Annotated in this window: 51 protein-coding genes, 2 tRNA genes, 2 rRNA genes and 1 pseudogene (1 of these 56 running past the window's edge); 25 read left to right on the top strand and 31 right to left on the bottom strand. The window is 41.5% G+C overall.

Features of this window, described 5'->3' with window-relative positions:
* From VOI46_RS00185 to VOI46_RS00200, 4 genes are all read left to right on the top strand, one after another.
* A 23S ribosomal RNA gene (locus VOI46_RS00185) occupies window positions 1–2506 on the top strand; it begins 381 nt to the left of the window's first position.
* Between the two features lie 202 nt (window positions 2507–2708).
* Window positions 2709–2823 (top strand): 5S ribosomal RNA (gene rrf / locus VOI46_RS00190).
* A gap of 565 nt (window positions 2824–3388) precedes the next feature.
* Window positions 3389–4582, top strand: coding sequence for a hypothetical protein (locus VOI46_RS00195; RefSeq protein ID WP_324738104.1), 1194 nt, complete (start codon window positions 3389–3391; stop codon window positions 4580–4582).
* 23 nt (window positions 4583–4605) lie between these two features.
* A complete protein-coding gene (locus tag VOI46_RS00200; RefSeq protein ID WP_273606690.1) occupies window positions 4606–5046 on the top strand; it encodes a hypothetical protein in 441 nt (146 codons plus the stop codon).
* A 25-nt stretch (window positions 5047–5071) separates the two neighbouring features.
* Here the strand turns inward: VOI46_RS00200 and VOI46_RS00205 are convergent, their stop codons facing one another.
* Complete coding sequence (locus VOI46_RS00205; RefSeq protein WP_324738105.1) at window positions 5072–7159, bottom strand: EAL domain-containing protein; 2088 nt, start codon at window positions 7157–7159, stop codon at window positions 5072–5074.
* A 260-nt stretch (window positions 7160–7419) separates the two neighbouring features.
* Between VOI46_RS00205 and VOI46_RS00210 the strand changes: the two genes are divergently transcribed.
* From VOI46_RS00210 to VOI46_RS00245, 8 genes are all read left to right on the top strand, one after another.
* On the top strand, window positions 7420–8352 hold the full coding sequence (locus VOI46_RS00210; protein WP_004589136.1) for a hypothetical protein: 933 nt from the start codon (window positions 7420–7422) through the stop codon (window positions 8350–8352).
* Window positions 8353–8374: 22 nt separating this feature from the next.
* Window positions 8375–9274 (top strand): DUF350 domain-containing protein, encoded by a 900-nt coding sequence (locus VOI46_RS00215; protein WP_004589137.1) that lies wholly within the window; start codon window positions 8375–8377, stop codon window positions 9272–9274.
* 3 nt (window positions 9275–9277) lie between these two features.
* Window positions 9278–10999 (top strand): polyamine aminopropyltransferase, encoded by a 1722-nt coding sequence (locus tag VOI46_RS00220; RefSeq protein WP_324738106.1) that lies wholly within the window; start codon window positions 9278–9280, stop codon window positions 10997–10999.
* Between the two features lie 80 nt (window positions 11000–11079).
* Window positions 11080–11493 carry a DUF2170 family protein gene (locus tag VOI46_RS00225; protein WP_004589139.1) on the top strand — a complete coding sequence of 138 codons (414 nt, stop codon included), beginning with the start codon at window positions 11080–11082 and terminating at the stop codon, window positions 11491–11493.
* A gap of 24 nt (window positions 11494–11517) precedes the next feature.
* Entirely contained in the window at window positions 11518–12210 is a 693-nt protein-coding gene (locus VOI46_RS00230) for a PspA/IM30 family protein (RefSeq protein ID WP_004589140.1), read from the top strand.
* A 73-nt stretch (window positions 12211–12283) separates the two neighbouring features.
* Window positions 12284–12922 (top strand): DUF4178 domain-containing protein, encoded by a 639-nt coding sequence (locus VOI46_RS00235; protein ID WP_282337836.1) that lies wholly within the window; start codon window positions 12284–12286, stop codon window positions 12920–12922.
* The gene (locus VOI46_RS00240) at window positions 12919–13239 is read left to right on the top strand and encodes a hypothetical protein (protein WP_004589142.1); all 321 of its coding nucleotides are present in this window, start codon (window positions 12919–12921) and stop codon (window positions 13237–13239) included. Before VOI46_RS00235 ends, VOI46_RS00240 begins: the two co-directional genes overlap by 4 nt.
* A gap of 15 nt (window positions 13240–13254) precedes the next feature.
* Window positions 13255–13440, top strand: coding sequence for a hypothetical protein (locus VOI46_RS00245; RefSeq protein ID WP_004589143.1), 186 nt, complete (start codon window positions 13255–13257; stop codon window positions 13438–13440).
* 20 nt (window positions 13441–13460) lie between these two features.
* Here VOI46_RS00245 and VOI46_RS00250 read toward each other — a convergent pair whose 3' ends face one another.
* The 5 genes from VOI46_RS00250 to VOI46_RS00270 all read right to left on the bottom strand — a co-directional run bounded on the left by VOI46_RS00250 (window position 13461) and on the right by VOI46_RS00270 (window position 16547).
* On the bottom strand, window positions 13461–13865 hold the full coding sequence (locus VOI46_RS00250) for a hypothetical protein (protein WP_029772226.1): 405 nt from the start codon (window positions 13863–13865) through the stop codon (window positions 13461–13463).
* Window positions 13866–13875: 10 nt separating this feature from the next.
* Entirely contained in the window at window positions 13876–14400 is a 525-nt protein-coding gene (locus VOI46_RS00255; protein WP_004589145.1) for a hypothetical protein, read from the bottom strand.
* Between the two features lie 107 nt (window positions 14401–14507).
* Entirely contained in the window at window positions 14508–15884 is a 1377-nt protein-coding gene (locus VOI46_RS00260) for a class II fumarate hydratase (protein WP_004589146.1), read from the bottom strand.
* A gap of 10 nt (window positions 15885–15894) precedes the next feature.
* Window positions 15895–16260 carry a hypothetical protein gene (locus VOI46_RS00265; RefSeq protein WP_004589147.1) on the bottom strand — a complete coding sequence of 122 codons (366 nt, stop codon included), beginning with the start codon at window positions 16258–16260 and terminating at the stop codon, window positions 15895–15897.
* Window positions 16261–16361: 101 nt separating this feature from the next.
* Window positions 16362–16547 (bottom strand): hypothetical protein, encoded by a 186-nt coding sequence (locus tag VOI46_RS00270; RefSeq protein ID WP_004589148.1) that lies wholly within the window; start codon window positions 16545–16547, stop codon window positions 16362–16364.
* A 200-nt stretch (window positions 16548–16747) separates the two neighbouring features.
* Between VOI46_RS00270 and VOI46_RS00275 the strand changes: the two genes are divergently transcribed.
* Window positions 16748–17338 (top strand): DUF938 domain-containing protein, encoded by a 591-nt coding sequence (locus VOI46_RS00275; protein WP_282337837.1) that lies wholly within the window; start codon window positions 16748–16750, stop codon window positions 17336–17338.
* On the opposite strand, the gene VOI46_RS00280 is transcribed toward VOI46_RS00275, so the two are convergent.
* The 6 genes from VOI46_RS00280 to VOI46_RS00305 form a co-directional block, all read right to left on the bottom strand.
* Window positions 17315–18454 carry a GNAT family N-acetyltransferase gene (locus VOI46_RS00280; RefSeq protein ID WP_324738107.1) on the bottom strand — a complete coding sequence of 380 codons (1140 nt, stop codon included), beginning with the start codon at window positions 18452–18454 and terminating at the stop codon, window positions 17315–17317. The genes VOI46_RS00275 and VOI46_RS00280 overlap by 24 nt on opposite strands.
* Before the next feature lie 86 nt (window positions 18455–18540).
* Window positions 18541–21261 carry an ATP-binding protein gene (locus tag VOI46_RS00285; protein ID WP_004589151.1) on the bottom strand — a complete coding sequence of 907 codons (2721 nt, stop codon included), beginning with the start codon at window positions 21259–21261 and terminating at the stop codon, window positions 18541–18543.
* 132 nt (window positions 21262–21393) lie between these two features.
* Complete coding sequence (locus VOI46_RS00290; RefSeq protein WP_039972466.1) at window positions 21394–21882, bottom strand: RNA-binding protein; 489 nt, start codon at window positions 21880–21882, stop codon at window positions 21394–21396.
* A gap of 461 nt (window positions 21883–22343) precedes the next feature.
* A tRNA-Ser gene (locus tag VOI46_RS00295) sits at window positions 22344–22436 on the bottom strand.
* A 53-nt stretch (window positions 22437–22489) separates the two neighbouring features.
* Window positions 22490–22580, bottom strand: a tRNA-Ser gene (locus VOI46_RS00300).
* Window positions 22581–22800: 220 nt separating this feature from the next.
* Window positions 22801–22941 carry a hypothetical protein gene (locus tag VOI46_RS00305; protein ID WP_004589025.1) on the bottom strand — a complete coding sequence of 47 codons (141 nt, stop codon included), beginning with the start codon at window positions 22939–22941 and terminating at the stop codon, window positions 22801–22803.
* Between the two features lie 327 nt (window positions 22942–23268).
* Between VOI46_RS00305 and VOI46_RS00310 the strand changes: the two genes are divergently transcribed.
* Entirely contained in the window at window positions 23269–24141 is an 873-nt protein-coding gene (locus VOI46_RS00310) for a diacylglycerol kinase family protein (RefSeq protein ID WP_324738108.1), read from the top strand.
* A gap of 36 nt (window positions 24142–24177) precedes the next feature.
* On the opposite strand, the gene VOI46_RS00315 is transcribed toward VOI46_RS00310, so the two are convergent.
* Complete coding sequence (locus VOI46_RS00315) at window positions 24178–25107, bottom strand: EamA family transporter (protein WP_055255371.1); 930 nt, start codon at window positions 25105–25107, stop codon at window positions 24178–24180.
* 105 nt (window positions 25108–25212) lie between these two features.
* Between VOI46_RS00315 and VOI46_RS00320 the strand changes: the two genes are divergently transcribed.
* Window positions 25213–26655 carry a PLP-dependent aminotransferase family protein gene (locus VOI46_RS00320; protein WP_286741781.1) on the top strand — a complete coding sequence of 481 codons (1443 nt, stop codon included), beginning with the start codon at window positions 25213–25215 and terminating at the stop codon, window positions 26653–26655.
* Window positions 26656–26713: 58 nt separating this feature from the next.
* Here VOI46_RS00320 and VOI46_RS00325 read toward each other — a convergent pair whose 3' ends face one another.
* Entirely contained in the window at window positions 26714–27508 is a 795-nt protein-coding gene (locus VOI46_RS00325; protein WP_324738109.1) for a YggN family protein, read from the bottom strand.
* 380 nt (window positions 27509–27888) lie between these two features.
* On the opposite strand from VOI46_RS00325, the gene VOI46_RS00330 reads away from it, so the two are divergent.
* A complete protein-coding gene (locus tag VOI46_RS00330; protein ID WP_004589020.1) occupies window positions 27889–28074 on the top strand; it encodes a hypothetical protein in 186 nt (61 codons plus the stop codon).
* A gap of 111 nt (window positions 28075–28185) precedes the next feature.
* On the opposite strand, the gene VOI46_RS00335 is transcribed toward VOI46_RS00330, so the two are convergent.
* The 3 genes from VOI46_RS00335 to VOI46_RS00345 form a co-directional block, all read right to left on the bottom strand.
* Entirely contained in the window at window positions 28186–28677 is a 492-nt protein-coding gene (locus VOI46_RS00335; RefSeq protein WP_096040934.1) for a glutathione peroxidase, read from the bottom strand.
* A gap of 119 nt (window positions 28678–28796) precedes the next feature.
* Window positions 28797–29096 carry an AzlD domain-containing protein gene (locus VOI46_RS00340; protein WP_004589018.1) on the bottom strand — a complete coding sequence of 100 codons (300 nt, stop codon included), beginning with the start codon at window positions 29094–29096 and terminating at the stop codon, window positions 28797–28799.
* The gene (locus tag VOI46_RS00345) at window positions 29093–29797 is read right to left on the bottom strand and encodes an AzlC family ABC transporter permease (protein WP_289156384.1); all 705 of its coding nucleotides are present in this window, start codon (window positions 29795–29797) and stop codon (window positions 29093–29095) included. The genes VOI46_RS00340 and VOI46_RS00345 overlap by 4 nt, the downstream gene beginning before the upstream one ends.
* A gap of 149 nt (window positions 29798–29946) precedes the next feature.
* Between VOI46_RS00345 and VOI46_RS00350 the strand changes: the two genes are divergently transcribed.
* On the top strand, window positions 29947–30609 hold the full coding sequence (locus VOI46_RS00350; RefSeq protein ID WP_004589016.1) for a cytochrome b/b6 domain-containing protein: 663 nt from the start codon (window positions 29947–29949) through the stop codon (window positions 30607–30609).
* A gap of 64 nt (window positions 30610–30673) precedes the next feature.
* Here the strand turns inward: VOI46_RS00350 and VOI46_RS00355 are convergent, their stop codons facing one another.
* Window positions 30674–31126: a cytochrome c gene (locus VOI46_RS00355; RefSeq protein ID WP_024032101.1), complete on the bottom strand. Its 453-nt coding sequence runs from the start codon at window positions 31124–31126 to the stop codon at window positions 30674–30676.
* A 93-nt stretch (window positions 31127–31219) separates the two neighbouring features.
* Complete coding sequence (locus tag VOI46_RS00360) at window positions 31220–31690, bottom strand: DUF2721 domain-containing protein (RefSeq protein WP_029772237.1); 471 nt, start codon at window positions 31688–31690, stop codon at window positions 31220–31222.
* A gap of 238 nt (window positions 31691–31928) precedes the next feature.
* Here VOI46_RS00360 and VOI46_RS00365 point away from each other — a divergent pair, with 238 nt between their 5' ends.
* The gene (locus VOI46_RS00365) at window positions 31929–35636 is read left to right on the top strand and encodes a S8 family serine peptidase (protein WP_324738110.1); all 3708 of its coding nucleotides are present in this window, start codon (window positions 31929–31931) and stop codon (window positions 35634–35636) included.
* A 133-nt stretch (window positions 35637–35769) separates the two neighbouring features.
* The gene (locus VOI46_RS00370; protein WP_324738111.1) at window positions 35770–37956 is read left to right on the top strand and encodes a S9 family peptidase; all 2187 of its coding nucleotides are present in this window, start codon (window positions 35770–35772) and stop codon (window positions 37954–37956) included.
* A 42-nt stretch (window positions 37957–37998) separates the two neighbouring features.
* On the opposite strand, the pseudogene VOI46_RS00375 reads toward VOI46_RS00370, so the two are convergent.
* From VOI46_RS00375 to VOI46_RS00390, 4 genes and pseudogenes are all read right to left on the bottom strand, one after another.
* Window positions 37999–39482 (bottom strand): annotated as a pseudogene (locus tag VOI46_RS00375) (HAMP domain-containing sensor histidine kinase).
* A 10-nt stretch (window positions 39483–39492) separates the two neighbouring features.
* Window positions 39493–40218: a response regulator transcription factor gene (locus tag VOI46_RS00380; RefSeq protein ID WP_126005436.1), complete on the bottom strand. Its 726-nt coding sequence runs from the start codon at window positions 40216–40218 to the stop codon at window positions 39493–39495.
* A gap of 58 nt (window positions 40219–40276) precedes the next feature.
* Complete coding sequence (locus VOI46_RS00385) at window positions 40277–41011, bottom strand: spondin domain-containing protein (RefSeq protein ID WP_324738112.1); 735 nt, start codon at window positions 41009–41011, stop codon at window positions 40277–40279.
* An 11-nt stretch (window positions 41012–41022) separates the two neighbouring features.
* Window positions 41023–41724, bottom strand: a complete 702-nt coding sequence (locus VOI46_RS00390; protein ID WP_024032094.1) for a spondin domain-containing protein — start codon at window positions 41722–41724, stop codon at window positions 41023–41025.
* A gap of 181 nt (window positions 41725–41905) precedes the next feature.
* Between VOI46_RS00390 and VOI46_RS00395 the strand changes: the two genes are divergently transcribed.
* Both VOI46_RS00395 and VOI46_RS00400 read left to right on the top strand, forming a co-directional pair.
* On the top strand, window positions 41906–42271 hold the full coding sequence (locus VOI46_RS00395) for a DUF4870 domain-containing protein (protein ID WP_096738882.1): 366 nt from the start codon (window positions 41906–41908) through the stop codon (window positions 42269–42271).
* 55 nt (window positions 42272–42326) lie between these two features.
* A complete protein-coding gene (locus tag VOI46_RS00400) occupies window positions 42327–42761 on the top strand; it encodes a YqaA family protein (protein WP_024032092.1) in 435 nt (144 codons plus the stop codon).
* 2 nt (window positions 42762–42763) lie between these two features.
* On the opposite strand, the gene folX is transcribed toward VOI46_RS00400, so the two are convergent.
* The 7 genes from folX to ycaO all read right to left on the bottom strand — a co-directional run bounded on the left by folX (window position 42764) and on the right by ycaO (window position 51350).
* The gene (gene folX, locus VOI46_RS00405; protein WP_024032091.1) at window positions 42764–43120 is read right to left on the bottom strand and encodes a dihydroneopterin triphosphate 2'-epimerase; all 357 of its coding nucleotides are present in this window, start codon (window positions 43118–43120) and stop codon (window positions 42764–42766) included.
* Window positions 43121–43122: 2 nt separating this feature from the next.
* Window positions 43123–43677 (bottom strand): GTP cyclohydrolase I FolE, encoded by a 555-nt coding sequence (folE, locus tag VOI46_RS00410; RefSeq protein WP_004589001.1) that lies wholly within the window; start codon window positions 43675–43677, stop codon window positions 43123–43125.
* Window positions 43678–43701: 24 nt separating this feature from the next.
* On the bottom strand, window positions 43702–44421 hold the full coding sequence (gene folM, locus VOI46_RS00415) for a dihydromonapterin reductase (RefSeq protein WP_004589000.1): 720 nt from the start codon (window positions 44419–44421) through the stop codon (window positions 43702–43704).
* Between the two features lie 117 nt (window positions 44422–44538).
* Window positions 44539–45375, bottom strand: a complete 837-nt coding sequence (gene nadE / locus VOI46_RS00420) for an ammonia-dependent NAD(+) synthetase (protein WP_324738113.1) — start codon at window positions 45373–45375, stop codon at window positions 44539–44541.
* Window positions 45376–45444: 69 nt separating this feature from the next.
* A complete protein-coding gene (locus VOI46_RS00425; protein WP_324738114.1) occupies window positions 45445–46071 on the bottom strand; it encodes a DUF480 domain-containing protein in 627 nt (208 codons plus the stop codon).
* A 41-nt stretch (window positions 46072–46112) separates the two neighbouring features.
* Entirely contained in the window at window positions 46113–49475 is a 3363-nt protein-coding gene (locus tag VOI46_RS00430) for an ATP-binding protein (protein ID WP_324738115.1), read from the bottom strand.
* Between the two features lie 114 nt (window positions 49476–49589).
* Entirely contained in the window at window positions 49590–51350 is a 1761-nt protein-coding gene (gene ycaO, locus VOI46_RS00435) for a 30S ribosomal protein S12 methylthiotransferase accessory factor YcaO (RefSeq protein ID WP_324738116.1), read from the bottom strand.
* Window positions 51351–51496: 146 nt separating this feature from the next.
* Here ycaO and VOI46_RS00440 point away from each other — a divergent pair, with 146 nt between their 5' ends.
* From VOI46_RS00440 to VOI46_RS00455, 4 genes are all read left to right on the top strand, one after another.
* Complete coding sequence (locus tag VOI46_RS00440) at window positions 51497–53782, top strand: penicillin acylase family protein (RefSeq protein ID WP_324738117.1); 2286 nt, start codon at window positions 51497–51499, stop codon at window positions 53780–53782.
* 58 nt (window positions 53783–53840) lie between these two features.
* A complete protein-coding gene (locus VOI46_RS00445) occupies window positions 53841–54689 on the top strand; it encodes an MBL fold metallo-hydrolase (RefSeq protein WP_004588995.1) in 849 nt (282 codons plus the stop codon).
* Between the two features lie 88 nt (window positions 54690–54777).
* Entirely contained in the window at window positions 54778–56310 is a 1533-nt protein-coding gene (locus VOI46_RS00450; RefSeq protein WP_324738118.1) for a bifunctional GNAT family N-acetyltransferase/carbon-nitrogen hydrolase family protein, read from the top strand.
* Entirely contained in the window at window positions 56310–56627 is a 318-nt protein-coding gene (locus VOI46_RS00455) for a multidrug efflux SMR transporter (protein ID WP_004588993.1), read from the top strand. Before VOI46_RS00450 ends, VOI46_RS00455 begins: the two co-directional genes overlap by 1 nt.
* Before the next feature lie 80 nt (window positions 56628–56707).
* Here the strand turns inward: VOI46_RS00455 and VOI46_RS00460 are convergent, their stop codons facing one another.
* Window positions 56708–57586, bottom strand: coding sequence for a DMT family transporter (locus VOI46_RS00460; RefSeq protein WP_324738119.1), 879 nt, complete (start codon window positions 57584–57586; stop codon window positions 56708–56710).
* Between the last annotated feature and the right edge of the window lie 85 nt (window positions 57587–57671).

The following is a 57671-nucleotide window of genomic DNA, read 5'->3' on the forward strand; positions in this document are numbered from 1 at the left end:
TGACTGAATATAGGTGGACCATCATCTAAGGCTAAATACTCCCAACTGACCGATAGTGAACCAGTACCGTGAGGGAAAGGCGAAAAGAACCCCTGTGAGGGGAGTGAAATAGAACCTGAAACCGTGTACGTACAAGCAGTAGGAGCCTACTTGTTAGGTGACTGCGTACCTTTTGTATAATGGGTCAGCGACTTATATTTTGTAGCGAGGTTAACCGATTAGGGTAGCCGTAGGGAAACCGAGTCTTAACTGGGCGAATAGTTGCAAGGTATAGACCCGAAACCCGGTGATCTAGCCATGGGCAGGTTGAAGGTTGAGTAACATCAACTGGAGGACCGAACCCACTAACGTTGAAAAGTTAGGGGATGACCTGTGGCTAGGAGTGAAAGGCTAATCAAACCGGGAGATAGCTGGTTCTCCCCGAAATCTATTTAGGTAGAGCCTCGGACGAATACTTACGGGGGTAGAGCACTGTTAAGGCTAGGGGGTCATCCCGACTTACCAACCCTTTGCAAACTCCGAATACCGTAAAGTAATATCCGGGAGACACACGGCGGGTGCTAACGTCCGTCGTGAAGAGGGAAACAACCCAGACCGCCAGCTAAGGTCCCAAAGTCATAGTTAAGTGGGAAACGATGTGGAAAGGCCCAGACAGCCAGGAGGTTGGCTTAGAAGCAGCCATCCTTTAAAGAAAGCGTAATAGCTCACTGGTCGAGTCGGTCTGCGCGGAAGATGTAACGGGGCTAAACTATGCACCGAAGCTGCGGATTCATCTTAGGATGAGTGGTAGGGGAGCGTTCTGTAAGCGGTTGAAGGTGTACCGGGAGGTATGCTGGACGTATCAGAAGTGCGAATGCTGACATGAGTAACGATAATGCGGGTGAAAAACCCGCACGCCGGAAGACCAAGGGTTCCTATCCCATGTTAATCAGGGTAGGGTAAGTCGACCCCTAAGGCGAGGCCGAAAGGCGTAGTCGATGGGAAACGGATTAATATTTCCGTACTTGGTATAATTGCGATGGGGGGACGGAGAAGGCTAAGCAAGCATGGCGATGGTTGTCCATGTGAAAGTGAGTAGGCTAGTGACTTAGGTAAATCCGGGTTGCTGTTAGGCTGAGACACGAGACGAGCACCCAAGGGTGTGAAGTTGCTGATGCCATACTTCCAGGAAAAGCCTCTAAGCTTCAGATTATACCGAATCGTACCCCAAACCGACACAGGTGGTCAGGTAGAGAATACTAAGGCGCTTGAGAGAACTCGGGTGAAGGAACTAGGCAAAATCGTACCGTAACTTCGGGAGAAGGTACGCTCCTATCTGTGATGAGATTTACTCTCTAAGCGGACGGGAGCCGCAGTGACCAGGTGGCTGGGACTGTTTATTAAAAACACAGCACTGTGCAAAATCGCAAGATGACGTATACGGTGTGACACCTGCCCGGTGCCGGAAGGTTAATTGATGGGGTTAGTTTTCGGACGAAGCTCTTGATCGAAGCCCCGGTAAACGGCGGCCGTAACTATAACGGTCCTAAGGTAGCGAAATTCCTTGTCGGGTAAGTTCCGACCTGCACGAATGGTGTAACCATGGCCACGCTGTCTCCACCCGAGACTCAGTGAAATTGAAATCGCAGTGAAGATGCTGTGTACCCGCGGCTAGACGGAAAGACCCCGTGAACCTTTACTACAGCTTGGCACTGAACATTGAACCTACATGTGTAGGATAGGTGGGAGACTTTGAAGCAGCGACGCTAGTTGTTGTGGAGTCGTCCTTGAAATACCACCCTTGTAGTTTTGATGTTCTAACGTTGGCCCCTGAATCGGGGTTACGGACAGTGCCTGGTGGGTAGTTTGACTGGGGCGGTCTCCTCCCAAAGAGTAACGGAGGAGCACGAAGGTTGGCTAAGTACGGTCGGACATCGTACGGTTAGTGTAATGGTAGAAGCCAGCTTAACTGCGAGACAGACACGTCGAGCAGGTACGAAAGTAGGTCATAGTGATCCGGTGGTTCTGAATGGAAGGGCCATCGCTCAACGGATAAAAGGTACTCCGGGGATAACAGGCTGATACCGCCCAAGAGTTCATATCGACGGCGGTGTTTGGCACCTCGATGTCGGCTCATCACATCCTGGGGCTGAAGTCGGTCCCAAGGGTATGGCTGTTCGCCATTTAAAGTGGTACGCGAGCTGGGTTTAGAACGTCGTGAGACAGTTCGGTCCCTATCTGCCGTGGGCGTTTGAGAATTGAGAGGGGTTGCTCCTAGTACGAGAGGACCGGAGTGAACGAACCGCTGGTGTTCGGGTTGTCATGCCAATGGCATTGCCCGGTAGCTACGTTCGGAACTGATAAGCGCTGAAAGCATCTAAGCGCGAAGCAGGCCTCGAGATGATTTCTCACTAGACTTTTAAAGTCTCTGAAGGGCCGTTGAAGACTACAACGTTGATAGGCAAGATGTGGAAGTGGTGTGAGCCATTAAGCTAACTTGTACTAATTACCCGTGAGGCTTAACCATACAACGCCAAACGCGTTTTGTGACAGAAACAAGCGACAGAAGTTAATAGCTAAAGTAGATAAATACTTAGACTTAAAAAATATTATCAGAATTTTCCAAATTTATGAGGTGACTCTTAGCGCGTAGCGTTAACATTGAGACACCTTGCGCAAAGGAAAAAGTAGCACTACGTGCTTGTCCTTAATCTTTTGCACCTAATTTGCTTGGTAACCATAGCGTTTTGGACCCACCTGACCCCATGCCGAACTCAGTAGTGAAACGAAACAGCGCCGATGATAGTGTAGCATTTGCTATGTGAAAGTAGGACATTGCCAGGCTCCAAATACAAGAAAGCCCGACTCGAAAGAGTCGGGCTTTTTTACGTCTGCAGAAAAGTGAAATGCGGACAATTAACGCACACTCATCTACTTCTAGAATGTAGGTCGGGTGAGCGAAGCGACACCCGACGATAAAAAACATCGATTTATAGTGTTCTTATTTCATGAGTGGGATTGCCAGATATTACTCACAAAGTCTCCACCACCTCCGTAGCGTGGGTTGAGTATCACGAAACCCGCGGATAAAACACAACACAGAGCTCAAACTCTTTGTAGTAATACCAATACGCAATAATACTTAATCATTTTGCCTAGCTATCAACACGTTTTTCCACCCTCAAAATAGATCACATAATTAAGCGAATTGGTATTACAGTACACGCAAGTCTCTTAACTTAACTAATCTATTAAGATGTATAAAAATAATAGCTTATAGTTCAGACTATTTTGATCCACACTCTTTAACTTTGACTATAGTTATACCTCATAATAATTATTCTGCAGAATTATAAAATGTCGTTACTTTTTAATATTCAGCGCTTTTTATCTAGGTTGCTGAGTGTCTATGCGAAATAAAATATTTCAGATATTCGTTTTAATCGTCAGCCTATACCATTTACCGGCTAAATCAGGTGAGTTTGATTTTTCAGGCTACGCACGTGTTATTGGTGGTTATTTAGATGAAAAAGATGTCGAATATAGAGGCTACGATGACAGTCTTAACTTTTCACCATCAAGTTTAATAGGTCTTCAAGCTGAGTATCAGTTTAATACAAACTGGTCAGTGACAGCACAAGGGTTATTTAGATCCGATAGCACAACGGTATCTGGTGAGAGTGGACTTGAATGGCTGTATTTAACTTATACGCCCACAACAAACCTACAGATAAAAATCGGTAAGCTGCGAACCCCCTTTTTTACAATGAGCGACTTCTCTGATGTAGGGTTTGCATACCCATGGATCAATCCGCCACAACAAGTATACGACACGTACTTATTTAAAACATTTAATGGTATTGATGCTATTTACAAATTTGGCTCAGATGACTTTGATATCAGTATTGAAGGGTACTATGGCGAAGAGTCGGGAAGTATTGGCATAGGCTCTTTTAAAACAGGTTTTGAGGTGGATAATTTAGTGGGTGTGATAGGGAAGTTGAATATTGAAAATATAGAATTTAGGGCTTCAAGGTATAACGGTAACATAGCGTTAGATCTTAAATCGATTAACCAACTACAAGATATTTTAGAGGATTTTAATTTTAGCCAAAGTGCAGCATCGCTGACAACGCAGGGCAGTGCATATGCAGATCAGTTTGGTGTTATTTATGATAATTTAGATTATTTTTTTAGAGGTGAGTGGGTAAAGATTAAAACACAGTTAGATATAATTCCGATTATACAAAGCTATTACTTAACCGTAGGCTATAACGATGCACCTTTTACTTATCATTTAACCTTTGCAGACAGCGATGTAGAAATTAATGCCAATCAGAATGAAATCCCTATTGGTGCTAACGAAGAGCTTGATAAGCTGGCACAGGCTTATAACAGCGTGTTTGCAGAGTCGGCGCCCGACTCACTAAAAACATGGACACTTGGTATACGATGGGATGTGCTACCTAATCTGGCATTAAAGGCGGAAGTATCTGCTTTAGAGGGCGATGAGGTTAGTAATTCTTTTTTTGCGATCCCTGAGGATGTTAGCTTTAATAGAAAAACGAATCTTTACCTTATTGGCTTAGATTGGGTATTTTGATGATGTACTCTAAGTTAACTTACGTGATTAGACATATAATACTGCTGTGTATTTTTACTTGGTCATTATTGTTTATTAGCGTACAAGCCTACGCGGATAATAGCCACACCACTAAAGTGATCATTGTTGTTAATACGGCCAATAAAAACTTAGCTTTGAGTAAGCAGCAAGTTCGCCATATTTATATGGGCGGCGCGATGAGTCGTCAATTTAAAGCAGTAAATTTACCCGCCGGAAACCCGTTACGAATCGACTTTAATACGAAATTGGTTGGCTTAACCGAATCCAGAATTCAGGCTTATTGGGCTCAGATGAGATTTACAGGGCGTAGCAAGCCACCCTTAGAGTTTAGCTCGACTAAAGAAATTATTGCGTATTTATTGAAAGAAGAAAATGCAGTTGCTTATTTACCTGCTGATACAAAAATTCCGGACGAGCTAACTGTTGTAACGCTAACGCCTTAATTTATGGTTAACTAGTAGCGCTGATTTATTTTAAAGTTAGCGCTTTAAATGCTTCTTTTGCTTGGGCTTTAGCTGCTGGAATGTGTGCTATGGTTACAGGCTTTGCAAAATAATACCCTTGCATTTCATCACTGCCATTTTCAATTAGGTAGTTAGCCTGGCTGGCTGTTTCTATACCCTCACTACATACTTTTAAACCTAGGCGTTTACTTAAATCGAGTATGGCCTTTAATACCGCCGCATCCTTTTCTGAGCTATCAAATTGATTAACGAACATACGGTCAATTTTGATGGTATCGATATCTATTTTTGTCAGGTAGCTTAGCGATGAATAACCCGTTCCAAAATCATCAAGGGCTATAGACCCGCCCATTTGTTTTATTTGGTTAAAGAATTCATTGGAGTTTTCAAAATTATCGAGATAGCTTGATTCGGTTATTTCAAACTGGATATTTGCAATGTCGACGTTGTATTTAACCAATTTATTTTTTACAACATCAATAAAGTGATTATCTTTAAGATCATGGCTCGATAGGTTTAAAGAAACGAGTACATGGTTACCTATAGTTTGCTTTAGTGTGGGTAAATCTTGAAATACCCTGGAGACAACCCACTGCGTGATTGCTTTTATTTTACCTGCCTGCTCTGCAATGGGTATAAATTCCCCTGGTGAAATAAAGCCAAGCTCTTCACTTTGCCACCTAATAAGGGCTTCAAGGCCATTAGCCTCACCATTTGCAGCCATTTTTAACTGATACACAACTTCAAACTCATTTTGCGCAATTGCATGACTAATTAAATTAGCCACTTGAGCCATTCGCTTGCTGTTTTCTAACATTTTTCTATGGAAAACAGTGTACGACCCTTTACCTTTTTCTTTTGAGGCATACATTGCGATATCTGCATTACTAATCAATGTATTAATGTCAAACTCGGCCTCTTTAGCATGGGCAATACCAATACTTACCCCGGTGGGAATATCCCACTGGTTAATAGTAAAAGGCGTTAGCATTGAGCTGATAATTTGCTCCGCAATATTAATAACGTCGGTGTAATTATTTATATTACGCAGCATTATTAAAAACTCATCACCCCCTAAGCGTGCAATAACATCGTTTTCGCGTAAGTGCTTTTTGATATTACTGGCTACCGCCTTTAAAAGTAGGTCGCCCGTTTCATGGCCAAGTGTATCGTTTACACCTTTAAAGCTATCTACGTCAAAAAACATAATTGCTATATCTTGATGATTATTTTTACAGCGTGTTAATTCTTCTTTTAGTAAGCCCATAATAAACATGCGATTAGGTAAGCCAGTTAATATATCGAAGTTAGCTAAGTGCTCCATTGATTGCTTTTGCTTTAATAGTTGTGCGGTGTTTTTTTGATTAGTGAGCACTTGGGAATTAATAGTGTTAAGTAAGTTATTAATATCTTTGCCAAGTTGCGATACTTCGTCGTTGCCTGAGCCCTGGTATTGGAGTTGATAGTTAGTTGTTTTTTCTACTTTTTGTGTGAACTTAGAAAGCTTTAATAGTGGGCTTAATAAATGTTGGTATATCCAAAAAGAGATGATGATGGTGATCACGATACTAAAAATAACGATAGGGGCTGCACTATAAAATAAGCTCGCTTTGCTTTCATTGAGGGGCTTATTAAAATCCTGAACAATTAATAGGTAGCCTATAGGGAACTGCTCCTCACCAATTGTTTTTAAGGCAACTAAGCCTTGGTTAGTAACACTGACGGTACGGGGCAAACTTTGTGGTTTGATCCCTTGTAACTGTGGAGAAAAATCCTCGAACTTTAAGTAATTAGGGTGCACGTAGGACTGTATTAGCTGCCAATTACTATCAAATACATTTACAAACTTTATGTGCTCGTACCTATCTAACCCCAAAAGCTCAGTTGTAATAGAAAATAAATCTATCTCTTGCGACATAACACGTAACAAATTATCTGAAATATTTGATGACATAGCATCGAGGTTTTCTTCAACTGATTGGCGGTATAAATCCTCGTGCTCATTAATAGCTAAATAAAAAACAAAACTAGCGCTTAGTACGATTAGACAAGTCGTAATAATAATAAATTTGTTACGAATACTATGAAACATTTAGCCAAATCCCTTCTTACTGTCATGCTCTTTCACTAAAAGAGTTATTACTTATTGTTGTTATTTATTAATAGAAGGCTTACGCGTAGCGCTGATGTTACTTACTAAATTTGTAAGTAAAAGAATGTGTTTAAATTCATAGAGTAAATATAGCTGGTTATTTTATTTTAGGCAGACTTACTTTGTTGCAATTTCATTCTTGGCTTAATAAGTGACCTGTGTAAGACTAATGCGGTTATTTATTAAATCAGGTGACATGAATGTCGAATATAAAAGCTTGGAAACTTATGAGCCTGTTTTGTTTGTTTGCAGTGCTTATGGGTTGTCAATCTAAAGAAGAGCAACTACAACAAACAATTCAAGAGTCTATTAAAAAGGCAGATGTTGAGCTTGCACAGCTTGGTACCGCGCTTGATAATGGGACTATACGTAATGCTGTATTGCTTAAAGAATATGGCAAACTCCTTAAACAGCAACAGCCAGAACTTAGTCAGGTTGTTGATGTAATTACCCTTGATGCTACAAGGCAGGGTGCCCTTTACAGTGGTTTAACACAACGACTTAAAGATATTAAAGGCACTTATTTAATCCCTCCTTACGAAGACACGCTACACAGTATTGATTTACTACGTGAGGCGGCTAAGCCTACGCTGTTTTCTGATGCGTTAACTGACCCGATTAATATGCTAGCGGATATGTCTAAGGGCAGCCTTGCGCGCGTTGGTGCTATTAGTAAAGAGGCAGAGGGCGCAGGCGAGGGTAATCAATTGGTGGGCAACCCTAATTACGGTAACTGGCAAACTAATAGTAATGGTATTAGCTTTTGGCAGTGGTATGGCATGTACCGTATTTTAGGCGATGTATTTGATCGTGTTGAATACGGACGTTGGAGCAGCCGCCGTAAATATAGCTATTACAACGATTACGGCCGCTATCGTTACTCAAGCCCTAAACAAATTAAAACGCAAAGTGCTTTAGAAACGCGTACGCGTCAATCGTACCAACGCCAAGGCAAACAGTTTACTAGCCCTTATGCGAGCAAAAAAACGGGTGCCTCGGGTTTAAGCCGCAGTAGTTATACACCGCCTAAAAGCCGCAGTAGTTACTCGCGTTCGAGTAGTTATAGCAACAGCTCTGGATCGGTACGCAATAGCGGTAGCAGAACCTCTCGTGGCGTGAGCCGTGGTAAGTAAAGAATAAGTTGGAGTTAGAAATATGTACGAATTTAATGGAATAACTACGTGGTCGCTACAAGCTTTGGCGATTGATTTTGCAATTATAGTGTTGTTATTTGTAAGCCTAAAATACATTAAGGGCTGGGTTTCAAACCTTCATGCAAATGACGAAATAACAGAACGCGATAACTTTGCTTTTGGTATTAGCTTTGCGGCAGGCTTAGTTGCACTTGCCATTGTATTAACGGGTGTGAGTAGTGGTGCCTTTGCTGCGTCGTTACAGCAAGAAGCCCTGCAAATGCTGGGCTATGGTGTATTAGCCATTGTACTGATTAAATTGGGCCACTTTTTTCAAGATAAGGTCGCGCTTCGTAAAGTCAGCCTGCACGACGAAATTGTAAAAGGTAATGTAACGGCCTCTATTATCGATTTTGGTCATGTAGTGAGTGTGGCTATTGTGATTCGCTCTGCACTTTTATGGGTAGCAACAGAGGGTTGGCACGGGCTGCCTATCGTTATTGCTGCCTTTATTATTGGCAGTGTTGCACTACTGCTTGTAAGCCAATACCGCGTACAATTATTTAAGCGTACCAATAAAAGCGGTGATTGTTTACAACAAGCCATTATTGATGGCAATTTAGCTGTAGGTATACGCTACGCAGGCTTTTTAGTAGGAAGTGCCTTAGCTATTACTGCGGCATCAGGTATTGCACCGTATGCGGCCGATAACATTAATGCTAGCCTGCTTTATTGGGCTATTAGCGCGATTGTAAGTTTAGTGGCATTCATCATTTTGCATTTAATCACCATCAAAATAATTTTATCAGGTTGTGATATTTCAGATGAAGTTAACCGTCAGAAAAATGTAGGTGTAGGTGCTATTTCTGCTGCAGTGTCGTTTGCTGTCGGTATTACTATGGCAACCTTACTAGGCGCATAATCAGTGTCATCAACTACAACTAGCCCAAGTAAATCACGTTTACTTGGGCACGATATTTTACTAATAACTGTTATGGCCGTACTCGCTGGGTGCGGCCTTATTTATGAATACTTACTTTCGCATTACGCAGGGCGGGTACTGGGCTCTGTAGAGAGTGCTATCTATGCCATGATTGGCACAATGATAGTTGCCATGGGCTTAGGCGCATTTTTAGCCCGTTGGTTTAAAGATGCCTTTACCGCCTTTGCTTGGCTTGAAAGTATTATTGCTCTGGTTGGCATGGGCTGTATTTTGGCAATAGCCGGTGTAATTGCTGTAAGTTATTCACTTCCTCATTTGTTTTCTAGTATTTTTAATTTACCTCCCGATGTTGTGCTCAATGGCTATGTATTTCAAAAGCTGCAAGAGTGGTCACGCTTTTTACCTTATGTGTTTGGTTTAGTACTGGGTTTATTTATTGGTATGGAAATACCGCTTATTGCACGTATTCGCCAACATGTGTACGGGCGTTTTTTAGAAAACAATGCAGGCACTATTTATGGTGCCGATTATATTGGCGCGGGTATTGGTGCGGCTATTTGGGTAAGCATTATGCTGGCGATGCCTATAATGCAAGCTGCAGCGTGGACAGCTCTTTTTAATATACTGGCAGGGCTCGCCTTTTTATGGCGCTACCATGCTCATGTGCGCTTTGCTAAGGCACTTCTAGTTTGCCATATAGTATTACTGGCACTGTTTGGGTTTATTTTAGTGATGGGTAGTAGCTGGATGAACAGCTTAAGTAATGTACTTTATAAAGATAAAGTTATTTACTCACAAGCAACTAAATACCAGCATGTAGTATTAACCGAGCGCTTAAGTAAAAACCAGCCAGCGCCTATTACCGACTTGTATTTGAATGGGCGTTTACAGTTCTCGAGTATTGATGAGCAAATATATCATTCAATGCTGGTGTATCCGGCAATGCTCGCATCAAACCGGCACGATAGCGTATTAATTATTGGTGGTGGCGACGGGCTTGCCCTTAGAGATGTTTTAAAGTGGCCAGTGAACGACGTAACGTTAATTGATTTAGATGCACAGCTGCTTAATTTATTTGGCCATAAAGACGGTGATTTTACAGCGCCTGAGTCTATAAGTAAGCGGTTATTAGCGCTAAATAAGCAATCGATGTTGGACCCGCGCGCCAATATTATTGTGGGAGATGCGTTTTTAGAGGTTGAAAGGCTCCTAGATCAAGGTAAGCAATTTGACACTATTTTAATTGACTTACCGGACCCTAATCACCCCGATTTAAACAAAATGTACAGCGACTATTTTTATAACCATGTACGTCAATTGTTAGCTCCCGATGGCGCAATGGCTGTGCAGTCTACCTCGCCTTATCATGCCAAAAAAGCATTTTTAAGTATTGCTAAAACGGTAAAAGCGGCGGGTTTTGATTATGTTGAGCAGTACCAGCAAAATATTCCTTCGTTTGGGCAATGGGGGTGGACAATAGCCACTAAAATGGGTCAACCAGCCAGTGGGCGAATTAAAAATATAAGCGCTATGCCGGTGCCATCAAGGTGGGTAAGTAAAGAATATTTATTAGCCAGCTTTGTATTTCCTAACCAGTATTTTGAACAAGTTAAAGGTATTGAGGTCAATAGGTTAGGTTCTGGTCAGCTATATGATTACTACCGTAATGCGTGGCAGATAGAAAGCGAATTGTATAAAAATTAATAAAACATGGTTGACATAATATGTCGGCCGTGCGAATCTTAACTCAGACATAATATGTCAAACAGCAAAAAGGCAGAGACATGGAATTAAATGAACTTTCAATAAAATTAGCTTCTTTTGAAACAGAAGGCGCTAACTTTGAGTCTTTCTTGATTGCCAACCCTGGTGAGCAAGATGTTTTACAAGTCATAGTTGATGGAAACGATGAGCTTCCAATTTTTGTTACGCAAACACAAGAGCAGTTGTTATGTATTAGCTACTTGTTTGGCGAAGATGAAGTAAAAAGTGAATTACGCAACGAGTTAAACGAAACACTACTACGTTTAAACGTGCCAATTCCACTGAGTGCATTTGCTAAAATCGATAACAAATACGCGATTTTTGGTGCACTGTCGGTAAATTCATCATTAGATGATATTACCCACGAACTAGTGACACTAGCTGACAACGCTATTGACGCACTAGAAGCCGTGACCTTGTATTTAAACGATTAGTAACTAGTTAGTGGAGTTAAGATTATGAGTATATTAAAAAAATTATTTACAGCAGTACGTGGCGGCGCGCGTGAAGCGGGCGAAGCAATTGTAGATGCAAACGGCATTCGTATTTTTGAACAAGAAATAGCAGATGCGCAAAATGCACTTAATCGTGCTAAAAAGAGCCTTACAGAAGTAATGGCTAAAGAAATGCAAACTAAGCGTAAAATTAGCGCAGTTGATGCATCAATTGCTGAGCACGAAGCATATGCAGGCCAAGCACTTGAAAAAGGTAACGAAGCCTTAGCATTAGAAATCGCCGAAAAAATTGGCGACTTTGAAGCTGAAAAAGCTGAAAATGAGCAAGTATTAGCAGGTTTTAGCAATCATATTGTAGCGCTTAAACAACAAGTTAAAGACGCTGAAAAGTCGATTAAAGAAAACCAACGTCAGCTTACTATGGTTAAAACCACAGAAAGCGTACAGCAAGCAACAATGGCGGTTAACAGCACGCTTAATACCAATAGCTCGTCTATGACATCGGCTCGTCAGTCGCTGGAGCGTATTAAACAGCGCCAGCAAGATCGTAGTGACCAGTTAGGCGCTGCAAAAGAGCTTGAGTCAGATACAAATGGCGACGATTTAAAAGCAAAAATGGCTGAAGCCGGTATTGGCGATACAAGCCCAAAAAGTGCTGATATTTTAGCGCGCATTAAAGCCAAGCAAAACGGCTAATAGTTCGTACATTTATAATAAAAGGTAATTAAGCGTGGCTTAGTTACCTTTTTTGCTTAAGGGATGCCTCATTATGTTTAATTTTTTCAAATCTAAAAAAGAGCCAGAACGTCAGCTTAACCATGCAAGTGAGCTTAAAAAAGGTGACATGTTTAGCGTTATCGATTCATTTGCGTATCCGTCGTGGTTAAAAGGGCAAACGCTGCGTGTTATTGATATTCAAACCTATCAATATCAGCACAGTAGTGATACTGAGTTTGTGCTAGAGACGAACAGCGGACAGGTTGTATTTTTACAAATTGAGCAAGATGATGGCGAGCAGTGGGCTAATTTTTCAATCAAAATTCAGCGTGACGACGTAGAGCAAATATTTGGGCTAGACGAATTTGCATGTATTTTTGATGAAGAGTCGTTAACTCATATACAGGTGCAAAATACGCCAGAGCAGTTTATGCAGTTTTTAGCTAAAAGCTATCAGCAAAGTGAATCGCCTTATGTGTGCTATTTCCATAATAAAGATTTTCGTGGCCAGTCATTACCGCGCTATGAGCAAGAGGGTGGCGAACCTTGTGAAATGATTTGCTTAGCATCGCCAGACGAAGGGCATGGCTTAAATATTGAAATATGGGATGGCGGTGAGACCGAAGTGTCACTAACGCTAACACGCCCAATTACCGATATAGTCGACTTGTTTCCAGGAGATGCGAAGTGAGTGATGCTAAAGACAAGTGGTTACGTCAAGAGCAAGCCGTGCGTGCCACACAAATGGCATTTGATTTAAGCAGCGAAGTACAAAAGTCGATAAAAAAGCAGGCCATTGACCAAGAGCTTACGCCCTCAGATATGATCCGTAAAATTTTAGGCTTAGATGTAAAGTCTAAAAAAACACGTCAGCGCCTATCGTTTAATTTAAACGATGATGAAATAGCCCAACTTGCAACACGATTTAATGTCCAAAGTGATGATAAGCGAGCCGTAAAGCAACAAGTAGCAGAGTTATTAATTGCTCATACTAAAAACACTAAGTAGTTAATTTAGATTTATATGAATATTATTTTAATTGCTTACTTAATTATTTTTGCTTTATTTGGCACAGCTGCAAGTTACTTTGTGCGATTTATTTATGCGTACTGGGTAAAAAAAGAAATGCCAATGAAATACATTGTTAAAGCAGGAATTTGTGTGGTGCTGGTGGTGGTTATTTCAGCGTTAATACCTTTTATAGGTTAACGCTGAAATTGGCGTTTGCGCTATTTTATATCAAATGCCTGGCATTGCTGATTAATACACAGGGTTTGTACCTCAAGTACCGGTGAGCAATCGGTTAAACCTTGCGCTTTGTTTTGCGCTTTTTGTTGTTGTGTAATTTTTTGGGCAACTTCTTCGGCGTGCTCTTGAGAGGTATTAAGCGTTGAATACACAACATACTTACTTGGCCCACCACATGCTCGTGCTCCTACTTCGAGTACCTTACATTGAAAGCTTGCGGTGCAACTATTATCACTAACAATGTTATTAAGATCGTAGTTCAAGTCAGACAAATTCTGATTTTGCTCAGTACTTGATGATGTGCTTGCACAGCCGCTAAGTAATAGCATAGCGCTGGTGGCAACACTCACAATTGATAATTTAATTGCTGATGGTAAACAACTCATAACCTTGTCCTTAAAATACACTTACCGCTGAACCTTCAAGTTTAACACATTTATTTTCAACACACTGCGTGCTTGGAGAAGTTAAATGCTGGCACGTGCTCATCATTTCATTTTGTGTGTTGTAGGCTTTTTCAAGCGTTGTTATTTGCTTTGCAAGCGAACTGACTTGCCCCTCTTTAGCTGATTTTGTTGAGTAAACAACATAATCACTTGGTCCGCCGCAGGCTTTGCTTCCTACAGGCATAACCTTACATTGTGCAGAGGTATCGCACTGTGTATTGGCAATTAACGTATTAAGCTCGCTTTTTGCGGTTTTAATGTCGTTAAGTGATACTGCTTTTAAAGCGGTTTTTATGGGTTGTGATGCATCAGTAGGGGTTTTGTGCTTGTTTTCACTGCTGGTTTGTTGAGGTACTTCTTTATGCGGTACTTCTTTAAGCTCGTTCACCGAGTTAGTTGGTGCATCTTGCGATGTTGTTTCGAGGCATGCAGTTAAACAAAGTGGTAAAAGTAGGGCTAACAGTGGAGTACGCATAACAAACCTTGATAGTGATGAATTATTCATCACTATCATACACGGTGCATTTTTAACGGCAATAAAAACTATATTATCAAGTAATTAAAGCCGTTTTAGATTTACCTTTATAAACCGCCTTGGGTAAGTTTAGTGGGGTTAAGCAGTGTTTCTAATTCACTGCGTGGAAGGTCGGTTTCTTGCTCTGCGACATCAATTATTGGGCGGGCTTCTTTGTAGGCTTGCTTGGCTATTTTGGCTGCTTTTTCGTAACCGATCACCGGATTAAGCGCAGTCACTAAAATAGGATTTTTGGCCAGTGCTTTATCAATATTGGGCTGGTTTACTTTAAAACTCGCAATGGCTTTATCTGCCAATGCTTGGGCGCTATTAGCAAGTAACTCAATGCTTTGTAAAATATTGTGCGCAATAACAGGTAGCATTACGTTTAGCTCAAAATTACCGGCTTGGCCTGCCACAGTGATGGTTGCATCGTTACCTATAACTTGAGCGCTTACCATGGCTGCCGCTTCTGGGATCACCGGGTTTACTTTACCCGGCATAATCGATGAGCCTGGTTGCAGTGCTTCAAGCTCTATTTCGCCAAGCCCGGCAAGTGGGCCTGAGTTCATCCAGCGTAAGTCATTGGCTATTTTCATTTGTGCTACAGCGAGCACTTTTAGCTGACCTGAGAGCGCTACAATGGCATCTTGCGAGCCAATATTGTAAAAAAAGTTACTGCTTGGCTTAAAACTTATACCCACATTTGCGCTTAAGTTTTTAGCAAACTTTGAGGCAAATTCGCCATCAGCATTAATACCCGTGCCAACAGCAGTCCCGCCTTGGGCAAGCTCACATACTCGCTCTAAGCTATGGCGAATGCCTGAGGCTGCATTATTTACTTGTGATTGCCACGCGCTTAGCGTTTGCTCAAACGTAACGGGCATGGCATCCATTAAATGCGTACGGCCTGTTTTAACTATTTTGCCAACGTCTGCCTTTTTTTGCTCTAAACTCTGCGATAGTTTTTCAAGAGATGGCAGTAATTCATAAACCACGTTAATAGCACTACTTAGTGCAATGGCTGTAGGCACTACATCGTTAGAGCTTTGTCCCATATTTACATCATCGTTGGGGTGAATTGGCTCATTACCAATGCGAGTTGCAAGCGTTGCGATAACTTCATTAGCGTTCATGTTCGAGCTGGTGCCTGAGCCTGTTTGGAAAATATCAACCGGGAAGTGCTCGTAATGCTCGCCATCAATAATTTGTTGGCATGCTTGCTCAATAGCGTTGGCTTTACTTTTACTTAGGTGATTTAGCTCAAAGTTACTTTGTGCTGCAGCTTGCTTAATGTATGCAAGCGCTGTTACAAACTGTTTTGGCATAGTTAAGCCGCTAATAGCAAAGTTGTTAACTGCACGCTGGGTTTGCGCTTGGTATAGCGCATCACTAGGGACCTGTAATTCACCCATGCTGTCGGATTCGGTTCTAAAATTGCTCATAAGTCGCTCCTTAAAAAGGGTTAAATTCGTGACTGAGTACGCGAGCTTCGCGCTCAAGTTTTAAAAATTTTTCAGTATCGTTATGTGCATAGTAAAAGCGTTTTAATGCCAATAAGGGTTTATATAATTGCTCAAGGCACTGCTTACGAATGGCATTGTGTATTAGAGGGTCGCACATTTTATTGATAATTTCATGGTGAGTGCGTAATAAATATAACTCTTGTAGTAAGGGGTTACGCTGTTTTTCAAAGCTTTTAGCAACGTTTAAAGCGGTTTCTATGTAGTGAGCTACCACCATAGGCGCATGTAAGCCCGGGCGTAAGCAGTTACAAGCAAGTTCATGATGATAAGGCTGTAATGCCTGAAAGGGAGACATAAAAAAACCGATTTAAGTTAACGATAATAGTTATCATTACATTTAATCGGTTTCAGTGTAAACAGTTATTATAAAAATTATTTGCAGCGTTTAATTGAGTATCAATTATAGCCAAGAATGAATATTTGGTCTGTTTCATGTTTTTTTAGCGCCTGTTGATTTTGGTTACAGTGAGAAAGTAAGTCGATTACAGTGGCTCTACTATCACAGGTGCTACTTGGTTTTTCGGTGCTTTTTTCTGTCACTGAGACCACAGCGTCTACAGCGGTGTAAGGGGGAGTATGCATAATTTTATCCTCGTATTTAATATTGGTAATACACCCTACTTAGGGTTGATTTAATTAAAGCATAATACATACCATCGTCTTATTTTTATTTTAGTGCCATGAATTAACTCACTTTTATAAATTATCTATAAAACTTTAATTGTTCTGTGCCATTTTTTTGCGTTAATGTTGTGCAATAAGTTTCAATATTGGTGCAGGTCATGATCAAACCTTTCTCACAAGCGTGTGAAAACAATAAGGGTCCTATTTTAGAGGTGCTTAAAACGGCTTTTAATAAGACAAAATCGGTACTCGAAGTAGGCTCGGGTACGGGGCAGCATAGTGTGTTTTTTGCTGAGCAATTACCGCATTTACAGTGGTATACAAGTGATCGCCGTATAAACCATGAGGGCATAAATTTATGGCTTAAGGAGGCAAATTTAACTAATTTACACGGCCCTCTTGAGCTTGATTTGAATTATGCATGGCCGGTAAATAACGTAGATGCTATTTACACAGCAAATACGTTTCATATTGTAAGTTGGCAGTTGGTTGAGCAATTTTTTAAAGGGGTTTCAACGCACTTAGCAAGCCAGGGAGTAGTGTGTATTTATGGCCCTTTCAAATACCAAGGGCAGTTTACAAGTGCAAGTAATGAAGAGTTCGATCGCTTTTTAACACAGCGTGACCCATTTAGCGGCATTCGTGATTTTGAGGCCATAGAGCAATTAGCAACACAAGCAAGCCTTACACTCATAAGTGATACAGCTATGCCAGCTAACAATCAGTTATTGGTTTTTAAACGGCAGTAAATCAGCGCACTGCGTTTTATAAATTGTCATATGTTGGCGTTCTCGCTTTAGGTAGTCGTTTATTGCTGCTCTAAAGTCGGGTTCAACAATATAGTGGCTGGAGTAAGTAAAAACAGGCTCAAACCCACGAGGTATTTTATGCTCACCTTGAGCGCCTGAGTGAAAGCAATGTAAGTTATGCTTAATCGCAAATTCAATCCCTTGGTAGTAACACAGCTCAAAATGAAGGGAGTCTATTTCTTCGCTGGCGCCCCAATAGCGGCCATACAAGGTGTTTTCACCTTGTAAGCTTAGCGTTGCTGCCACTATTTTGTTGTCTTTTTTGGCAAGCATAATAATTAGCTGATCGCCCATTAGCGCCTGCAATAAAGTAAAAAACTCAATATTTAAATACCCTAAATGCCCAGAACGTTTTAAATAAGTACTCTGATAAAACTCACAAAATAGCTGCATTGTTTCAGGGCTTAGGTGCGAGCCTTGCAGCCATTCAATGGTAATATTTTGCTGTGCTATTTTAGCTCGCTCTTTTTTTAGCGTTTTTCGTTTGCGTGCGGTGAGTGTATTTAAAAAATCGTCAAAGGTTTTAAAGCCTTTATTAAACCATTGAAACTGCACGCCTACGCGCTGCATTATATCGTCAGTACACAGGGCTTGAGCTTGAACCTTTGGGCAAAAGTTAACATGCCAGCCAGACCAACCTTGCTCCATACTGGTTAAATTTAATTGCTTTTTTATGTACTCGTATACGCTTTGTGTATTCGTATGTGCAATGGCAATACGCTGGCCTTCAATGGGGCTAAAAGGTACACCGCTTAGCCATTTAGGATAATAGGCTAATCCGTGTTGCTCGTAGGCTTCTGCCCATGCCCAATCAAAAACATACTCTCCGTAAGAGTGGCTTTTTAAATACCCAGGAGCGAGTGCGACTAATTTGTCAGCTTCATAAATCGCTAAGTGCTGAGGCTGCCAGCCTGTCTCTTTGTTTACACAGTGGCTTTGCTCTAATGCATATAAAAATGCATGGCGGGTAAAAGGTTCATTACCGAATAAACGAGTCCATTCGTGTACGTCTATTTGGTTAATATCACTAAACCATTGGTGGGTAAAAGTTGCCATTACTGCTTACCTTGGACTGCTTTATAGTGGGTGGTGGCGTTTTAAACTAAGTTAACACAAGCGCATTTATTTAGCGCATTATTGTATTAGTGCTCTTCAATTTCGGCGTATTGGGCTAAGCACGCGGTTAGCTTAACCAGTTCTAGCGGTTTTGCAAGATGCTGATTAAAACCAACGGCTTGAGCATGGGCTTTATCCTCAGGCATAACATCGGCGGTCAGCGCAATAATAGGCAGCTCTACCTCACTTTTAAATTGCCTAATTAGGGCAGTGGCTCTGTAACCATCCATTATTGGCATTTGGCAGTCCATTAAAATTAAGTCAAAGTGTTGCTCTTTTGCTATATCTACTGCCGCTTCACCATTTTCGACAATATGGGCAACAATACCTAATGAGCCTAGCATGGCTTTAATTACCATTTGGTTTACCGGGTTATCTTCTGCTACTAGCACTTTTAAAGCCGCCAATTTAGTACCCGAGTATACAAGCTCGGCTTGCTCTTGTACTGGGCTGGTGCGAAGCTCAACGTCAAATTTAAACGTAGAGCCAACGTTTGGTTCGCTCTGTAATGTGACGTTACCGCCCATTAATTTACTGAGCTCTTTTACGACTGTTAAGCCCAGGCCTGTGCCACCGTATCGCCTTGATGTTGAGTCGTCGGCTTGGGTAAAGGCACTAAATAGCTTGGACTGCTGGGTAGGCTTTATGCCAATACCCGTATCTGTAACGGTTACGGTAATTTTAACTTTGTCAGTACTGATAAACTCTCCGCTAAAGTCTACATTTACTTTGCCTTGCTCTGTAAATTTTATTGCGTTGCTGCAAAGGTTCAGCACTACTTGCTCAAAGCGTAAAGGGTCGCCTACATACCAAGTATCTACCGGAAGATGACTGCTAACCTGCCAGCCAATGCCTTTATTGGCTGCACTGGCCTCAAACATTGTGTTAATACGCTTTATAATTGCATGAAGGTCAAACGCCGTGCTTTCTAGCTTAAGCTTATGTGATTCAATTTTTGAAATATCAAGTATGTCGTTAATCAGGTTTAGTAAGCTTTTAGATGAAGAGTTTATTTTGTCTAAGTAACCAATAAGAGTGTGTGCGTTGTCTTCTTTGCGCGCTAATGATGAAAAGCCAATCACTGCATTTAATGGTGTGCGTATTTCATGGCTCATATTGGCTAAAAATCGGCTTTTAGCCTGATTAGCTAAGTCAGATTGCTTTTTAGCTTGCGCAAGCGAATGGGTGCGCTCTGCGACTTTTCGGGTAAGGGCAATTTGTTGCTGATTAAAAAGCAGTAAAACAATTAAAATTAAGGCACATACCACCAATTGTAAGGCCATTAAAAACAGTGTTAATTGGTTATTATGGGGGGCAAGGTATTTTTCTTTTAAGGCTAAATGTGCATTCCATATTTGCCCACCAAAGCTGAGTTTTAGTTTCATAACACGGCTGCCCTGAGCAATATTTAAACTTTTGCCGTAGTTACTATAAAATGCGGGCTTATTTACATCTTCATAGAGCGCAATAGAAAACATCTCTGATTGTTGCTCGTTAATCGCTTGCTCAATAATATTACGCACTAAAAACACACCTGTTGCGTACCCCTTTATAGTAGCTTTTTGCTGTTGTTGTTCGTACACGGGGGCAAATAGCAGATAGGCAGGCTCAGGCTCAGCTGTTTGCACTAACTGAATAATTTTAGTGCTGACTGGCTGATACCTAATTGCAGGGTTTACTAGCGATGCTTTTCTGTCTGGGTTTGAATACACATTAAAACCAACCGCTTTTTGGTTGCCATTAAAAGGAGCAATGTATTTAACGATGACCATAGGATCGTCTGGCTCAAGGGGCTCGCCGACAATTTCAAAGTCTAGGTGGTATATATCGGCAACTTCTTGGGTAAACGAAGCTCGCTCACTTTGCGCTATTTTTTGATTCCACGAAAGCGCTTTAATAAACGAATGCTGTGCCAGTAACTCGCTGGCGTAGGCGTAAAAGTCTTGTTGGTTTAAATCAGGGTTAGATTGTACTTGGCTGGCTAAGCTTTGCACCGCTATTAAACTTTGGTTGATGTAGCGATATAAGCTATTTTCAATAATGTGAGCTTCTCGCTCGGCGACTTTAACGGTATTTTGTCTGTTTTCTTGGTTATAAAGCTGAGTAGTTACTGCAACAGATACAAATAAAATACTACATACCGCTAACGTAGGCAGCGGCGATATAGGCCTATTTTGCCCCTTAAACTGAGTAAGCACCAATAGCAGAGGAGTGGCAATAATTACGCCTAATGAGTCTCCTAGCCACCAAAATAACACATTTTGCCAATGATCTTTAATATCGTATGCGGAGTTAAATTGGCTCAGCGCAAAAACCCCAAAATTTGCTGAAATTAAACTAACCGCAATGCCCACAACAAAAATAAAATAAATGATACTTGCGCGTTTTTTAAAATACAGCGGGTGTCCAAGCCAATATTTAAGTAAACCAGCCCCCACCATTGCCTGCAATACAATGCCAATAGCAATATACATGGCTTGGCTGAAGGTATTGCCAACCAACACCATATCGTGAGCTGTGCTGTCAAAAATATTAAAGTTAAAAGCAAAGGCTGCTATAAAAAGCGCTGGAATGAAGCGCCACCACCACATATAGCATCCAACTAAGGCAATGCCTGCAGGTAACCATACCGGGATAATTTGAGTATTAAAGGCGAGTTTAGTGAGTGAAATACCAATTAAAAAGTACGCTAATGAAAAAATTATGTAAAAGATAACTGAATGATATTTTGAGTTAAAATTTTTCACATAGCTCCCTGACTTTTTAAAAGTACTTAATTTTAAATATCAGTATAGCGAACAGTATGTTATTTGCGGTATTTTTTAATATATGTTGTAAAAGGTGTACCTTGCGCAACCTGTAAACTGCTTATTTAGCAGTTAAGGTTGTTTGCTCAGCTGCTGTTTTTGCTGCTGTAAAATAGAGATTTGTTGCTCTACAGCGCTAATTAATGCGTTATAGCGGTTTTGAATCGCCGTAGTTTTAGTGGCTATCGCATCGGCTATTGATTCGGCGCCCATTCTATTAGCTTGATCTTGAGTAACATAGCTGGCTTGTTGTTTGGCGTCGGCTAAATCTTCTTTATAGTTTTTGATAGTAAGCTGGTGGCGTTTAATTTCACGATCAATTTTTTTAATCTCAATGTAGTTATCTACAGAGGCACCAGGCATTGCGGGTGAGTTTGCATTATTGCCGTACTTATCGGCAACTAGTGGCTGTTTTAGCTTAATAACTTCTGCATTGTCAGCACAGGGTGTTTGGCTAAATGTAGCGACTCCTTTAATTGTGCATTTATAAACCGTAATGTCTTGGGCTGCGTGTGTACTTAAAGCCACAAGGCCTATTAAAGGTGCAATTAAACGAAACATAATTAAACTTACGTTAGTGGAGTTGTTATTAATAATGCCGTAACTACCCAGTGTATTCAATGTGTTTTGATTCACCTATTTTAATAAGAAATGGTGGAGAAGGAGGGATTAGCTTAATTACATCCATGTAATTAATTGCTTCGCAACGCCTGCGGCGGCTTAAAGTGTTCCAGACATTTTATCGAACCTTATCGAGGGCTCTCACCCTCCTTGGATACATGGGTTGTTAAATTTTAGGCACAAAAAAAACGCAACTAAGCGGTTTTTAAAAAGAAATGGTGGAGAAGGAGGGATTAGCTTAATTACATCCATGTAATTAATTGCTTTGCAACGCCTACGGCGGCTTAAAGTGTTCCAGACATTTTATCGAACCCTAGCGAGGATTCTCACCCTCCTTGGCTACATGGGTTGTTAAATTTCAGGCACAAAAAAACCGCAACTAAGCGGTTTTTAATAAGAAATGGTGGAGAAGGAGGGATTCGAACCCTCGATAGAGCTACAAACTCTATACTCCCTTAGCAGGGGAGCTCCTTCGGCCACTCGGACACCTCTCCAACGCATAACAGATTGTATTAACGGTAGTTTATTCATACCATTAATTAAATAGTGGTGGAGAGATAGGGATTTGAACCCTAGATAGGCTACAAACCTATGCCGGTTTTCAAGACCGGTGCATTCGACCACTCTGCCATCTCTCCGTGACGCAGAATAATACTTAGGTGATACCGTCGTGTAAATAGCAAATAAACTGTTTGCTTAAAAAATAGGCGTAATTACGGTTTTTTTTGTAAATAGAGGGAAATTAGAAGGATTTAAACTAAAAATTAAAGGGTGGCAGCAAACTAAGGGAGCTAAAGAAGCGCTTTCAATAGTGGTTAGTTGTTTACTGCCCCTGCTTAATAATCATAACAAGGTTGATTATTTGTATTGCGCGGCGCTGTTTAATGCTAACTTTTTGCCCATACGGTTTAATTTAGCAAGCATTTTAGCTTTACGGTTAGTTGGTTTTACGCCAACGTGGGCTGCTGCATTTTGGTTTAGGGTGTTTATTGGGTTCATGTCTTTGCTCCAAGGTGTATGTGTTTAAATCGCGAGCATTTTGACTCTTTTTTGTTTAAAAATACAACAATATAAACTAAGGCTTGGCTATTAGTTATTTTTATCTGAATTTGTATTGTTTTATTTTTAATTAAAACTACTAAGTGCCCATTTTGCATAGTTATTTAATCCGGGGAACTAGGTTTTGATTTGTTTTAAAAGTGTTTTTTTTATTTGTTAATGTTTTTAGTAAATTCTTACGCACTTTTATGATTAATTATTCAGATAAATTAATTTTAACTTAATTCTTATTTATGCTGGTGTACTGGCTAATAGGAGATAAATTACTTGCAGTTGTTAATAATAGTTAAACCGAGTGTAAAAAATGTGGTGTTAGATCACCTCGATTGGCTTAAAAAAACATGCCGGAAGAAAAATATTCTCTATATTACGGTTAAAACGACAGGCAATTTTGAGTACGACTTAGCAAACGTTAAATTGAATGCACAAAAAAGCCAAATAGCAGTGGCTATTGGAGGCGATGGCACGCTTAATTTGGCACTTAATGGCGTGATTAATAGTGCATGTAGTTTGGCAATATTACCTTGTGGTACGGGCAACGATTTTGCGCGTCGCTTTCATTGCTCAGCTAAACAGTGGCAAAACGCTATTTTTAATGCCCCCTCACACTTAATTGATGTAGGTAAAATTAATACTCGTTACTTTATTAATGTGGCTGGTGTTGGTTTTGATGCTCATGTAATTAAGCAGTTGGGTCATTTACAAAGCATGTCAGCTTGGCGCTATAAGTGGACGAGTTTTAAATCGCTCTTTACTTACAAAGCAAGCACACTAAATGGAGCATTTTTAAATAAGCAATGTAGCTATCAAAATTTAATAACTGTATTTGCGAACTCTCAGTATTTTGGTGGCGGCATTAAAATAGCACCTAGGGCTAAAATTGATGATGGACTGCTTGATTGCTACCAAATGCAAGCGGGTAGTCTTGTTGATCATTTATATAGCTTTATTAAATTAATTTTTAAGCGCCACCATACTTTAAAAAAGCTTACTTATAGCCAACTCAAACAGGCGCGTATTAATACTAAAAACTTATTAATTGAGGCCGATGGCGAGCTAGTAGGTGTTACGCCCGCGGTTATTGCTATTCATGAGCAGGCTATTAATTTCCATATACCAATAAAAAAGCGCCTACAGTAGGGTAGGCGCTTTTGTGTTAGTGCGTTAAAAACGCCTCTAACTGGGGACGGAGCCATTTTTAGCAACGCAGCGGCTTGCTAAAAAGGCGTTAATTCTTTTTGTGGGGGTAAGTACAATTGCATTACCCAGTAGTACTAAACTAAAGCCGGCAAAGGTGTTTGCATGCCACTCAAAGCCTTCAAAAAAGCTGCTTAATGCAACGGCCACTAGCGGAAACAGCACTATGGCGTAGCTTGCTTTTTCGGGGCCAATGTTTTTTAACAAGGCAAAATAGCAGCCAAACGCAATCACAGTGCCAAAAACCGATAAATACAATAGCGACAGCCAATAGCTGGTAGGGGCGCTAAAACTGACCGTTATACCATTTATTAATACATAAACGGCTAAACCTACTGCGCTATATAACATGCCCCATGCGTTACCCTGCAGCACACCTATTTGACGATTAGAATTACGTACACTAATCATATTGCCCAATGAAGCCACAAAGGTACCCCCAAGGGCAAGTAGTAACCCGACCAACGCCCCATTACTCAAGTCGAATTGCTGTAAATGCGGCCAAAACAGACAAATAATACCCACCACGCCGATTAGCGCGCCGCAGTAAATACGTTTGGCAATGGGCTTTGCAAAAAATAAACGGGTATTGACTATGTTCATTATTAGCAACATTGAAAATGCAATAGAGGCCATTGCCGATGAGAGGTAGTTTTGTGCCCAATACAAAAGCAAATAATTTAAGCCAAAGTTAGAAATGGCCAATAAAGCAAAAAAGCCATGATCGACTAACGAAAATCGCATATTAGGCTTTTTGTAGGCCACAAATAGCCACATACATGCAGCTGCTATGGCAAAGCGATAAAACAAAGAAAGCTCCACAGCAATATCGCCTAGCTGAAACGAAATCGCGAGCCACGTAGAGCCCCAAATTAACACTGTTGTGAGATATAGCGCTGCGCTTTTCATGGCAAACCTCTAAAAAACCGATTGAGTGGTTATTTTAGAGTCTATCTGTATACTTACCATATACAGAAAAGTATAAATGTAACCTATACAGATTTGAGGCGAGATATGCAGCCAGCTGCCAATAAGCAAAAAGCCGAGTTTTTATACCAACAAGTTATTGAGCTAATTAAAGACATGCAAGCACAAAAGGTGCTACTACCTGGGGAAAAGCTTCCTTCGCTTCGTAAAATGGCCAGTAACTTAAATATTAGCATTCCGACAGTTAAGCAAGCGTATCAAGCGTTAGAAGATCAAGGGTTAGTAGAGGCACGTGAAAAATCGGGCTACTTTTTAACGGTGCTTAATACAGTTTACAGTTTGCCAAAGCGTGTAAAACTAAGCCGTGAGCCTGTCACTGTAAATAAACAAGCATTAATAGAGCAGGTATACAGCGCTATTCATCAACCTAATATCATTGCCTTTGGTATTGCCAATCCCGTTGCTGCAGCGCCTACCGATAAAGCTTTAGCCCGTACCATGCGCCGGGTTATGACAATTGCTGGGGCGAGTGTTATTAATTATGGCCCTATTGATGGTTTTGCTGCACTTAAAAAGCAATTAGTGCATAGATACTTAGGCTTTGGTATTGGTGTAAATATAGATGAACTGGTGATCACCAATGGCGCGCAAGAGGCGCTGGCTATCGCACTTAAGTGTGTCACTAAGCCCGGCGATGTGGTTGCAATTGAAACCCCGTGTTATCACGGCATTATTGAACTAATAGAGAGCTTAGGTTTAAAGGCGCTTGAAATTCCGCTATGCCCCGACAATGGTATTTGGCTTAACGACTTAGCTCAAGCGCTTGAGCAACATGATATAAAAGCATGCTTGTTTTCGACCGCCATAAATAATCCGGTTGGCAGCTTTATGAGCGATGAAAGCCGCATGCAAATGGTGGACTTAATAGAGTCACATAATGTTGTTCTTATAGAAGACGATGTGTACGGTGATCTGCACTTTACTGCCAAGCGTGGCACGCCCGCTTTAGCGTATTCAAAAAAGGGGCTTGTGATCAGCTGCGCCTCGTTTTCAAAAACGGCTGCACCAAGTTATCGAGTAGGTTGGTTAATAGCAGGCAAGTTTGCTGGACAAGCGCGCCGGCATAAGCGTGCATTAAGTTGCTCTGCCTCACTTATAAATCAGTGGACGCTTTCTGAGTTTATAGCCAGTGGTGAGTATGACCGTAATTTAAAAGTACTTAGGCAGCGCTTACGTAATAACAAAGAGCGCATGCGGTGGTGCTTATTAAACGCGATGCCTAAAAATACACGTATTAGTGACCCTAAAGGTGGGTGTGTTATTTGGCTTGATTTAGGCCAAGGGGTAGACAGCCAAAAGTTATTTTTACTGGCGCTAGAAGCTGGTATTAGCATAACCCCCGGACTTATTTTTTCAGCAAGTAATAAGTATAAAAGCTGTATTAGGCTAAGTTACGGGGTGCAGTGGAGCGAAAAAATAGAGCAGGCTATTACCACGTTAGGAGCGTTGGCTCACACGCTAAAAGAATAAAAAAGCAGCACCTAATATACAAGTGCTGCTAAAGGGATGTTAAATACGGTGCGGTGTATTAATTTTGTTTAATGGTAAATAACTCGTAGCCTTTTAGCTGGGGTAACTGCGCTACTAATTGCTCTTCTTGCTGTGCTATGTTGGCAAAGCTGTCGCATAAAGAGTTGGCACGCTTTTCAAGCGCACTGGCATGCAGCTCTACTTTTTCTTCTATTTGCGCGCCCATATTTTCCATGCGTTGCTCAAATGCATCCATATCTCCACCCGAACCGTGCAGCTCAGAGCCTAAAGCAACTAAAATACTGCCCATTGATTGCATAACGGCAGACTCAACCACGGTTTCTATTTGCTCCTCAAATTGGTGTTCAAAGTTTTCACCAAATTGATTAAAGCTTTGTTGGCCCATTACAAACGTACCTTGTTGATAAAAGGTGTTTTCTACTTCAAGTCTTATATCGTCCATCAGGCCAGATAAGTCATCAAGGCCATCAATATTAAATGCGTTAGCTACTTCCTCTAATGCTACACCGGCTATTTTCACTCCGTCTAGGGCAATATTAGCGACCTCAGGTAGCTGCGTACGTAAGTTGTCTGAATACTGGGTAAGCGCTTGGCGCTGTTCGCTGTTAATGGATACTTGTTCGCCATTTATAGTTAAGTTGCCATTGCTGTTAAAGCGCATGAATTGATTAGATGCGGTAAAAATTTCTAATTCGCTAGGTTTAATGCGTACATCGTTTTTAAACTCTACATTGCACTGCTCATTGCTAAACGAAATACCCGCATTGCTATCGTTATGTGCCATTGCAGCGGGTGTACAAATTAAAGCGCTTACTAATAGTAAATTTTTCATGTTTATTCTCTAATAATTGTTGATGACAGCTAAGTATTAACAAGTTTGGTGCCATTATTTATTTTTATTTTAAAACAGTAGGTTATGAAAATTTGTGTGTTTGTAATGATTTTTAATTTTGATAAATAAACTACTTTTTAGTCAAAAACACTAAAAATAAATAAATGATAAATTTTATTTGTCGAAACGATAAAAAACTCTCACTTTCCACTTTCTTAATTTAGCGCTATTTATTCACAATATTGACATGAAGGCTATTTACGATAGTCACGTGGCTTTATTTTGGTGCTAATTTGTTCGTATTTTAGCGCTAAACATTTTTAATTTACCAAGTGCAGGAATAAACCTGAGTTGGTCTCAAACACTTTATGGAGTGGGTTGTGGGTAAGACATTTAGTTACGATGCGCTAGATGATGATTTTGTTGAAGACGAGTACGAAATGGTCGGGCGTAATCAGCATGACAAAAAAAAGCAAAAGGTGAAAAAGAAGTTGGAAGATTACCTTGAGCAAAAACGTTTGCGTAAAAACCTAGGTGAAGACGACTTAAACGATTACATAGACTAAATTGTGCTAGTTAAAATAATGCGCCTTTTTATTAGGGTTTGAATGTGCGTTTACGCATGTTTAAAGGCTAAACATTGGCAATAAAGAGGCTTTATGCCTCTTTATTACTTATTATGTACTTAATTTAGCGAGTGCTTGTTGAATAGTGGTTTCTAGCTTTTCTGGTTTTGTAAAAGGCGCATAGCGCTTGATAGGTGTGCCATCGGGCGCTATCAAAAACTTAGTGAAGTTCCACTTTATTTTTCGTGTTAAAAAGCCGGGTAAGGCCGATTTTAAATACCTAAATACAGGGTGGGCGTGACGACCGTTTACATCAACCTTAGCGGCCATTAAAAAGCTTACCCCGTAATTAATTAAACAGCCTTGTTGTATTTGCGTTGCGTCGCCTGGCTCTTGCTGACCAAATTGATTACATGGAAAACCAATAATAACCAATCCGCTTTTAGCGTACTTACTATGAAGAGTTTGTAGCGACTCGTACTGCTTAGTAAAACCACACTCACTTGCGGTATTAACAATAAGCACAACCTTGCCTTCAAAGTCGCTAAAGTTAATTGTTTTACCGTCTAACGCAGTAGCCGTTAATTGATGAAATTCATGCATGATGGATGCTTTTTTATTGTTGTTAGCTACATTCTACCCGCTGTAGCGCGTTACTAAAAGTATAAAATTTAGGCTTGTTAATACCGCCCTTAACTATGCGCTAATGGGTTGGCTGTTATTTAATTTAAAATTAAAAATAACCCCATACTGGCAAGCGTTGTGTAATAAATATTATGTGTTTTATAGGCAACAATAATGGCAACGATAGCTGCGCTTAAATAAGGGTTGTGCCAGTTTAGGTTGAGCCCGTCTTCATTTATAAAAATAATAGGTACCCAAATAGCGGTTAGTACAGCGGGTGCGCTAAAGCTTAAAAACTGCTGCATTTTAGGGCCCACTTTAAAACCAAGGCGTTGATGTAAAAATAAGTAACGAGTAAAAAAGGTAATACACGCCATTAATAATATAGTGAGCATCATAACGGGCTGTCCTTTTTTTGTGTAAGCCTTACAGTAAAGTAGCCTGCACTCATTGCAAGTAAAGCAGCACAAACCAACCACAACTCAAACCCTGTGCTTTTTAAAACTGTGGCGCTAATACCCGCAACAATCACGGTAACCAGCGAGGCTAAATTTTTTATGCCCGGTACCACAAGCGCAATAAATGTAGCTGCAATAGCAAAGTCGAGCCCTAAATTTGTTAAATCAGGGAGTACACTACCTGCAACTATGCCTATGAGTGTCCAAAGGTTCCATGCAATATAAAAACTAAAACCCGCGCTTAAAGCGTATATTAGGCGCGCTTTTGTTTTATAGGCTTTGCGGTGATGCGAAAAGGCAAACAGCTCGTCGGTTAGTACAAAACTTATTGGTAAGCGCCACCGTAATGGCTGTGAAATAACTTTATGACGTACGGCTAAACCGTATAAAAAATGCCGAGAGCTAATAATAAATGTGGTAAATAAAATAGTCAGCAAAGGGGTGTTACCGGCCATTAGTTCAATTGCAACTAATTGTGCAGAACCCGCGAATACAAGTAATGACATTGCTTGTGTTTCAAAGGCACTAAAGCCATTTTGAATCGCTAAAGAGCCACATAATATTCCCCAAGGAACGACCGCCAGGCAAAGCGGGAGCATATCAAAAAAACCTTTTAATACTGCGCGTTTAGTTATATTCATTAATACAAGTAAGTAATAAGTTTGTGCGTTTAGTGTGCCATAAATAGTGCTTTATGTAATATCATTAATGCAGCGGTAGTAAAACTTTGGAATAATGGCTTTAGTATCAAAATAATGTGCCAGGGCCTGGCAACAAGTTGAGGATTTATATGCAAAGTATAAAAGTATGGGACGGCTTTATAAGAAGCTTTCATTGGTTGTTAGTGATTAATATTGCTGTGCTTTACTTTAGCATTGACGAGGGCATGATTGAGCTTCATTTTGTGGCTGGCTTTTTCGCAATCGCATTAATAGTGACCCGTTTAGTTTGGGGGCTGGTGGGCAGTAAAACGGCAAAGTTAAGCGCGTTACTGCACTCGCCAATAGCAGTATTTAAAGAGTTTAAAAACCCCATTAAAGGGGTGGGTCATTCGGCGCCAGGTAGCTACATGGTTTTGTTGTTTTTTGTACTTATAATAGTGCAGTTAGTGACCGGGCTAATGAGCAGTGATGGCATTTTGACTGATGGGCCTTTGGTTGAGTATGTGTCGAGCTCAACGGCTGATTTTGCAAATTGGCTGCACCGCCTTAATTTCGATATTTTATTTTATGCCATTTGCCTGCATGTTGCTGCCATTGTTGTGTATAAAATAAAAGGAAAACCACTTGTCAAAGCAATGATCACCGGTAAACAGGCTAACAGCGAGCAAGCCACTCAAACTAATATAGATAACACGAAAGCTCCTTGGTTGGCGTGGGCTATTTTTGTTGGATTGTTAGTGCTACTGGCTGTTACGTGGGGCAAAGAACCACTTAGTTATTTGCTAAGTTAATAGCTAACAAAAAAACAAAACGGCGCATAAAGCGCCGTTTTAGTGTGTATTGTTTTAATTGTAATTAGTCTTTAAATTGCTTGTGGCAATCTTTACAGCCTTTGGCCCATGCGCCAAATGCCTTACCAATTACCGCCTTATCGCCAGATTGAGCTGCTAAAGCTAGCTTATCTGCATTGGCAGCAAAGGCATTGGCTTTTTTAACAAAGGTTGCATTATCAGACCATACATCAGCTAATGCAGCTGTATCACCTTTATCAGTGCCTTCGTAAAACGCTTCCCATGGCATTTTAGAAAGGGCTGCTGCGTTATTAGCGCGCATTTTAAATTGCTCTGCATCAAAAGGAATTTTACCTTTTAGCATTGCGCCCATATCGCTAATTTGCACTGAAATCATAGAAAACGCAGCTTGACGGTATTCAATAGCATCACTTGGCTCTTTAAATGCAGTATTTGCAGATACGCTAAGTGTACATGTTGCTAAAGCAACCCCTGCTAAAAATTGTTTTAATTTCATGTTTATTAATCCTTATATTTTATTTCTCGACGAGTGTTTTTGTATCTTAGCCTCTGCTTTTATTCAAGCGAATAGAGCAAAATTAATTAAAAGTTAATCGTTTAAATCTATATCAGCGAATATCATTCCTCGGCGCATACTGCGGGTGGCCAAAAATACTTCACCAAGTAGCGACATAAAACCACATATTAATAAGGCCATTGCAGCCACAAAGCAGCTGGCAATTGTTACCCCTAAATTAATAGACTGAATGTGTGATAAGAATAACAGCATAACCACAGCGCATACTAGCAGGGCGCTAAGCACACTCATACTAAAAGCAATATGAATACATCGAGAGCGCTTTAACAGGGCTCGCAGCTCTGTGGCCAGGGTTTTATTAAAATCTTCATCGGTACTTACCTTGAGTTTTCGCTCAAGTTGTCGCGCACGGTCAGTAATGCGTGCTAAACGATTAGATAAAACCCCGAGCGTGGCAGCAATACCCGTAATTAAAAAGACAGGGGCGACGGCAGTCTGAATTACTTTGGCCATGGTTAAAATATTTATAACGTCGTTACTCATTTATTTTCCATAGAGGAGTTAGGATTTGTTTACAGTGGTTTACAAATGTAAACCAATATAAAAGCACTTAATATACAGTGCTTTAAGTGCAAAAAGAGTGCTTAAGCACGTCGGGTTGTAACTTACTTGTAATATTGCTGTTGCTAGCATAGGTGCTGAAGTTTTATATTAAAATCACAATTCTAATAATATTGAATTGAGTAAATACAATAATATAAAACTCACTCCAGGGGAAATAATGTCTAATATAACACTGAAAAGAACCGCTATTTCATCAGCTATAGGTTTAGCTATGATGTCATACGGTGCAGCCGCCGCACCTGATTTATCTAAAGGATATGTCCCAGAAACATCAAGTGTAAAAACATACTCTCAAGATAAAACCATTTCTACTAAAGCACGCTATATTATCCAGCTTGAAGACGAGCCGCTAGCAACCTACAAAGGCGGCATTGCAGGGCTTGAAGCAACCTCTGCAGCAGTAACTGGGGATAGTAAAGTTAATCTATCTTCAGCACCTGCGTTAAAGTACAGCAGCTACTTAAAAGCAAAACAAAAAAGTGTAGCGCAAGTAGCCGCATCTGTTAGCGGTGGCTCAGTTTCACATTCATTTAGTACGTTATTCAACGGTATCGTGGTAGAAGGTGAGCAAGGTCAACGTGAAAAACTCGCTAAACTTGCGGGTGTAAAAAAAGTATTTTTAGATACTGAGTACCACACATTAATGGATGCTTCTATTGATGTGATTAGAGGCGTTGAGGCATGGCAGGCGCTTGGTGGTCAATCTGAAGCTGGTAAAGGCGTTAAAGTTGCTATTATTGACTCGGGTATTCGCCCAGAAAACCCTATGTTTTCAGATGTGGGTTTTGCAGCTGCAGAGTTTAGTGAAGAAGAAGCAGCTTACATCGCAGAAAACCCCGATTACTGTCGTATAGAGGGCGGAGAAGCTGATTTTTGTAATAATAAATTAATAGTGGCGCGTGCATTTGGTCCCACACCAAGTGATGTTCACCCTGATGAATATATTGGTTCTCCACTCGGTTATGACGGTCACGGAACGCATGTTGCGGGTACTGCTGTAGGTAACCCAATTGAAATTACTTACCAAGACAATAACGTGTCAATTTCAGGTGTTGCACCAGCGGCACAGTTAATGGCTTATAAAGCGCTTTGGCACACAGCCGATGGACGAGGCAGCGGTACTACCGTTGCACTAATGGGGGCATTAGAAGCGGCCATTAAAGATGGCGCAGACGTAATTAATAACTCGTGGGGCGGTGGTGCAGGTGGTAATCCATCAAGCAGTGCATACAGTGATTTATTCACAGCTGCAGAAGAAGCGGGTGTAGTGGTTGTAACCGCAGCAGGTAACGATGGAAACGGCGCACAAACTATTGGTTGTCCTAGCTGTATTGAGTCTGGTTTAACAGTTGCCAATACGCAAACAGGGCGTTTCTTCTCTCAACAAATTGAAGTGGCAGGCGAAACCTATTTAAGCATTGAAGGAAGCAATGGTTTATTAACCGACCCTATTTCACTTCCTATTATTTCGGCGCAAGTGATTGCTCCTGATAATTTTGAAGGGTGTGAAGAGTTTGCTGAAGATATCTCATTTGCAGACTCTGTAGCATTAATCTCTCGTGGTAGCTGTGCGTTTTCAGCCAAAGCTGAAAATGCGGCGAAAGCAGGTGCAACAGCGGTAATTATCCACAACAATGTTGCTGGCGGTGCAATGGGCATGTCTATGGATGACGCCACAATTCCAGCCTCAGCGATTAGTCAAGAAGATGGTTTAAGCTTGGTTGAGCTGTTAACTGCAGCTGAAGAGCCGGTTATTGCTTCACTCGACCCTAGTGTTAAAAGAACAATTCAAGAGAAATTTACTGATGCAGTAAACTCTTCAAGTTCGCGTGGTCCTAATGGTGAGCCTAGCTTCTTAAAACCTGATATTGCAGCGCCAGGTACAGATATTTTATCTGCGTACTCGCCAGATGAAGGTAATGGTATTACCTTTAATGCGATTACAGGCACAAGTATGGCAAGCCCTCATGTTGCTGGTGCAGCAGCATTGATGAAGCAAGCTCACCCAGAGTGGAATGCGGTACAAATCAAAACGGCGCTTATGAGCTCATCTAAAATGGATGGCCTACATAAAGAAGACTTAGTAACCAAAGCTGATGCATTTGATGTAGGTGCCGGTCGATTAGATATGCCTAATGCGCTAGAGGCAGCACTTACATTTGATCATGGCTCTTACGCCGATCCAAGTTGTTTAAGCGTTTGTAGCTTCTCAAATACCGTGCAAAATATGACTGATGTTGCTGGTGAGTGGACTGCAAAAGTAGTAACCGATATGCAAGGCGCTGAAATTACGGTTTCGCCTAGCACCGTTATGCTTGGCGCGCACGGTTCTACCTCTACAGATTCTGAAGGTGCAGAAACAAGCACTGACATGGCTGAATTTAACTTAGATATTGATTCAACATTTAACGATGTAAAAGGTTGGAACTTTGGCCACGTAGTGTGGACTCATACTGAGACAGGTCAAATCGCTCACTTACCATTTGCTATTTACGATAACGAAGCAACCAATAGCAGTGTGTTTAGTGCAACAGTCGATGCCGATTCTTTAAATTCTTCTACTCCAGCAAAAGTGGGTGTGCAATTTAATAATACTCTGTTCACTGACGAGCTATCAGTAAATGTAAAACTTGATGAAAATGCGGAGCTTCTTAAAGGTGCTGCCCCTGTTGTTGAAGTGACTAATGGTGCAGGTGAAGTAACATTAAGTGAAGACAATAAAGAGCTAACCTGGACGGGTACATTGGGACCAAAAGAATTTGCTATTAACAGCAGTGATTTCTTAGGTACTTTCTCATTGGCTGATGAAGGCATTGAACCACAAGCGTGTCCTGACGGGTGTGATGAGATAACCATTACGGTTGAAGCTGACTTTATTTTTGATGGGAAAGAGTACTCAGCATTTACTATCTCAGATAACGGCTTTATTGCTGTTGGTGCAGATGTAAATACAACTAACTCTTGGAGCCCTCAAGCAATGCCTAATGCACGTACACCTAATGGTGTTATTGCGCCGCTTTGGGCTGACTTTGATTTAGCGGGTGGCACGAGCGGTGGCGGTGAGCTTTATGTGGCTAAATTTGATAGCGGCTATGTAGTTGTAGAATGGCATGACGTTGAGCTTTGGGGTAGTTCTTTAGGTGATAAGTACACGTTCCAAGTGATCTTAAAAGAAGGGACTGATGAAGTTCGTATGAACTACATTGATGTGCCTGCTTTACCTGCACCTTACTCAGCGGGTGTAGAGTCTGCTGATGGCAACGTAGGGGCAATGCTGGACACAGTTCCAACGGGTAATGCTATTGGTAGTGGCTACTTAGTCGATCAAATCAAAGGCGGTGTTGTTGATATTCAATATCAAGCCTTTGCAAAAGATCGCAGCCATTACACCGCTGCAGATGCAGTAGAAGTTGATGAAGAGCAAACAGTGACTATTGATGTATTAGCTAATGACATGGCTGAGTCGCGTTTTGTATTTGACGCAGTAGCTTCTTCAGAAACAGAAAATGCAGAGTTCTCTGCCCATAAAGGTGTAAGAATTAAAGGCAGCTTAGTGGCATCAACTATTGAGGTGGTTTCTGCACCTGCAAATGGCTCTACAACCGTGAATGAAGATGGCACGATTGATTATACGCCAAATGCACAGTTCTCTGGTGAAGATAGCTTTACATACACAGTGCGTGAAGCATCAGGCACTAGCGCCGAAGAAACTATGGTATCAATCGTTGTTAACGATACCATTGCAGACCCTCTGCCAGTGACGCCAACACCAGAGCCTGAAAGCAATGGTTCATCGGGCTCACTAGCTTGGTTAACGTTACTTGCTGCGCCGTTTGCATTTATGCGTCGTCGTAAACAAAAGTAATATTATAACTAGCACGTTATTTTAAAGGGAGCCTCGGCTCCCTTTTTACATAGCTTCACAAACTAAATTACACCACGCTTTATTATTAGGTATATTTAATAGCACCAATAATAAAAACCATAGAGATTTCATAATGATTCGTTCTTCATTCACGCTAGCCGCGTTATCACTCGCTGTGCTAGCCGGGTGTGATAATGCGCCAAAAAGTACACCTTCAGATACAGCAACTACTATGCAAACACAACAAACAGAAAAACCAGTGAGCGCCGTGGCGCCAATTGCTAAAAAAGTACCTCATGAAATGACGATTCATGGCGATACGCGTATTGATGATTACTACTGGTTGCGTGATGACGAGCGTAAAGCGCCAGACGTTATAAGTTACTTAAATGCTGAAAACGCTTATACCGAGGCAATGCTTGCGCATACTCAAACATTGCAAGATAAGTTATTTGAAGAGTTAAAAGGGCGTATTAAAAAAGACGATGACTCGGTGCCTGTTAAAAAAGGCGACTATTTCTATTCATCACAAACGCGTGGCGAAAACGAATACCCTACCTATGTTCGCAGTAGCGATTTTAAAGGCACTGATCAGCAAGTTATTTTAGATGTAAATGCGTTGGCCAAAGATCACGACTACTTTGCTGTAAGTGGCTTATCTGTAAGTACTAACGGAAATTTAATGGCGTACGGGGAAGACACCGTTAGCCGTAGAATTTACACCATAAAGGTAAAAGATTTAACCACAGGCCAATTACTCGAAGACACGCTTGAGGGAACAAATGGCGGCGTTATTTGGGCAAACGATAATAAAACCTTTTACTACATTAAAAAAGATGCACAAACCTTACTTGGCTATCAAGTTTTTCGCCATACGTTAGGTACACCGCAAAGCGATGATGAACTTATTTACGAAGAAGCTGATACAAGTTATTACACGGGTATTAGTAAGAGCAAAGATGGCTCAGAAATATATATTTGGCACAGCAGCACCAATGCCTCTGGTATGTCGGTACTCAGCGCAGATGATAATAAAGCAAAACCTAAGCGCTTAATTGAGCGTGAGGACGACCTAGAATACAGTATTTCAAAGCTTGGCAATACGTATTACATCGTCACTAACTTAAATGCGGTTAACTTTCAGCTTATGAAGGTGGATGTAGATAAAGCGCATGATAAAGCAAATTGGCAAACGGTAATTGCGCCGCGCGATGATATTAAGCTAGAAGGCGTTGATTTATTTAAAGACTACCTTGTATATCAAGAGCGAGAACTGGGTCAGTTGCGCCTTATTGTTCGCCATTTATCGACAGGAGATGAGCATACGCTAAGCTTTAACGACAGTGCCTATACCATTGCAAGCTATGGCAACAACGATATAAACAGCGACAAATTACGTGTTTATTATACCAGTATGACGACACCGGTTTCGTCGTACGATATTGACCTTAAATCGGGTGATAAAACCCTACTTAAGCAGCAAGCCGTGTTAGGTGATTTTAACGCAGATAACTATGCCTCGGAGCGTATTTTTGTAGGTGCGCGCGATGGTATAAAAGTGCCGGTAAGCTTAGTGTACCGTAAAGATGCATTTAAAAAGGATGGCACAAACCCGTTGCTGCAATATGGTTATGGCTCGTACGGCGCCACCATGGATCCTACTTTTTCAAGCTCACGTTTAAGCTTATTAGACCGTGGCTTTGTGTTTGCTATAGCGCATGTGCGTGGTTCGCAAATGCTAGGACGCCCATGGTATGAAGACGGAAAGTTACTAACTAAAAAGAACACTTTTAACGACTTTGTTGATGTAACCAAATCATTAGTGGCACAAGGTTATGGCGCAAAAGACGAAATATTTGCCTACGGTGGTAGTGCTGGTGGTTTATTAATGGGCGCGGTGGTTAACCAAGCACCAGAGCTATATAAAGGGGTGGTTGCAGCAGTGCCTTTTGTTGATGTAGTCACCACCATGCTTGATGCAAGCATACCACTTACTACCAATGAGTATGGTGAGTGGGGTAACCCAAATGAAAAAGAGTATTACGATTACATGCTGTCGTACTCGCCGTATGATCAAGTCTCAAAGCAAGCGTATCCTAATATGTTAGTGACTACCGGTTTACATGACTCACAAGTTCAATACTTTGAACCGGCTAAGTGGGTTGCAAAGCTGCGTGACTATAAAACAGATGATAATAAACTGCTGTTTAAAATAGATATGGAAGCCGGCCATGGCGGGGCGTCTGGTCGCTTTAAACGCCTAGAAGATACTGCGCTAAACTATGCATTTATGCTTGATTTAGCCGGTATTAAAAACTAACAAAATCAAAATTAAGTAATGTTCTAAAGGTATAGCCGTTGGCTATACCTTTATTTTTTGCGGCAAGTTAAAGCTAAACATAGTGCCTTTGCCCAGCTCACTTTGTACATTTATTTCACTGTCCATAAGTTTTAGTAACCCCTTACAAATAGCCAACTCTAAGCCACCTTGTTGGCGCCCTTCGTTATTTGAATTTGAAGCCTGATAATGCGGATTAAAAATCGCGTTTAGCTCATCATGCTTAATACCCACGCCAGTATCAGAAACCTGCACAAATAATTGCTTTTCATCAATACGTTTAACGTTTACAGCTATGCTGCCGCCTTTAGGTGTGTGCCTTATTGCGTTATCAATTAAATTACTTAAAACACGCTCAAGTTTTGCAATATCGGCTACAACAGGAAAATCGCAAATTGCGGGCTCTACCGTTAAGTTAAGGCCTTTTTTCTCGGCGGTTAGAGAAAACTTTGCAATGCAATCGTAAATAAGCTCACCTAAATTAAAGGTTTCTTTGTGAATGCTTATTTCGCCGTTTTCTAAATGGGCTAATTCAAAAATTTGTTCAATAAGCTGTTTAAGCTGCGCGCAGTTATTAAGGGATACATGTAAGTATTCTTGTTGTTCTTGAGCACTTAATTGCGACCCCGACTGATTAAGCACCTCTAAAAACCCCTGCAAAGAGGCAAGGGGGTTCTTAAATCGTGAGATAAGTGGGTAAGCAACTCCTTGCGCTGTTTATCGCTTTGCTCAAGTGCTTTAAATTGCTCGTCAATCCGGGTAACCATAGCTTGAATGTTACGGCCTAAACTGTGCACTTCGTTACTTTTTTGAGTTGAATAGTTACTGAGCTTGGTATCGGTAAGGCTGTAATTAGCTGCTTCAATATTGCTTACATCACGGGCTAATCGCTGAATAGGGTTGGTAAAAAAGCGCAGTAAAATAAGCATCGCAATCAGTAAAAATGCAAGTGCAGCTCCAAGCCATAATGCGGCAAGCCATAGTTTGTCATTATTTTTAATTGTGTTTAAAGAGGTATCGTAAGCTTCACCGCCAATAATTACATACAAGTACCCTTGCAGCTTATCGTTATTAAAAACAGGCGCTACAGAGAATATTTTTTGCTGCGCTTTATTTCTTGGATCATCACCATAAATTGGCGCTGCAGCTGGGTTGTTAATCAGCTTTTTTAAGGGGGCTAAATTAATATGAGTGCGTTTAACTTTACCAGGCTCTGCTGAGTAAGTGAGGATTTTTCCGTTTTCATCTACAAAATAAAACTCAAATGCGGGGCCTAATAACATTAAGGTATGAAATAGGTTTTCTAGGGCTGCGTAGTCGTATACGCCTTCTTTTATTAATGGGTTATCTTGTACTAAATGCTCAGCAAGGGCTAAGTGCAGGTTTTGCTCGCCATGATGTTTTGAGGTGAGCTCTAGTTGTTTACTCCAGCTGTAAACGAGTGCGCAAATAAAACAAAATATAACCACCAACGACACCGCTAATTTCTGATACAAAGATAGGTTCATAATAAGGCTCTTAAGTAAGTTGGCTTGGATTTAGTTTGTAGCCAACGCCCCAAACGGTTTCGATAATAGGCGCTTGATGATGTAGCTCAAGTTTGGCGCGTAACCTATTTATATGTGAGTTAACGGTATGCTCGTACCCGCTGTGCTGATACCCCCATACTTTGTCGAGCAATTGCTGGCGGCTAAAAACATGATTTGGGTGGCGAGCAAAATATACCAGTAAATCAAATTCAGTGGCGGTGAGGTTAAGTGCTTGTTCGTCTAAATAAACTTGATGTGAGCTAAATTCAATATTGAGTGAACCTATATTTAACCTTTGTTCGCTGCACGGGCTGTCGTTTTCGTTATTTTGAATTGCTAGAAGCTGTGAGCGGTGGCGTAATTGTGTTTTAACGCGGGCTTGTAATTCGCGAGCAAAAAAGGGTTTACAAATATAGTCATCAGCACCCATTTCAAGGCCAATTACACGGTCCATATCGCTACTGAGCGCGGTAAGTAAAATAACGGAAATGGTAGGGTAGTGCTCTTTAATTTTACGGCATAAACTCAAGCCATCCATTTGTGGCAGGTTTATATCCAGTAAAATAAGCCCGTAAGGTTGTTTTGCTATTTTTTTTAGTGCGAGCTCAGCGCTTACAACATGATCAACATGCAAATTTAACGCAGCAAGTTGAGTTGTTATTAATTGCCCTATTTCTCTGTCGTCTTCTACTACCAGTATTTTTTCGTGCCGCATGGTTAACCTCGTAAAAAAGGGACATCCGTGTCGCCTCACATCCCCATTACAAGCTGTTTTACTGTGTACGAGTGTTCACGATTTTTGATACTGGGTTATCAAACTTATGTTCAGCACCTAGTGCAGAGGTTGATAAGCCATCTTGATTAGACACAACACCTGGGTGCATTGTGATTATATCGGCAATATCGTCGCGTATTTCGTTAAACCCTTCGCCGCCAGCAGCGGGACCAGGCACAGTGTCAGCTGTTTCTGTATTCGCCTCCGTACCTGCATCGTAAACGGACGTCGTTCGTGATATTGAACTGCCTACTTCCAATGTTGATACATCTACAGAACTAAGACCGGTAAAAGCGTCATTTGTATTCCCAAGCATGGCAGCAAAAGATAAATTAAGAACATCTTGTGCATCAACTAAAAGGGTTACAGAGGTTGTTTCGCCAGGGCCAATACCGCCTTCAGCCGAGACTGAAGCAAGTGCATTTTCATCGCTAAGGTACTCTTCATTAGCGCCGCTTTCTGCAATCATTTCTAAACCGACAGAAGCCGTCTCACCAAATTTCCATGGTGGGGTTTCATCAAATGCAATGACCGAGAGTGGTGATAGTGGTTGTCCAGCCGTTAAGTTACTAAAAGTGATAGTAAACTCATAAACAACAGGTTCGGGCTCTACAATAACCACAGGTTCTTGATCTTCAATAGAGTCGTTATTATCGTTATCGCCACATGCGGCTATTGAGCTGGCTAACAGTAAAATAAGCGCACTTTTTTTAAAATTAGAAAGAGATGACATAATTAACTCTCCTATTTAACCGTCACAGTTAATTTTGCAACGGGGTTTAACCATCTGTGTACAGTGTTATTCAAATCACTGTTTCCACCTTCTAGGTCATCATCGCCAAGGGCCCCCGGGTGAATGTGCACCATCGTATTTGTATCGCCAGTTGTAATACCTGTACCGTTAGTGCCTGCTTGGCCGCCCGGTGCAGCAGGGATGCCTAATACACCAGGTGCACCCGAGCCTTCTACTACAAGTTCGTTATTTGCTTCTGTACCTGCATCATAACCATTGAGGTAAACAGTATAGGTGCCTGCTTCTGTTGGAACTTTCCAGCTATCTAGACCTACAAAGCCATCATTGGTTGGCAGTAACATAGCCGCTACAGATAGGTATTCGTTGCCATCGGTAGTTGTGAGCTCTGCTGTTGCAGACGCCGCGGGTGCTAAAAGGCCTGCCGCTGGGTTTTCTGCAATATCGCTGCTCGATGCTGACGCTTGAGTAACAAGTGCTGATATATCGCCGCCTTCAGCCATTGCTTGCAGTGCAGCAGAGGCTTCGGTTGCGACTTCAAAAAGTTTATCTTCGCTATCGTGTGCTGTTATTAGTACCGGTGTAAAGTAAAGGCCTTTAGTAAGGTTAGTAATTTCTACTTCTAGCTCTGCTGCCAATGTTGATTGGCTAGCTACTGCTAAAAGGGTTGCAACTGTAAATGCTGAAGCTTTCATTATTATTTCCTGTAAGTGATGATTCAGGCTAAGTATTGAATAACCACCTCAAGAAACTCTCACAAAGTTATCACTTTTTTATCACAGCTGGTTAGGGCGTGTTATTTAACAATATAGCCGCCTCTATATAGACACCTGCTCAATAAAAAGGCAGTATGTATTAACTAATAAGGAGAGCGTAATGGAAGAAAATCAACAGCTTGAGCCGTTATCAAAAGACGAAAAAACATGGGCTATGCTTTGCCATTTAAGCGCTGTAGCCGGTTTTGTTATTCCGTTTGGCTCTATACTTGGGCCATTAGTGGTATGGCTTATTAAAAAAGATGAAATGCCAATTGTCGATTTACACGGTAAAAAATCGCTTAATTTTCAAATTTCTATGGCTATAGCTTACTTTGTGTGTTTTTTACTGGTATTTGCCGTAATCGGCCTCGTTTTGCTGCCTTTAGTGGCTATTTTTTCTTTTATCATGGTGGTTTTAGCCAGTATTAAAGCCAACGAAGGGAAAGAGTTTAATTACCCACTGAGTCTAAATTTGATAAAATAAATGACGACTCTTTAATAAACCCAGCAGTATGCTGGGTTTTTACTTTAAGTACTTAATGCTTTATATCACCTTATTTTTTAGTGCGTTTGTGTCCGCTACTTTATTACCAAGTTCTTCAGAAGTGGTACTTGTTACCATGATAAGCCAAGCAAAAGCTAATCTGTGGCTGCTGTGGTTAGCCGCTACTTCAGGTAATGTGCTAGGAAGTTGTGTTAATTATTGGTTGGGAACTCATGTGCTACGTTTTAAGCACAAAAAGTGGTTTCCGGTATCGGCCAAGGGGCTTGAAAAAGCGCAATCTCAATTTAAAAAATATGGGGTATATAGCTTACTGTTTGCTTGGCTGCCGATTGTTGGCGACCCACTAACGGTAATTGGCGGCATATTTAAAGTGCGTTTTAGTCTGTTTTTATTATTAGTAAGCATTGGCAAAGGCGCGCGGTATTTAGCCGTTATTGCCCTTGCCAGTGGTGCACAAGCGGTTTTGTAAAGTTACTTTGACCAATCAAGCGTGAGCGAAACTGAGTCGGCAAAGCGCAGTGCATGCGGTTTATCTACTCTGGCTTTTGCGTAATGCACGCTTGGATGTGTATGGCATACTGCAAGTATTTCGGCAACCAGCTTTTCAAGCAACAAAAAGTGCCCTTGCTCTACTAGGTTTATCACCTCTTTGGTGATCACTTTATAGTTAAGCGCTTGGTCCACTTCGTCTGTTTTACAGGCGTCATCAGCAGGGTAGTGAATTTCTAAATTAATCACTACATCTTGCTTTTTTTCCCGTTCTTCTGGGTTAAAACCAATAAATGTACGTAAGCGTAAGTTGGTTACGTTAATAATTGCGTTGGCCATAATTAACCCTTAATAAGCTGTAAAAACTCGTTACGCGTTTTAGAGTCACTTCTAAAGTTACCTAGCATTACAGAGGTACGCATGCTTGAGTTTTGCTTTTCTACACCGCGCATCATCATACACATGTGTTTAGCTTCAACAATAACGCCCACGCCTTTAGCACCGGTTACTTCTTCAACTGCTTTTGCAATTTGATGAGTAAGCTGCTCTTGAATTTGAAAGCGGCGAGCAAACATATCAACAATACGTGCAAATTTAGATAAGCCTAGTACTTTGCCATCGGGAATGTAAGCAATATGGCAACGACCAATAAATGGCAATAAATGATGCTCACACATAGAGTAAAGCTCTATATCTTGTACAAGTACCATGTCATCAGCGTCTGAGCTAAATACCGCATTATTGGTAATTTCATCAAGCGTTTGACGATACCCTTTGGTTAAATACTCCATAGCTTTTGCTGCACGTTTTGGTGTATCGAGAAGACCTTCTCGGCCTGCATCTTCACCCACAGCGGTAATAATGTTTTGGTAGCTTTGCTTTAAATCGTCATGCATAAATTTCTCAGTTTAATGTGTGTTCTACTTTAAATGGCGGCCGCCATCAACAGGCAAAGCGCGGCCTGTGATGTAGTGGCTGCGCAGTAATAAATCAATACTATTAATAATTTCTTGGCAACCTGGCTCTATACCCATAAGAGATTTCTTAAGGGTTTTAGCACGGTAAGCCTCGTCATCGTGCTGATTAAAAATAATCAACGATGGCGCAACCGAATTCACCTTTATGTTTGGTGCGTACTTAGCGCTAAACGACTTGGTTAAGTTATCAAGTGCAGCCTTACTTGCGGCATAGGCAATGTGCTTTGGGCTACCTGTTTCAACAACGTAATCGGTAAGATGAATAATGTCAGCCGGTGTGCAAGTATCAGCTTGGTATGCCATTAATAGCTGTGTACAGGCATTATTAATTAAATACGGTGTTTTGGCATGAATGCGTATCATGTTATCAAACAAACTCGAAAAATCAGGGTTACTGGCTTCGCAGTCCCAGCTAGAGGCATTGTGCACAATGGCACGTAAAGAGTGAGTTTGCTGTTTGAGTGTTTCAATAAAGCTAGCTATACCGGCATCGCTGCTAAAGTCGGCGTGTATGCATACGGCGCCTTGTTGTTCTAAGTCGTCGACTGCATCGTGGCGCGTACGATAGGTAATAATAATAGCTTGGCCTTGCGATAAAAAGTGCTTAGCAAGCGCAAGGCCAATACGTTGACCAGCGCCTGTTATTAAAATAGGAGATGTCATGTAATGCAGTTTTCTCTTTGGCAGGCGTTAAAATTAACTATAAATCAATTTTTTGTTTTACGTAACATTACGGCGAATAGATCAGCTAGTGCATACGCAGCACTAGCTGTTTAGCCGTTATAAATCATCGTAAATAGTCGGAATGGGTTGGCGCTTATGCTGAGTGCGACCATAAATATCAGTTAGCTTTTGCTCAACCTCTGCAGCCACCGGCTTGCCTTCTAAAAAGTCGTCAATTTGGTCATAGCTCAGTCCTAATGCTTCTTCATCGGTGAGGCCTGGGCGGTCACTTTCTAAATCAGCTGTTGGGGCTTTTGTTACTAATAGTTCAGGCGCACCTAAGGCAGTTGCAAGTGCGCGAACTTGACGTTTTGATAAGCCAAATAATGGGGCTAAATCGCATGCGCCATCACCAAATTTGGTGTAAAAACCAGTAATGTTTTCAGCGCTGTGATCGGTACCCACAACGAGGCCTTGGCAAAAACCAGCTATTTCGTATTGCGCTACCATGCGTTGGCGTGCTTTTACATTACCTTTTACAAAGTCAATTTTAGCTTGCTCTGGTAGCTCTTCACTACTGCCTACTACTGCCGCCATAGCTTGCTCGTGTAATGCATCGGCAGCGGGTTTTACGTTGACGGTCATGCGTTTACTTGGCTTGATAAAATCAACGGCCATTTGCGCTTCGTCTTCATCTGCTTGTACACCGTATGGCAAACGAACCGCAATAAATTGGTACTTATTAGTGTTTTGCTCTGCGTTTAGTTCATCTACGGCTAATTGGCACAAGCGCCCGCAGGTCGATGAGTCAACACCGCCGCTAATTCCAAGCACTAGCGATACACTATGGGCTGCCACTAAACGTGCTTTTATAAAGTTAACTCGACGGGTAATTTCGGCGTTTACATCAATAGTTGGCTGAACTTTCATTTCAGCCATAATTTCGGCGCGCATGGCCAGCTCCTCGTTATTTAATAAGTTGTTTTTAAATAGGCTTACATTATCTGGTTTAGTGGTTATTAATTAAAGTCCTAAATGTGCTTTTATACGGCTAAGCTCAGCTTTTAGTTCCTCAATTTCTGCAAGTAACTCGTTAATTTCATCGTTTTTAACTTCTGCGACTTCTGTAGCTGGCACTGGGCTTGGCGCTACTGCTGGGTCAGCAAAAAGGTGCATGTAGCGACTTTCTCGTTTGCCGGGCTCGCGCTCAAGCTTTGTTACGTAGTCATCTTTTGCTAACGCGCTCAGGGCGGTTTCTACTTCGCTAACGTTTGTAAAGTCAGCTAGGCGAGCGCTGCGCGTTCTTAGCTCACCGGGTGTTTGTGCGCCGCGTAACAGTAGTAAACATATAATTGCCCGTTGCTGCGTGCTCAACTGTAAGCTATTAAATTCTGTATTACAAAAACGGTGATCGTATTTATTAACTCGTCCCGAAAGCCCTTCGTCTAGCGTTACAAGGTGCTGACTTATAAGCTCATCAAGTGTTTGTTGCACCTCACTTTCGCTCAAGTTTACAACCGGGTCTCGATTTGATTTTTGGTTACACGCATTCGTCAGTGCGTTCAACGACAGTGGATAATGCTCGGGTGTAGTGCTTTGTTTTTCTAAAAGGCAGCCAATAACGCGCTGCTGATTTGCTGATAAATGCATGGCTTTTCTTTATTAGTAAACAGTATTTTTAGCTTACACCTTTATTGTGTACCAAGCCATTGTTGTAATTTAGGCTCTAGTGCTGCGGAATCTAAAGGTTTGGTTAAATAATCGTTCATTCCTGCATCGAGGCACTTCTCTCTATCGCCCTGCATTGCGTTTGCCGTTAAAGCAATGATTGTAATATGTTTATTATGCTTACCCGCTTTTCCTTCGCGTATAGCTTGCGTGGCTTGGTAGCCATCCATCACGGGCATTTGGCAGTCCATTAAAACTAACTGGTATTTTTTGTCTTGGCTGCTGTTTAGTTTATCTAGTGCATCTTGACCGTTTTGTGCAATATCAAAGGTAAGCCCAACTTGTTTTAACAACGCTGAGGCCACCACCTGATTTACTTTGTTATCTTCTACTAAAAGCACTTGCGCGTGCGCTGATATTTCTTTGGGCTTTTCGGTTAACTCATTTTGCAGTTGTGCTTGGCGCTGTTGTTGCTCAATGTATTTATCGTTAGTGAGTGAATCAAATAAATCTGACGGAGTAAGCGGTTTAAATATCAGGCAGTCTATATTTATGCCAATGTTGTTATGCTCTTGCGAATAACTCATTGGTGCCATAACAACCAGTTTGCTTTGCTTGGTGGTTACTCGGTTTTTTAATGTATTTATTTGCGGGTGCGCAGCTTGCTCAAAAAAATGATAATCGACTAATAATGCATCTGGCTGGGTATCGCAGTTATCAAAATAATTAATGATGCCGCTATAGTCACTTAAAATATTAACGTGTGCGCCCCATACGCGTAATTGTTTGGCGGCAATATTGGCGTTAAGTGTGCAGGCATCAATAATTAAAATATGTTTGTTATTAATTAAGTGGCTGGGTAAATCTTGCGCTTTAGTTAAACGGGGCTGTATTTTTATAGAAAACGAAAAAGTACTGCCTTCATTTAGCATGCTGGTTACGCTTACTTCGCCTTCCATTAGTTCACAAAGCTGCTTAACAATAGCTAGGCCAAGGCCTGTGCCGCCAAACTGGCGGGTGGTTGAGGCATCGGCCTGAGTGAATGAGTCGAATAAGGTTTTTTGTTTTTCTGCGTCTATTCCTATGCCGGTATCAATAATAGAGCAATGTAAAAAACTGCCATCGGTGGTTTCATCTATCTGCGCGGTCACCAGAATTTGCCCATCAATAGTAAACTTAACGGCATTGCCAATCAGGTTATTTAAAATTTGACGCAACCTATTCGGATCGCTAATTATTTCACTGATAGTAATTTGGGTGGCATCTAAAATGAGATTGGTATTGTTTTGCTCCACTTTAAGCGCAAACGACTCAACAACTTCACCAAGTAATTTAGGTAAGTTAAATTGCACATTTTCTATATCAAGTTTACCTGCTTCAATTTTAGAAAAGTCTAAAATGTCGTTAATTATATTTAACAGCGACTGAGCTGAAGATTGTGCAAGCTCAATATGGTGCTCTTGCTGCTGGTTGAGCTGGGTGCGCTTGATAATATTTAGCATGCCCAGTACGCCGTTCATGGGGGTTCTTATTTCGTGGCTCATACTGGCTAAAAATTCACTTTTAGCCATTACTGCTTGCTCTGCAGCTTCTTTGGCGGTGACTAGCTGTTGCTCTGTTTCAATACGTTGCTGACTTGAATGCAAGCTGCCCACGAGGGCGGCTACAGCAATTAAAAAGCTTTCTTCGTTACGTGACCACGGGCGCATTGAAGCACATTGCTCAGCGCATACTATGCCAATGGTGCCATTTCCTGCCGGTATGATTGCGCACAGCATGGCATTAATATTGAGCGGCGCAAAGTAATGCGCTTTAAGGGGTTTTAGTAGAGGGTGATTTTGGGCATCACTGGTGCTAAACACAGCGTGTTTTTCTATGGCTTCAAAAAAATCAGGCGCCTCTTTTTTAAGCCAAACCGCATTATTATTACCCATTCTGTTTTCAATATTATGGGATGCTATAGGACTCAATGAGGTTTTTGAGCTATTAAAAAACCAAATACTGGCTTGCTCAATGTTTAATGCATGGCAAATAGATTCAGTAATAACTTGTTTAGATTGGCTTAATTGGCCACTTAAAATAAGGTCGTTGGCTGTAAGCGACGCTAAAATTTCGTTATGTAGGGCAATTTTGCTGTTTTCAAGTTCAATGCGCTTACGGGTATCAATATTTTGCAATGAGCCAAATATTCTTACACAGCGCTCGTTTTTGCGCTCAGCTTCACCATGAATAAGCACCCACATTTCGCGCCCTTCAGAGTCAATTACTTCAAGTTCGGCTTCGTAACTTTTGCCTTCTTTAATTGCAGATTCAACCAGCTGAGTGATACGTTCTCTGCTTTCACCGGCTTTAAAGTAATTTAAGTTTGTAGGCCAGGTAGGCTCTTTATTTAGCGGGTATTTAAAGATTTTTTTGGTCATATCTGACCAATACACTTGTTTGGTTTCTAGATTAAATGACCACGCCCCAATTTGGGCAAGGTCGCTCATTGCCTCCAGCATTTTTTCGTTTTGTTGCTGGCGGTTTAGCATTTTTAAAAAGAATAAGAACGCCCATATTAGTAATCCGCAAATAATTATAATGGCGATTCTAAGCGGCCATATAGTTGAAGGTGCAGGGCTCCAACCTTCTTTAGGGGCTACGTATAATTGCCAGCTTCCCCCTTGAAAATTGAGCGTAAAATCAAGCGGCTCTTGTGAGGTTATATTGTTATTGCCATAAAAAAACTCGCCTTTTTTGCCTAAACCATGACGCCCTTGAATAGCAATGTTGTAGTTTTTTTCAAGCTCTTTTATGCCTGAGTTTTTGTATACTTTTTCAATGTCGAGCACCACAGATAACAACCCCCAAAAGCGGTTTTCAGGCGGAATATAAACAGGCACTCTGGCAATAAGGGCAATGTCGCCTTGCACTAGTTTAAGTGGTCCTGCCATAACAATAGTATTGGTATCACGGGCTCTAATGGCATCTAGGCGTTGGTTTTTGTTTTCTAAAAAGTTTAAGCCAATGGCTTTTTCGTTACCTTTTAGTGGGTAAGACATACGAATTATCATGTCGGGTGCACCACCAATATGGCGCAGTTCACTGGAGGTTTTAAACAAAGGCGCGGCAATTTGCTCAAACCGTGCCTGCTGTAACTCAGGTTCAGCTGATACAGCAACCGCTAATCCACGAACTAGCTGAATGTTTGATACCAAGGTGGCTTCGAGTTGTGCACGGTATGTACTTACTTGAGATAAAATTTGTAGGCGGTGGGCGTCTTTTGCGCGATTGTAGTTAATTCTATCTAACACAATGCTTACTAGTATTATTAGCGTAAGCGATAACCAAAAGGTCAGCTTATAGTTGCTGGTAGTGTTTTTTTTGTTGTTATTTTTTGGCGGCATTGGCTAAGTCATGCTGTTATTTTAGGCAATTTAACTATAGCTAATTTATTGTATAAATAAAAACGGCGCTGATAAATTAGCGCCGTTTTATTTTTATAATTAGTAGTTTAACTATTAAGCGTCGGTTACTTCACGTGCCCAATGGTTTTGCTTAGCGACATGTAACTTACGGTAACCATCAAGTAGTGCTGTATGCTTTTTAAAGCCTTCAAGCGATAAACCAGGGAAGGTTAAACCATTAAATAATTTACGGCCTTCTGCTATTTCAATAGCCAGCGTTACGTTATCGCTGCCAAACATTAAACCCAGTGCATCTTGGTAGTCGGCGTAGTCGCGCTCGTCATCGTATTTAATTTCAAGAATGGCTTTTAAACAGCGGAAGTGGCGCATTGCATCTTCGTTTACTTGGCCTGTGTGTAGTATCCAGTCTACCCAATCAATGGCTTCTTCGTTGCCTGCGGCTAAACATAAGTGCGCTTTAAGCTCACCAATACGCAGTGTATGCCATGGTGTGTCGGCATCGGTGGCAAGGCCAATAAATTCAGCAGCACGGATAATATCGCTGTGGCCTGCTTCTTCTAGGCTGTCGTAAATGTCCATCCACTGCTGCGCATCGTACTGATCAAGCGATAGGAATGCTTCACGGAATTTAGCGCCTTCGTTGTTGTTACGCCAAATTAGTTCATCTACTGGGTAAATGTCTGACATACCTGGTACTAAAATACGACATGCATACACGTTTAAGTGTGTGTAATCCATAATGTAAATGTCGTGGCCCATGCTGTGAATTAAGTCAGTACAGAAGTTGTATTCTTGCTCTGTTGTACCGCTAAAGTCCCAATGAACAAAGTCAAAGTCAGCGTCAGCACGGAAAAAGTCATGCGAGATTAAACCGCTTGAGTCGATAAAGTGCAGCTCAATGTTTTCAGGCGTTGCAACTTCATCGTTATCAAAAGTAGCTGGTTGGAACACATCAAGTTGATCAAGGCGACGACCTTGTAGTAGCTCGGTAACGGTACGCTCAAGGGCAACTTCAAATGATGGGTGAGCACCAAATGAGGCAAACACAGAGCCATCAACAGGGTTAATAAGCGTTACGTTCATTACAGGGTATTTACCGCCAAATGATGCATCGGCAATACGTAAATGAAAACCATGGCTGCGTAGCTCTTCACACGCCTCGTGAATTTTAGGGTATTGCTTTACAACCTCTTCAGGGACGATAGGTAAACAAATACCTTCTGCGATAATACGGTTTTTAATGGCGCGCTCAAATACTTCTGATAGCCCTTGTACACGTGCTTCAAACTTAGTGTTACCTGCGCTCATGCCGTTAGAAACAAAAATATTACCAATTACGTTTACCGGAATGTATACGTCTTGGTTATCGCGTTGGCGTGTGTATGGCAATGTACAAATGCCGCGCTCGTTATTACCTGAGTTAAAGTCAAAAAGGTGTGAGGCATTAAGCTCACGCTCTGGGTCAAAGTAACCCCAAAGGCTTTCGTCCATTATGCCTTCTGGCACTTCATTGCCTTCAACTTTAAACCATTTCTCATTTGGATAATGAGTAAAGTCGCTGTTTGCAAATTCTTCACCTAAGTAAAAGTCGGCAAAAAAGTAATTACAGCTTAATCGTTCAAAGTATTCACCTAACGCAGAGGCGATAGATGCTTTATCCGTTGCGCCTTTACCATTGGTAAACATTACACCGCAGTCGCTGTCTTTTATATGAACTGAATAACAGTTAGCTACAGGGTTAAGCCAAAGTGCTTCTTCAACATTGATGTTTAGCGCTTTTAACTTGTTTTGCATGGTAGAGATAGACGATTCTAGGTCGCGGTCTTTACCTTTGATAAATGTTTTTTCAGTCATATGAGTCTCAACTAGATCTGCACAAAATGTGGAATGGCTATTATCGTGGATTTTGATGTTTATTTCACCCTTTGCGAGTAAGAACATTATTATTTAATAAAACTATGGTTATTATATGTGCAACAAATGGTGCAAAGGACAAATTAATGTTTAAAGTAATCAAATGGCTAGTATTACTCGTTGTGGTTTTAGGGTTAGCTGGTACAGCGCTTGTGTATGGCGTATTAAGTTTAAGTATGCCCACACTTGACGGTAAAGGCCAAAGTACAGCAATTAATAAGCCGGTTACTATTTCGCGTGATGCACTAGGGCAGGCGGTTATAAAGGCCGAAAACCGCAATAGCGCCGCATACGGGTTAGGCTATGCGCATGGGCAAGACCGTTTTTTTCAAATGGACTTATTAAGACGTAACGCCGCAGGTGAGCTTAGTGAGTTATTTGGTAAAGCGGCCCTTGGACTTGATAAAAAAATGCGCTTTCATCAATTGCGAAAACGCAGCCGCGCTATATTAAACACCTTACCCGAAAGCGATAAACAGCTATTAAACAGCTACGCCCAAGGTGTAAACGAAGGGCTGGCACAAGTTGGCTTTGCAAGCTTTGAGTATTTACTTACAGGCGGTGCGCAAAAACCATGGCAAAGTGAAGATAGCCTATTAGTTATATTTAGCATGTACCTTGACTTGCAAAGTGCCACCTTTGAGCGAGATGAAGCTCTCATACATATTGAGCAAGCATACGGACAACACATGGTTGATTTTTTAACACAACCTAGCCAATACCAAGCGGCGCTTGATGGCAGTAAACTTGCCCCGTTTACAGGCACCATTCCTCAACTTCCAGAGCAAGCACAGCACACGGTTAAAAATATTCAGGCAAACCAAGAGCGCGGTAGCAATAACTGGGCAGTAACCGGTGCGCATACCCAAACGGGAGCAGCCATGCTCTCTGATGATATGCATTTATCTATGGCGGTGCCGGTTATTTGGTACAGGGCGCAGCTTAATTACACACAAAATGGCGAGCAAGCTCAGGTAACTGGCGTATCGCTACCCGGCGCCCCTGCTATTGTGGTGGGTACCAATAATAAAATTGCCTGGGGCTTTACTAACGGCTACATAGACACGGCCGATTGGGTTGCTTTAAGTAACGATAATAAAACATGGCAAGTCAATGAGCCTATCGCACTGCCTAGTGGCGACGTGGACGATTACTCATTAACCATGAGCGAATACGGCCCAGTAAAATATATAAATAAACAGCCTTATGCACTTAGCTGGGCTGCACACCAACTTTATGCTGTAAACATGGATCTGCTCAAACTAGAGCAAGCCACTAGCGTAGATGATGCGCTAGATGTGGCAAGCGATGTGGGTATTCCGGTACAAAATTTAATGGTGGTAGATAGCCAAGGCAGTGCTGCATGGCAACATATTGGCGCTATACCGGCGCGTAAAACACCGAGTGAGCTAAGTGTTAATGCAAACGAATACTCACCCGACTGGCAGCAAAATGAGCTTCAGCGCCCTTATGTTAAAAACCCGCAAAATGGACGATTATGGACAGGTAATTCCCGCGTTGTGTCGGCCACTGATAATGCACGCTTTGGCAATGGCGGGTACGCGCTAGGGGCACGTTCGAGCCAAATTCGTGATAGATTATTTGAAAAACAAAGCTTTGCTGAGATCGACTTTTACGCGCTACAGCTTGATAACCAAGCCCGCTTTTTAACGCCATGGCACACATTGCTACTTAATCAGCTTAAAAAAGACAAAGCCAAAAACGCACAGTACATAAGTGCACTTGAAAACTGGCAGCAATGCGCATGTGCAAGCTCGGTAGGTTACACCTTAGTTAAACACTACCGCAGCACATTAATTAATACTGTATTTGCAAGCATGGAGAACAAACTTAATGAGCAAGACGCCACGCTTAGATATGTAAAGCGGGATCTAGAACCAGCTATATGGCAGCTTATTAAAGATAGGCCGGGCTCATGGGTAAACCCTGAGTATAAAAATTGGGACGAGCAGTTATTAGGTGCATTTAGCCAAACAGTGACAGCACTTGGGGCTGAGTATGGGGATAACTTACAAAATTGGCAGTGGGGTAAAGTTAATGCGCTTAATATTGAGCACCCGTTTGCTAAACAAATGCCCATACTGGCTAAGCTTTTAAATATGCCTGTAGCGCCAGCTTTTGGCGATAGCTACATGCCCGCCGTACAAGGCAAAAGCTTTGGTGCATCGCAGCGCTTTATTGCCCAACCAGGGCATTTAGAAAACGCCATTATGGCAGTGCCCGGTGGGCAGTCGGGGCATCCGCTATCCGCGTTTTATCGTGCAGGCTTTAGTGACTACATTGAAGGTAAGCACACGCCTTTATTGCCACAAACGCTAATACATCAAATAGTGATAGAGCCAGCACGATGAACTAAATTACAGTTAATCACGTTCTATATAATCATTAATAAATCAACAGAGAACTAAAATGAAAAAAATACTACCCGCATTAATAACAGGCTTATTACTTAGCGGTGCAACACATGCAGATGAAAATCCGGTAACGGCAGAAAAACTAAGCGACAGTGTGTATGTACTGTTTGGCCAAGGCGGTAACATTGCCGCAAGTGTAGGGGAAGATGGCATTTACATTATTGATGACCAATTTGCCAAGCTTTCAAACGACATTAAAAAAACCATTAGCGATTTAAAACCCGGTAGTGCAGAGTTTGTAATTAATACGCATCATCATGGCGACCACACTGGCGGCAACGAAAACTTTGCCAAAGCCGGTGCGCATGTCATTGCGCACGACAACGTACATAAGCGATTAGAAGAAAAACACGGTGCAAACTCAGATTACCTGCCACGCATTAGCTTTGGCCACGATTTAAAACTGCATTTTAATAACGAACACGCCCATGTAGTGCACTACGCCTATGCACATACCGACGGTGATTCGGTGATATTTTTTAATAACGATAACATAGTGCACATGGGCGATATTTACTTTAACTTTGGCAGCTTGCCGTTTGTTGATGTAGATAGCGGCGGCAGTGTTGATGGAATATTAGCAGCCGTAAATGACGTTATTAAGCAAATAGACGAGCGCACCATAGTGATACCCGGGCATGGGCCGGTAAGTGACCGTTCAGGGCTGGTAACGTATGCTAAACTTGTTAAAAAAGCCAAAGATTTAATGCTAAAAGCAATGCAAAATAACGCAAGCTTAGAGCAAGAAATTAAAGCCGATCCATTGGCAGAGCTTGGCCTTGAATACGCAGGCTGGTTGCCAAAAGAGAAAGTGACTACACTTTTTTATCGCAGCTTAAAGTAGTACGCGTAACGTAAAAAACATGATACAAAGCTGAGTGTACTTTAGCGTACATTCGGCTTTTATTTTATTATGCCCAAAGGAGTTGTGTATGTCGGCAGAAAAAACCCACCTAGAAATTTGTAACTTAACAAAAGAGCAGTATCCGCAAATTAAAACCTTGATGGATCAGGCTTATCCTGATTTAGGTGGCGCGTGGCCAAGCCATACTATTTTTAGATTGATAGATCAGTTCCCTGAAGGGCAAATAGGCATTGTAGATGATGGCGTGCTGGTGGGTTTAGCACTAAGCGTGCAAGTAGACTACGCGCGTTTTTCAAATCCTCACACTTACGAAGACATAGCCGATGGGCACGACCGGGTATTTAGTGACTCCGACGGCGATGCGCTATACGGTTTAGATGTAGCAATTAGCGAAACCCACCGAGGCATGCGCTTAGGGCGCAGATTATACGATGCCCGTAAAGAGTTGTGCCGCCAATATAACTTGCGCGCTATTTTAGCCGGTGGCCGTATTCCGCGTTATTACAATCACAGCAGTGAAATGACGCCAATGGAATACATTGAAAAGGTTGACCAAAAAGAGCTTTACGACCCAATTTTAAGTTTTCAGCTCTCTAACGACTTTCAGGTAAAACGGTTACTTAAAAAGTACCTGCCGGAGGATCAAGAGTCTGTAGGTTACGCCACCTTGCTTGAGTGGAATAACATAATGTATGAGCCAACCGACACCGTACTCGAATCAACTAAATCGATAGTGCGTATAGGTGCGGTGCAATGGCAAATGCGCTGTGTAGAGTCGGTTGACGAAATGCTCAAGCAGGTAGAATACTTTGTAGATACGGTATCTGACTACAAAAGCGATTTTATATTATTTCCGGAATTTTTTAACGCGCCACTTATGGGTTTAGGTGATCAGAATAATCAAACCGAAGCTATCCGCTATTTAGCTGAATATACAGAGACGTTTAAAAACGGGATGTCGCGTATGGCAATAGAATATAACGCCAATATTATTACCGGCTCTATGCCACTTGCCGAAGACGATAAAATTTATAACGTAAGTTACTTATGCCACCGTAGCGGTAAAATAGACGAGCAGCGAAAAATACACATAACCCCGCATGAGCAAAATGATTGGGTGATTCAGGGCGGTGACAAAATTGCCGTGTTTGACACCGATGCTGGGCGTGTAGGTATTCAAATTTGTTACGATGTAGAGTTCCCAGAGCTTTCGCGCATATTAGCCAGGCAGGGGCTTGATATACTCTTTGTGCCGTTTTGGACCGATACTAAAAATAGTTATTTACGGGTTCGTCACTGTGCGCAAGCGCGCGCAATCGAAAACGAATGTTATGTGGTTATTGCAGGCTCAGTGGGTAACTTACCTGAGGTAGAAAGCCTAGACGTACAGTACTCGCAATCGGCAGTGTTGACCCCGTCTGACTTTTCTTTTCCGCACGATGCAACATTAAATGAAGCCACACCTAATACTGAAATGTTACTATTTAGCGACCTTGATATGGATAAGCTAAAAATTCTTCATAGCGAAGGTACGGTGCGCAATTTAAAAGATCGCCGCGAAGATTTATACGACGTAATTTTGAAAAAGAGAGATGTTTAATGGCATGGGTTTATTTAGTCATTGCCGGCTTGCTTGAAATAGGCTGGCCAATTGGTTTAAAAATTTCACAAAACCCCGACACACGCTGGCAGGGTATAGTAATGGCAATTGCATTTTTAACAGCCAGTGGTTTTATGTTGTGGCTTGCACAAAAGCAAATATCAATGGGGACGTCCTACGCCGTATGGACCGGAATAGGTGCTGCGGGTACGTTTTTAGTGGGTATATTACTTTACGGTGATGCAGCCACGTTTGGCCGTATTGCTGGTGTACTCATGATCATTTGCGGTGTGATAACGCTAAAAATTAGCTCTTAAAAAGAGCGCTTAATACTCGCTTTAAAAGTTATAAGCAGCCTATAGTAGCGCAGGTTTAAAGCCTGCGCTTTTTTATGTTCTCAATTTGGCAGCATTACTAAAACAGCGGCAATGGCTATGAGTATTAAGCCCGCGGTATCTTGTTTTTTAAGTGGCTGTTTGAGCCAAAGTACAGCAATTAGCATGGTAAAAAATACCTCTACCTGACCAAGCGTTTTAACATACGCTACGTGCTGTAAACTCATCGCGCTAAACCAGCCAATAGAGCCTATACAGCTAAAAGTACTAATTGCGGCAGTGGTGCCTTTATATTGCCAAAGTTTGCCAACAGTGTGTGGCTCTTTTAGTAATAAATAGCCAAGTAATATAAGCGTTTGTAGGCTTATTACAAACAGTAAAACCCATGCAGCTGAGTGTGGAAACAATAACCCTGAATTTAAGCTCGCTTCACGCACCCACAGCGATGTAAGGGCAAAGCTGGTACCACAGGCAAGGCCAAGTAACGCTGTTTTAGCATCAAAGTGTTTTACGCTGGTTATGCCGCTAAGTAAAAGCACCGCAATAGCGCCTAAAAATACACCCAGCCAACCAAGAAGGCTGAGCGCAGAACCAAAAAACAATACCCCTAAAATAGCCGCTACTAAGGCTTCACTTTTAGCAAGCCCTGCACCTATGGCGTAATTATTCATTTTAAACAGCTTTACCATTAAGCCGGTGGCGAGTATTTGCATAACACTTGCGCCAAAAACAAACCCCCAAAAGGCATTATTAAAGGTAGGCATGGCTGTGTCTTCATATTGATAAAGACCATACAAATACACTGCAGCAATAGGGCCGGCTAAAATAAAGCGCGAGAGGGTTACGCCAGCCACACTTGCATGTGCGCTTAATTTACTTTGTAGGGCATTTCGCCATGCTTGCATAAAGGCAGCTAAAAAAGTGAAAAAGATCCAAGTCATAGGGGTCGTCGGTAAAAAATAAGGTCTATAAGTTAACAATCTTTAGTTATTAATGCGATGCATTAAGGGTGATAGTGAATATTCA

The sequence above is a fragment of the Pseudoalteromonas sp. CuT4-3 genome, assembly GCF_035666335.1.
Classification (GTDB): domain Bacteria; phylum Pseudomonadota; class Gammaproteobacteria; order Enterobacterales; family Alteromonadaceae; genus Pseudoalteromonas; species Pseudoalteromonas atlantica.

Bases quoted from the DNA above. Each gene is read 5' to 3' on its own strand.
- VOI46_RS00195 (WP_324738104.1), top strand. From the start codon at position 3,389: ATGCGAAATAAAATATTTCAGATATTCGTTTTAATCGTCAGCCTATAC.
- VOI46_RS00205 (WP_324738105.1), bottom strand. From the start codon at position 7,159: ATGTTTCATAGTATTCGTAACAAATTTATTATTATTACGACTTGTCTA.
- VOI46_RS00210 (WP_004589136.1), top strand. From the start codon at position 7,420: ATGTCGAATATAAAAGCTTGGAAACTTATGAGCCTGTTTTGTTTGTTT.
- VOI46_RS00215 (WP_004589137.1), top strand. From the start codon at position 8,375: ATGTACGAATTTAATGGAATAACTACGTGGTCGCTACAAGCTTTGGCG.
- VOI46_RS00225 (WP_004589139.1), top strand. From the start codon at position 11,080: ATGGAATTAAATGAACTTTCAATAAAATTAGCTTCTTTTGAAACAGAA.
- VOI46_RS00230 (WP_004589140.1), top strand. From the start codon at position 11,518: ATGAGTATATTAAAAAAATTATTTACAGCAGTACGTGGCGGCGCGCGT.
- VOI46_RS00235 (WP_282337836.1), top strand. From the start codon at position 12,284: ATGTTTAATTTTTTCAAATCTAAAAAAGAGCCAGAACGTCAGCTTAAC.
- VOI46_RS00245 (WP_004589143.1), top strand. From the start codon at position 13,255: ATGAATATTATTTTAATTGCTTACTTAATTATTTTTGCTTTATTTGGC.
- VOI46_RS00250 (WP_029772226.1), bottom strand. From the start codon at position 13,865: ATGAGTTGTTTACCATCAGCAATTAAATTATCAATTGTGAGTGTTGCC.
- VOI46_RS00255 (WP_004589145.1), bottom strand. From the start codon at position 14,400: ATGCGTACTCCACTGTTAGCCCTACTTTTACCACTTTGTTTAACTGCA.
- VOI46_RS00260 (WP_004589146.1), bottom strand. From the start codon at position 15,884: ATGAGCAATTTTAGAACCGAATCCGACAGCATGGGTGAATTACAGGTC.
- VOI46_RS00265 (WP_004589147.1), bottom strand. From the start codon at position 16,260: ATGTCTCCCTTTCAGGCATTACAGCCTTATCATCATGAACTTGCTTGT.
- VOI46_RS00270 (WP_004589148.1), bottom strand. From the start codon at position 16,547: ATGCATACTCCCCCTTACACCGCTGTAGACGCTGTGGTCTCAGTGACA.
- VOI46_RS00275 (WP_282337837.1), top strand. From the start codon at position 16,748: ATGATCAAACCTTTCTCACAAGCGTGTGAAAACAATAAGGGTCCTATT.
- VOI46_RS00280 (WP_324738107.1), bottom strand. From the start codon at position 18,454: ATGGCAACTTTTACCCACCAATGGTTTAGTGATATTAACCAAATAGAC.
- VOI46_RS00290 (WP_039972466.1), bottom strand. From the start codon at position 21,882: ATGTTTCGTTTAATTGCACCTTTAATAGGCCTTGTGGCTTTAAGTACA.
- VOI46_RS00305 (WP_004589025.1), bottom strand. From the start codon at position 22,941: ATGAACCCAATAAACACCCTAAACCAAAATGCAGCAGCCCACGTTGGC.
- VOI46_RS00315 (WP_055255371.1), bottom strand. From the start codon at position 25,107: ATGAAAAGCGCAGCGCTATATCTCACAACAGTGTTAATTTGGGGCTCT.
- VOI46_RS00320 (WP_286741781.1), top strand. From the start codon at position 25,213: ATGCAGCCAGCTGCCAATAAGCAAAAAGCCGAGTTTTTATACCAACAA.
- VOI46_RS00325 (WP_324738109.1), bottom strand. From the start codon at position 27,508: ATGAAAAATTTACTATTAGTAAGCGCTTTAATTTGTACACCCGCTGCA.
- VOI46_RS00335 (WP_096040934.1), bottom strand. From the start codon at position 28,677: ATGCATGAATTTCATCAATTAACGGCTACTGCGTTAGACGGTAAAACA.
- VOI46_RS00340 (WP_004589018.1), bottom strand. From the start codon at position 29,096: ATGATGCTCACTATATTATTAATGGCGTGTATTACCTTTTTTACTCGT.
- VOI46_RS00345 (WP_289156384.1), bottom strand. From the start codon at position 29,797: ATGAATATAACTAAACGCGCAGTATTAAAAGGTTTTTTTGATATGCTC.
- VOI46_RS00350 (WP_004589016.1), top strand. From the start codon at position 29,947: ATGCAAAGTATAAAAGTATGGGACGGCTTTATAAGAAGCTTTCATTGG.
- VOI46_RS00355 (WP_024032101.1), bottom strand. From the start codon at position 31,126: ATGAAATTAAAACAATTTTTAGCAGGGGTTGCTTTAGCAACATGTACA.
- VOI46_RS00360 (WP_029772237.1), bottom strand. From the start codon at position 31,690: ATGAGTAACGACGTTATAAATATTTTAACCATGGCCAAAGTAATTCAG.
- VOI46_RS00365 (WP_324738110.1), top strand. From the start codon at position 31,929: ATGTCTAATATAACACTGAAAAGAACCGCTATTTCATCAGCTATAGGT.
- VOI46_RS00370 (WP_324738111.1), top strand. From the start codon at position 35,770: ATGATTCGTTCTTCATTCACGCTAGCCGCGTTATCACTCGCTGTGCTA.
- VOI46_RS00380 (WP_126005436.1), bottom strand. From the start codon at position 40,218: ATGCGGCACGAAAAAATACTGGTAGTAGAAGACGACAGAGAAATAGGG.
- VOI46_RS00385 (WP_324738112.1), bottom strand. From the start codon at position 41,011: ATGTCATCTCTTTCTAATTTTAAAAAAAGTGCGCTTATTTTACTGTTA.
- VOI46_RS00390 (WP_024032094.1), bottom strand. From the start codon at position 41,724: ATGAAAGCTTCAGCATTTACAGTTGCAACCCTTTTAGCAGTAGCTAGC.
- VOI46_RS00395 (WP_096738882.1), top strand. From the start codon at position 41,906: ATGGAAGAAAATCAACAGCTTGAGCCGTTATCAAAAGACGAAAAAACA.
- VOI46_RS00400 (WP_024032092.1), top strand. From the start codon at position 42,327: ATGCTTTATATCACCTTATTTTTTAGTGCGTTTGTGTCCGCTACTTTA.
- folX (WP_024032091.1), bottom strand. From the start codon at position 43,120: ATGGCCAACGCAATTATTAACGTAACCAACTTACGCTTACGTACATTT.
- folE (WP_004589001.1), bottom strand. From the start codon at position 43,677: ATGCATGACGATTTAAAGCAAAGCTACCAAAACATTATTACCGCTGTG.
- folM (WP_004589000.1), bottom strand. From the start codon at position 44,421: ATGACATCTCCTATTTTAATAACAGGCGCTGGTCAACGTATTGGCCTT.
- nadE (WP_324738113.1), bottom strand. From the start codon at position 45,375: ATGCGCGCCGAAATTATGGCTGAAATGAAAGTTCAGCCAACTATTGAT.
- VOI46_RS00425 (WP_324738114.1), bottom strand. From the start codon at position 46,071: ATGCATTTATCAGCAAATCAGCAGCGCGTTATTGGCTGCCTTTTAGAA.
- VOI46_RS00430 (WP_324738115.1), bottom strand. From the start codon at position 49,475: ATGCCGCCAAAAAATAACAACAAAAAAAACACTACCAGCAACTATAAG.
- ycaO (WP_324738116.1), bottom strand. From the start codon at position 51,350: ATGACTGAAAAAACATTTATCAAAGGTAAAGACCGCGACCTAGAATCG.
- VOI46_RS00440 (WP_324738117.1), top strand. From the start codon at position 51,497: ATGTTTAAAGTAATCAAATGGCTAGTATTACTCGTTGTGGTTTTAGGG.
- VOI46_RS00445 (WP_004588995.1), top strand. From the start codon at position 53,841: ATGAAAAAAATACTACCCGCATTAATAACAGGCTTATTACTTAGCGGT.
- VOI46_RS00450 (WP_324738118.1), top strand. From the start codon at position 54,778: ATGTCGGCAGAAAAAACCCACCTAGAAATTTGTAACTTAACAAAAGAG.
- VOI46_RS00455 (WP_004588993.1), top strand. From the start codon at position 56,310: ATGGCATGGGTTTATTTAGTCATTGCCGGCTTGCTTGAAATAGGCTGG.
- VOI46_RS00460 (WP_324738119.1), bottom strand. From the start codon at position 57,586: ATGACTTGGATCTTTTTCACTTTTTTAGCTGCCTTTATGCAAGCATGG.